The sequence below is a fragment of the Kitasatospora kazusensis genome, assembly GCF_039529945.1.
In the GTDB taxonomy this organism is placed as follows: Bacteria; Actinomycetota; Actinomycetes; order Streptomycetales; family Streptomycetaceae; genus Kitasatospora; species Kitasatospora kazusensis.
Map to the genome: position 1 here is coordinate 1 of NZ_BAAANT010000004.1, position 56,262 is coordinate 56,262.

Here is a 56,262-nt window from a genome sequence, read left to right on the forward strand (position 1 = left end):
CCAACGCCTCGAAGAACCTCGCCTTCAAGCCCTCAAAATCCACGATCCCCGCAACTCCCTGAATCCAGGGTGTTGCGGGGATCGCTAGAACCTGCCCTCTGCGCGAGTGGGCCGTCCTCGCCGCACACGCGCTGCGGCTGCGCACCCGGCTCAGCTCGCGTGACCCCGCGGGCCGGGTCGTCTCCGGTGCCGCGCCGTTCCTGCTGGCCGGCGGGGCCGCGCTGAGCGTGGTCCAGTTGCTGACGAGCGCCCTGCTTCCCGGCCCCGCCACGGGCTCGGCGGTGGGCGCCGCGCAGACCGCTCCCTGGGTCCTCGCCCTGCTGTGCGTCACCCTCGGCCGCTGGGCTCCGGCCCGAGCCCTCGTCCTGGTGGGTCTCGTGGCCCGGACCGGCGTCGCCGTGGCGGCGCAGTTCCACCCGACTGCGGCGTTCACCCAGCACATGGACCTGCTCGGGCTCTGGGCCGTCCTGGGTGTGCTGGTGCTGGTCGCACCGCCCGACGCCGTCGACGTCTCGACGCGGGGCCGGTCCTGGGCGATGGCCTGCGCCCTCGCGATCGCGCTGCCGATGAGCGGCATCGCCGTCCTCTGGCTCGGCACCTGGCCCGCCGACTACGGCAACATCGTCTTCACGCCCTACCAGCAGGCCCTGCTCGACGCCTCCACCGCCTGGCCGGTCTTCGTGCTGAGCTTCGCCTTCCTCCAGCACCTCGGGCGTCCGGACACCGACGGCCTGCGGGCCGGCGGCATCGCGCTGGCCGTCCTGCCCTGGACGGTCATGGTCGCCCCGCCCCTCTACCGGAGCGCCCCGGCCGACGCCCACGACCTGCTCCGCAACGGCGGTGTCGTCCTTGCCTTCCTGGCCCTGGCCACCGCCGTCGGCGTCCTGCTCCGCAACAGCCGGCGCATCCGTCTCGCCGCACCGGCCGGGCCGGGAGCGTCCGGTCCGACGGCGTAACCCGGGGTGACGAGGTACTGCGAGCGGAACGACGTCAACCGCTGGGCCCAGGAGGCTTCCCGGGCCCAGCGGTTGACGTCTGCTCAGACCACGGCGGCTGCCGGCGGAGTGGTTACGCCGGGTCGCTGATGCTGTCCGCGCCGTTCTCCAGGTGGCCGGCCAGGCGGCGGAGGAAGCCGTCCGAGGTGTTCGCGGTGACCGTGAGGTCGTACCAGCCCTGCGCGGTCGCGAAGGCGGCGCTCACGTTGCCACCGGCCGGTACGGCGTACGTCCAGGGGCCGCCGGTACCGTACGCGCCGTCGGTGACGGTGACGGTGGCCGCCGCGCCGCCGCTGTTGGTGAAGGTCAGGTTCAGCCGGTTGCCGGCGGTGTCGTAGCTCGACGCCACCTCCAGCTGGGCCACGCCGCTGCCGCAGGAGACCGAGCGGTTGCCCTTGAAGCGGCGCTGGAAGCCGTTCGGGCCGTACAGCGAGAGGTCGTACGCGCCGGTGGGCGAACCGGCGGACCAGTAGTCGGAGACCTTCGCACCGGCGCCGACCGTGTAGATCCACGGGCCGTCGGTGCGGTAGGCGTTCGGGTAGACGTAGTAGACGACGCCCGCCGTACCGGTGTTGGTCATGTCGATCCAGAACTTGCCGCCCGAGCAGTCCGTCCGGCCGACGGCGTTCGGCTGCCAGGGCAGCGCCCTGGCCGGCCGGGTGCCGGCCTCCCGGGCGGGGAGGGACTGCACGGCCGGGACGGTCGGCGCGGGCAGCGTCGAGCACTCGGTGTCCGCCGAGCCGACGTACGCGCTGGTGTCCGGCAGCGCGGGGAAGGAGGTGTCCTGGGAGGCGAAGCCGAAGGCCGAGGTCAGGTCGCCGCTGACCGCCCGCCGCCAGGCGCTGATGTTGGGCTCGTGCACGCCGAACCGCTGCTCCAGGAAGCGGATCACCGAAGTGTGGTCGAACACCTGCGAGTTGACGTAGCCGCCACGGCTCCACGGCGAGACCACGATCAGCGGCACCCGGGGGCCCATCCCGATCGGCTGGCCCGCCGTGACCTCGCTGGTGGTGCTCACCGAGCTGATCCCCTGCGAGGAGGAGGCCGGCGGGACGGGCGGCGGCACGTGGTCGAAGAAGCCGCCGTTCTCGTCGTAGTTGAGGATGAACGCGGTCTGCGACCAGGTCGCCTGATCGGCAGCCAGCACGCCGAGCAGCCGGGCCGTCAGATCCTCGCCGTACGCGGGCTTGTAGTTGGCGTGCTCGGAGAGGTTCGCCGGGGCGACGATCCAGGAGACCTGCGGCAGCGTGCCGTTCGCGATGTCGTCGCCGAAGGCCTGCACCAGGTCGGGGACGGTCGCCATGCCCTTGTCGTACAGCGCCGAACCGGGCTTCGCCTTCTTGAAGTTGGCGAACCAGGCCAGGGCGTTGTCGTCGAAGTTGTCGCTCTGCTGGTAGACCTTCCAGCTGATCCCGGCGGCTTCGAGGCGCTCCGCGTAGGTGGTCCAGCTGAAACCGGCGGCGGGCTCGGTGTTGTCGAGCGTCGCCGACTGGCCGACCGACAGGCCGTTCGAACCGGTGAACAGGTGCAGCCGGTTGGGGTTGGTCTGGGTCAGCGTCGAGCAGAAGTAGTGGTCGCAGATGGTGAAGTTGTCGGCCAGCGCGTAGTAGAACGGCAGGTCGGTACGGTTGAAGTAGCCCATCCCCAGGCCCGGGGTGCGGGCGGTGTTCCAGGAGTCGTACTTGCCCTTGTTGAAGATCCCGGTGTCCACTGGGTAGCTCATCGCGGGGGCGTTCGCGCAGATCGCGCTGGTCGTCGCGGTGTTCATCCGGAACGGCAGGATGTAGCCGTCGGAGTTCGAATACGGCTGGTAGAACACCGACTTGCCGCCGGGCAGCTTGATCGCGTTGCGGTCGCCGAAGCCCCGGACGCCGTTCATCGTGCCGTAGTAGTGGTCGAAGGCGCGGTTCTCCTGCATGAAGATCACCACGTGCTGGACGTCGTCGATCGTGCCGGAGACGGCGGGGGCGGCGAGCGCCTGCTGGAGCGACTGGGGCAGCGCGGCCATCGTGGCGCCCGCCCCGGCCGTGGCGGCCGCCATGCTGATGAACTTGCGTCGCGAAAGGGGTTCCACCTGAGCTCCTTGGGGACGACAGAGCAAGCCTCAGTTGTCTGTACAACCTGGCTCGACTTGGCTGGACAAGTCTCCCCAGCGAGCCCAGGCCGGACCACCCTCGCGCAGTGAACTGATCGGGTCGTGGCGGTAACGCGGACACAGCCCCCAGGAGCCGCCGCCGACCGTCGGCCGGTGCCGACCGGGCGGCTGCCGCCGGGTCAGATCCGGGCGTAGACCGCCGCCGCGTCGTCGTGCGCCTTGCCCCGGGGCCAGCGCACGCAGTGCGGGTCGGTCCGCTCCGCCGCCCGGACCTCGCCGATCAGGGTCACCGGTCCCGACTCGCCGAGCAGCCGCAGGGCGTCCGACCAGCTGCCCAGGCCGAAGCGCTCCGTCCAACGCGCCGCGCCGTCGGTCAGCGCCGCCACCGCGCGCAGGTCGTCGAGCCGGACGAATCCGGTCTCCGCGTGCGGCGCCGCCTTCGGGACGGCCGCCGCGATCCACGGGCCGTGCCCGGTGTTGCGGACGGCCCGGACCGCCAACACGTACCGCAGGTGCAGCGCGGCACGCTCCGCAGAACCGGGCACCGTCGCCCAGACCTGGCGACGCAGCTCGTCCCCGCCGGGGAAACGCTGGTTGTCACCGATCGGACGGACGGAGCCGTCCTTGAACTGGAGCACCAGCATCGAGTCGCCGAGCACCAGGTACTCCAGCGAGCCGCCGTGCAACCGGGCGGCGACCACCATCGCCGCCGGGGTGCCCGGGTGCGCCAGATCGCAGCGCCCACCGTGCAGCGCCGCCGTCTCGACGATCGCGTCACCCAGGCACTCGGCGATCGAACGGTCGGAACGGTCGGTCAGCCGGGCCAGCAGGTGCACGCCCAGCCTGCGTACGTACCAGGCGGTGCCGTGGCTGCACCCGGACTCCATCCCCTCCGGCGCACTCGACCCGTCGAGCAGCACCAACGCCTCCGGCGAGGCCGCCGCGAAGTCCTCACCCGTCCGGCCCGGATCCTGCGGCTCAGCCGCGAGCTGTACCTGCATCACGCCAGTGTGCGGGTGTTGCGCGGCCGCGCACAGCCTCCTGCAGGGATAACCGTGTGCACAGGGGCAACCAGAGCAGGGGCGCGGGGAACTGCGCGATCAACCGTGCACCACCGTCACTCCCGTTTCGCGCAGTTCCCCGCGCCCCTGGGGGTACCCAGTCCTGAACGGTGACCCCGCGCCCCTGGGGGGGTACCCCGTCCTGAACGGTGATCCCGCGGGGCCGGTCAACGTGCGCCGGGGGGTGGTGGACGTGGGAAGGTGTGTGTGGAGGCCACACGGCACCATTTCCCGCCCAGGAGGTCTGCATGAGCAGCGACGCAGTAGCACCCGACAGCCCCGAGAACGCCGAGGCTCAGGCGCCCGCCGCCGCCCAGGACGATGTCAAGGCCAAGTTCCTCGCCGCCCTGGAGCGCAAGCACGGGTCGAAGACGGACGGCTCCGGCGGCGCCAACGCGGACGGCTCGAAGATCCACGGCGCCCACGGCGCGGCCGCCGCGAAGCGCAACTTCCGCCGCAAGAGCGGTGGCTGATCCGGCCGGATCACCCGTTGCCGCAGCGCCGGGGGCCGGCCGCACCACAGGGTGTGGCCGGCCCCCGGCGTCGTACCCGGGCGGGGTTCAGGCGCCCGCCCGGGCCGCTCGGGCGTGGCGGATGGCCTCGCGGCGGGCCACGAAGGAGCTCGCCGAGCTGTCCAGCCGGGCGACGAAGACCGCGAGTTCCTCGCGGGCGGCCTCGCCCTCCGGGCCGAGGCCGCCGCGCTCGAAGACCCGGAGCTGCCGCAGGACGGGCTGCACCACGTCGTCGTGGTGCAGCCGCAGGTCGTAGATGCCGGCGATGGCGATCTGGGCCGACTTGCGCCCGAAGTCCTTGATCGTCGATCCGGGCATCTCGAACCCGGTCACCACGTCCGCGACCGCCCGCATGGTGCGGTCCGGGTCGATCTCGAACGCGGCGGCGACCAGGTTCCGGTAGAAGAGCATGTGCAGGTTCTCGTCGGCGGCGACCCGGGCGAGCAGCGCCTCGCAGATCGGGTCCTCACTGAAGTGGCCGGTGTTGCGGTGCGAGATCCGGGTGGCCAGCTCCTGGAAGGCCGCGTACGCGATGGCGTGCAGCGCGCTGAAGCCGTCCGGGCGGTCGTAGCCGAGTGACATGTGGTCCATCCGGACCCGCTCCAGGGCGCGCGGGTCGACCGCGCGGGTGGCGAGCAGGTAGTCGCGGATCGCGGTGCCGTGCCGGGCCTCCTCCGCCGTCCAGCGGTTCACCCAGCTGCCCCAGGCGCCGTCCTTGCCGAACTGGGCGATGGCGAAGTGGTAGCCGGGGAGGTTGTCCTCGGTGAGCAGGTTGACCACCAGTGAGGTCCGGGCGATCTCGGGCAGCTTGGCCTCCTCCGGCCGCCAGGGCTCGCCGCCCAGCAGGCCCTCGAAGTTCCGGCCGTCGCTCCACGGCACGTACTCGTGCGGGAACCACTCCTTGGCCACCGCCAGGTGCCGGTCGAGGTTCTCCGCCACCACCGGCTGCAACTCGTGGAGCAGTGCGGTCTCCGCGTGCTCGGCAGCCGCTTCGGTAAGCATGGTCATCGGGGTTCTCTCTCTCCGAGGATCTGCGGGGACGCCCCCGGGTACTGCACGGCGGGCGGCTTGCCCCCGGTGAAGGGCGGGCGGCCAGCCACTACGCGCCGATCGCGTGCAGCCCGCCGTCGACGTGGACGATCTCGCCGGTGGTCTTCGGGAACCAGTCGGAGAGCAGGCCGAGCACGCCGCGCGCGGTGGGCTCCGGGTCGGACGGGTCCCAGCCGATCGGGGCGCGGGCGTCCCAGAGTTCCTCGAAGCCGGAGTAGCCGGGGATCGAGCGGGCGGCCATCGTCTTGACCGGGCCGGCCGCGACCAGGTTGCAGCGGATGCCCTCGCCGCCCAGGTCGCGGGCCAGGTAGCGCGAGGTCGCCTCCAGGGCGGCCTTGGCGACGCCCATCCAGTCGTAGTTGGGCCAGGCGTAGTTCGCGTCGAAGGTCAGCCCGACGATCGAGCCGCCGTCGCCGAGCAGCGGCCGGGCGGCCATGGCCAGCGCCTTCAGCGAGAAGGCGGACACCTGGACAGCGGTGGCCACGTCCGGCCAGTCGGTCGCCAGGAAGTTGCCGCCGAGTGCGGCCGGCGGCGCGTACGCGATCGAGTGCACCACCCCGTCCAGGCCGCCCACGTGCGCGCGGACCCGCTCGGCCAGCGAGTCCAGCTGCGCCTGGTCGGTGACGTCGAGCTCGACCACCGGGGCCGGCTTCGGCAGCCGGGCGGCCACCCGCTCGACCAGGCTGAGCCGTCCGAAGCCGGTCAGCACCACCTCGGCGCCCTGTTCCTGGGCCAGCCGGGCGACCTTGAAGGCGATCGAGGACTCGGTGATCACCCCGGTCACCAGGACGCGCTTGCCCGCCAGTAGTCCGCTCATTGCCCGTTGCTCCCATGGTCTGTTTCGGCCGCCAGGAAGGCGGCCAGCCGGCGGACGCCCTCGGCGATCCGGTCGTGCGTGAGGTAACTGCAGGAGAGCCGGAGCTGGTGTGTGCCGCCGCCGGCCAGGTAGAAGTCGCCCATCGGTGTCCACAGCACCTCGAAGGACCGGGCGGAGCGCTCCAGCGCCGCCTGGTCGGCCACCACCGGGACGGTGACCACGACGAAGAAGCCGCCGGCCGGCCGGTTCCAGCTCACCCCGTGCTCGGCGTGCCGCTCGGGCGGGAAGTGCCGGGCCAGCTCGGCGAGGAGGGTCCGCAGACTCGTCCGGTAGAACTCGACGGCCTGGGCGTTGCCGCTGCGCAGGCTGAAGTCCTGCTCGACCAGCAGCCCGCCGATCACGGCCTGGCTGAGCGAGGAGGTGTTCACCGTGGTCATGCTCTTGATCTTCGACAGCTGCTCCGCCAGCAGGCCGCGCCGCCCGTCCGGGCCGGCCACCTCCTGGTCCGCGACCAGGTAGCCGAGCCGGGCGCCGGGGAAGGCGGTCTTGGCGAACGAGCCGAGGTAGACCACCCGGCGCTCACGGTCCAGCGACTTGAGGGTGGGCAGCGGCGAACCCTCCCGGACGAAGAAGCCGTACGGGTTGTCCTCCAGCAGCAGCAGGTCCTCCTCCCGCGCCAGCGCGAGCAGCCGGTGCCGCGTCTCGGTGGGGACGGTGCCGCCGGAGGGGTTCGCGAAGTCCGGCACCAGGTAGAGGGCACGCGGGCGCTTGCCCTCGGCCCGGACCCGGCGGGCCACCTCGCGGACGGCCTCGGCGCTCACCCCGTCGGCCTCCTCCGGGACGGGCGCGATCTCGATGTCCAGCAGCCGGGCGGCACCGGTGATCCCGACGTACGCCGGGGAGCTGACCAGCAGCACGTCGTCCGGCCCGGCGAACAGTGCCCGCAGCGTCAGGAGCATCGCCTCCTGGCAGCCGACGGTCACCACCACCGACTCGGGCGGCACGCTGATGCCCTCGTCGTTCAGCAGGGTGCGGGCGATCAGCTCGTGGATCTGGCCGTTGGTGCGCCCGTACTGGAACAGCCTGGTGCGGATCTCGTCGCGGCTGTGCCCGAGTTCGCCGAGGTACTTGAGGTAGCTGTCCAGGTAGCCCTGGATCTGCTCGACCTCGAAGAAGCCCTCGTACGGGCGGCCCGGGGCGAAGGAGATCGCCTCGGGGTAGCGGGTGGTGACCTCGTTGAGGAAGTTCATCGCGTCGAGCACCGGATCCGAGAGCGAGGCGTGCAGCTCGCTCTGCCGGAGCAGTACGGGCGCGGGCGCTTCGGTCACGGGCACTGCGGTCACGGTCACGGTCGCGGCGGTCGCGGCCGGCGGCACGGGATCGGCCGGCGTCAGCGTACGGCGGAGGAAGCCGGCCGCCTGGTCGAGGGCCTGCTGCCCCGCGTCCAGCACGCCGGACATCGCGAAGAAGCCGTGGATCATGCCCGGGTAGCGGGTGAGCTCCACCGGGACCCCGGCCTCGCGCAGGCGCTCGGCGTACTGCTCGCCCTGGTCGCGCAGCGGGTCGTACTCGGCGGTGATCACCAGCGCCGGCGGCAGGCCGGTGAGGTCCTCGGCCAGCAGCGGGGAGGCCAGCGGGGACGCCCCGTCGGCCGGGTCGGCCAGGTAGTGGCCCCAGTACCAGTCCACCGAGCGGGAGTTGAAGAACAGCGGGTCGTCGTTCTCGGCCAGCGAGGCCGTCCGCGAGCCGTGGTCGGTGTTCGGGTAGACCAGCAGCTGGGCGGAGATCTCGGGCCCTGACCTGGCGAGTTGGCTCACCACGGCCGCCAGGTTGCCGCCCGCGCTGTCCCCGCCGACCGCGAGCCGGGACGGGTCGCCGCCGAAGCGGTGCGCCTGTTCGGCCGTCCAGCGCACGGCGGCGTGGCAGTCGTGCACGGCGGCCGGGAACTTGTGCTCGGGGGCCAGCCGGTAGCCGACCGACACGGTCAGGCAGCCGGTGCGGTTGGTCAGGCTGCGGCAGATCGCGTCCGAGGTGTCCAGACTGCCCAGCGTCCAGCCGCCGCCGAAGAAGTAGACCAGCACCGGGAACGGCCCGACGCCCTCGGGCCGGTAGATCCTGACCGGCAACGGGCCGTCCGGGCCCGGCAGTTCCAGTTCGTGCAGCTCGGCGACCGGATCGACGTCGCCGCCTGCGGCCTGGATCTGCGCCAGGTCGTCCCGGCGCGCCTCGGCGAGTTCCATCAGGTACAGCGGGCGGCTCTCACCGGCGGCCTTGGCGGCGCGCAGAGCCTGGACCTGCGGGTCGAGTGGCATCGAACTCTCCGTTGGAATGGTGGCCGTACGGTGGGTCAGACGGCTTACGGTCGGTCAGACGGCTTGCGGCAGAAGCGACTTGTCGGTGGAGGCCGACCGCAGCCGGTTCAGGATCGCCGTGCTCGCCTTGGTGTAGGCGCTGTCGTCGTCGTGCAGCAGCGAGGTGCCGTTCGCGCTGTCCAGCAGGGCGATCAGCTCGAAGGCCAGCACCGCACCGTCGGTCTCCGGCACGAGTTCGCCGACCGCCACCGCGCGTTCGATCATCTGCTCCACATGCGTGATCCACTCGCGCTGGGTGCCGGCGATCAGGTCACGGACCTTCCCCGACCGGGCGGAGAACTCGACCGCGGTCGCGAAGAAGAAGCACCCGCCGGGGAATGCCCGGCCCTTCGAGTACTGGAGCCAACTCTCGCACAGACTCCACAGCTTGACAACGCCGTCCGGAATTCTCCTATTGGGATTGAGAAGGTCTTCCAGATAGAACTTGATGGCCACCCGGACGGTCGCCAGCTGGAGCCCTTCCTTGGAGCCGAAAAGCGAGAACACTCCGCTCTTGCTGAGCCGCAGCTCGGTCGCCAGGCGACCCAGCGAGAGATTCTCCAGCCCTTCGATCGAGGCTATTTCCGCCGCCCGCTGCAGTACCATCCGCCGGGTCTGATTACCTCGTTCGACACGCCCGTCCACCGGTCCCCGCTCCCCCGAAACGGCTCGGACCCGACCATTGCCGGCGACACGCCCGATCGGTCCTTGACCCGCCGACTGCGGAGCCTCCATGATACTAAGTGAACGACCGTGCGGTCACAAGGCATGGGTTCGACAGCCCGAGGCCGGCCGTACTGGGGGGACAGGGACACGTGGGTTCACTGGACATCGCAGGGTTCGAGGCCGCGGCACGCGCCCGGCTGGCGGACGACGTATGGGGGTACATCCAAGGGGGCAGCGGCAGCGAGTCGGCCCTGCGGGCCAACCGGGAGGCGCTGGAGCGACTGCGGGTGCGGCCGAGGTTCCTGGTGGACGTGTCCGCCTGCGACCCGTCCACCAGCGTGCTCGGGCTGCCGCTCGCGACGCCACTGGGCATAGCGCCGATGGCCTACCACCGGCTGGCCCACCCGGAGGGGGAGGTGGCCACCGCCGAGGCGGCCGGCGCGTCGGGCACGCTGCTCACCGTCAGCATGTTCGCCAGCCGCACACTGGAGGACATCGCGGCGGCGGCCGCCGGCAGCCCGCTCTGGCTCCAGCTCTACTGGCTGCGCGAGCGCGCGGCCGTCGTCGAGCTGGCCGACCGGGCGGCCGCCGCGGGCTTCAGCGCCCTGGTGCTGACGGTGGACGCGCCCAAGGTGGCCCGGCGGCCGCGCGACTCGCGCAGCGGGTTCACCGTGCCGGAGGGGATCGGGGCGGTGAACCTGCCGAGCTCGCTGACGGCCTCCGCGCACCGGCACAGCGAGGGCGCGTCCTCGATCGAACGGCACTCCCGGGAGCAGTTCGACCCGGGCATCACCTGGGCGGACCTGGCCTGGCTGCGCGAGCGGACCAGCCTGCCGCTGCTGATCAAGGGCATCCTGACCGCCGAGGACGCCGAGCTGGCGGTGGCCCACGGCGCGTCCGGGGTGGTGGTCTCCAACCACGGCGGCCGGCAGCTGGACTGCGCGGTGGCGAGCGCCGACGCGCTGCCGGAGATCGTCGACGCCGTCGGGGGGCGGTGTCCGGTGGTGGTGGACGGGGGCATCCGGCACGGCTCGGACGTCCTCAAGGTGCTGGCGCTCGGGGCGGACCTCGCGCTGATCGGCCGGCCGGTCCTGTGGGGGCTGGCCCAGGGCGGCGCGGCCGGGGTCGCGGAGCTGCTGGAGCTGCTGCGGGCGGAGCTGACCGAGGCGATGGTGCTCTCGGGGTGCCCTCTGACATCCGACATCAACCGCTCGTTCATCACCGCCGGGTAGCGTCCAGATATATTCACAGCACCGCAACACATACCGGCGCGTAACATATTTCCCGGCATTGACTTGGGATAGTTATTTGTTAGGCTGCATGAGCACGGAGATTGCAGCCGGGCCTGCGGGGGCGGGTTCCAGATTCCCGGTATTTTCTCAGCATTCTGCCAGAATTATGTGCGCTATTCATCTGCGCCTTCTTCCGCACATTGTCACGGTGCGTTGTTGCCACGATATTGCTTTGGGGAGCATGTGGTGTCCTGGGTGGACGAATTACTGCTGGCCGGCGGTGGGGACGAGCCTTGCCTGACGCTGGACGAATCACTCGACCGGGCCGGCCTGCGTGAACTGGTCGGCAAACAGCAGGGAGAACTGGCGGCCGCCGGGGTCACCGGGGGGTCGACCGTCGCGCTGCGGCTGCCGCCCTCGCTGGCCGGCATCTCCGTGCTGCTGGCGACCTGGCGGCTCGGCGCCCAGGCGCTCCTGCTGGACGTGCGGCTGGCCCCGGCGGAGGTGGCCCGGGCGCTGGACCGGCTGGCGCCGCAGTTCCTGGTGGAGGCGCTCGAACCGGTCCACGGCAGCCTCAAGGGCTTCCACCGGGTCACCCCGGTGGTCACCGCCCGCCAGGGGCGGCCGGCGGTCTCCGACCACGTGCTGCTGCAACTCAGTTCGGGCTCGACCGGGCCCTCGAAGGTGATCGGGCGGACCGCCCGGAGCCTGGCCGAGGAGATCGAGCGCTACACCCTGATCCCGGGTCTGCCCGGACCGGGCGAGCGGGTGGTGGTGCTCGCCTCCACCGTCCACGTGCTCGGCCTGGTCGGCGGGGTGCTGCACAGCCTGCACCGGCACGCCGAGATCGTCATCCCGGCCCGGACCACCGTCGACGGCATCCTGACCGCGATCGCGGCGGACCCCCGGCCCACCACCGTGATCGGCGCGCCCGTCCAGGCGCAGATCCTGGCGAGCGTCCGGCAACCGCCCGCGCTCCCGCACTTCCGGGGCATGATCACCGGCGGCGACGCGGTACCCGACCAGCTCTGGACGGACTTCACCACCGCCTACCCGGCCACCCTGGGCACCATGTACGGGATGACCGAGACCGGCGTCATCGCCACCGACATCCTCGGCGCGCACCGGCCGCACCTGGCCCCCGCACCGGGCCTCGGCGTGCGGATCCAGGACGGCCAGATCCTGGTCGCCACCGACGAGTCGCCGTACGTGGGCCTGACCGATCCGGCCCGCTGGGCCGACGGCCTGCTGCGCACCAAGGACGCCGGAGAGCTCGATCCCGGCTCCGGACTGCTCACCGTGCAGGGCCGGCTGGACTCCCAGGTCTCCGTCGGCGGGTTGAAGGTGGACCTGCTGGAGGTCGAGCGCACGATCGCCGGGCTGCCCGGCGTCCAGGACGCCGTGGTGGTCTTCGACGAGGTCATCAAGGCCTACCTGGTGCTCGACGGCCCGGACGCGGCCGCCGGACTCGACGCCGCCCTCGCGGACGCCCTGGCGCCGTACAAGCGGCCCCGGCTGCTGCGGCCCCTGACCGCACTGCCCCGCACCGCCACCGGCAAGCCGGTGCGCGACCCCCGCGCGCTGCACTCGGCAGCCGCCGCCGGCCACTGAGCCGCGACACAGACCACCACCACCGACCGTCCGGAGAGATCCTCCGGCGGCCCACGACTGCCCGGGAGAGCCCCGGACGGCCCACAGAAGAACGGAAAAGCCATGTTTGACGACGTCTACAAGTTCCTCACCGGAGTGCTGGCGGACATGAACTACGACATCAGCGAGGTCACCCCGCAGACCGACCTCGGCCCGGAGGGCCTCGACCTGGAGTCGCTCGCCATCGCCGAGATCTCGATCCAGATCGAGGACAGCTACAGCATCAAGTTCGAGGAGGACGAGGCCGAGCAGCTCGCCCTGATGACGCTCGGCGGGCTGGTCGAGGAGATCGTCAAGCGCGCGGCGGCTGTGGCGAAGTGACCACCACCGCAGCTTTCGACCGGCAGGCCGTGGTGGAGCTGCTCGCGGCCTACCACGGCCGGCCGGCGGCGGACCAGCCCGAGGAGATCGACTCGATCGAGCTGGCCTGGCTGATCCACCAGGTCGAGCAGACGCACCAGGTGGAGCTGGACCTCGACGACGACCAGCTGACCCGGATGTCCGGGGTGGCGGGCGCCGTCGAGGTGCTGGCCGAGATCCTCGCGGCGGCGCCGGCCACCGACGGGCCGCGCGATGGCTGAGCCGACCGCCCGGCCGGTGCTGGTCACCGGCATGGACGTGGTCACCGGCTCCGGCCGCGGGACCACGGCGCTCGCCGAGGCGGTGTTCACCGGGACGGCCGCGTTCGTCCCGGTGGACCGCTTCGACACCGGCGCCCGGCGGGCCAAGCTCGGCGCCCAACTCGCCGACGTTTCCGATCTGTTGACCGAACTCACCGGCGTGGTGGACGGCGCCTGCACGGCCGCCGGCCTGACCGCCGCGGACCGCGCGGCCACCCCGCTGCTGTTCGCGGGCAGTTCGGACCGGGCCGCGGCCCGGCCGGACGGCCGGGACCGGGCGGAGCTGGCGGCGGGTGCGATCGGCGCCCGGCTGGCCGCCGCGACCGGGCTGCGGCAGGCGCTGCGCTCGTACACCACCGCCTGTGTCGCGGCGAGCACCGCCGCGGCGGACGCGGCGGCGATGATCGCCGCGGGCCGGGCCGACCGGGTCGTGGTCGCGGCGGGCTACCTGCTGGAGGCCGACCGGTTCGCGCTCTTCGACAGCGCCCGGGCACTCGCCTCGGACGGCCGGATGCGGCCGTTCGGCGCGGGCCGCAAGGGCATGCTGCTCGGCGACGCGGTGGCCGCCGTGGTGCTGGAGAGCGAGGCGTCCGCCGCCGGGCGCTCCGCCGTGCCGCTGGCCCGGCTGACCGGCTGGGGCCGCGCGGGCGACGCGCACCACGTCAGCCAGCCGCACCCGCAGGGCACCGGCCTCGCCAGGGCCATCGGCCTCGCGCTGCGGCGGGCGGGCCTGGCGCCGGGCGAGGTGGACTACGTCAACGCGCACGGCACCGGCACTCCGGCCAGCGACCTGGCGGAGAGCGCCGCGCTGCACCGGGCGCTCGGCCCGGACGCGGCCCGGGTGCCGCTCAGTTCGTCCAAGTCGGTGCACGGGCACACCCTGGAGGCCGCCGGCCTGGTCGAACTCGCGGTCAGCGTCCTGACGTTGACCGAAGGACGGCTGCCGGTCAACGCCGGCCGGCCGGAGCCCGACCCGGCCTGCCCGGTGGCCCTGGTCACCGAACCGCGCACGGCGGCCACCCGGCACGTACTGAGCCTCAACTCGGCCTTCGGCGGCGCGAACACGGCCCTGCTGGTGAGCGCATGAAGACCGTGAACAGCAAGCTGCGGACCTTGAGCAGTGCGCAGTGGACGGCCGGGAGCACCCCGCCCGCGCCCGTCCCCGGATTCATCATCTCGTCGTTCAGCGCCCTGGCGGCCGATGTCGCCGACCGCTGCCTCGCCGAGCGCTACGGCACCGCGCCCGCCCCGGCGGAGCGCGGCGAACGCACCGCGGTCCTGCTGGTCAGCCCCGGCGGCGACCGGGGGACGGCCCAGGCGGTGGCCGAACTGGTCGACAACGGCGGGCGGTTGTCGCCGCTGCTGTTCTTCCAGTCGGTGCCCAACTCGATCGCCGGCCGGATCACCGCGCACTGGGGCCTGACCGGGCCGGTGGTCTGCACCAGCCCGGCCGGCGACCCGTTCGAGGACGCCGCCGAACTCGCCGAGCTGCTGGTGGCGGACGGCGACGCGGACGAGGTGCTGGTCCTGGTGGTCGAACAGACCCCGGCCGGCGAGTCCGAGCGGGCCACCGCCGTACTGCTCGGGGCCGTCTGACGGTCCGGCCGCCACCGCGGACCGCCGGACGCCCCCTGGGCCCACCGACCCACGACCTGGAGAGAGAAAGCCGATGACTGGACCATGGAACCGCGCCCGGCTGGCCGCGGATCCCGACCTCGGCACGGGCAACGTGCTCACCTCGCTGCTCAGCCGCGGCAAGGGCCTGGACGACCCCACCCTGACCTTCGACACCGAGGTGGACGGCCACCCCGCCTGGCAGCCGCTGACCCTGCGCGAGCTCGGTGAGCGGGTCGCCGCCCGGGCCGCCGCACTGCACGGGCTGGGCATCCGCCCCCGCGACCCGGTCGCGGTCTACGTCTCGACCGCCGCCGACCAGGTGCTGAGCTTCCTCGCGCTGGCCCGGATCGGCGCCATCCCGGCCCTGGTCAACGGGAACATGGCCGCCGAGACCGCCGCCCGCTACGTCGAGGTCCGGTTCGGCGCGGTGCCGGTGCTGGCCGACGAGCCGCACCGCCTGGCACTGCTGGCCAACGGGGTGGACCCGGCGCAGCTGCACGAGGTCTCGGTGCTCGGCGCGGGCGATCCGCAGGACGCCCCCCCGGTCTTCCGGCACCACGCCGAGGACCCGGCGGTGATCACCCACTCCTCCGGCACCACCGGGCTGGCGAAGGCCGTCACGCACTCGCACCGCAGCCTGTTCGCCTCGGTCAAGCACCGGCTCTCGCTGCCCAAGCCGCAGGGCATGAACCGCATCCTCAGTGCGTTGCCGACCGCCCACGCGGCGACGGTGATCGCGGTCAACCTGGCGCTGGCCACCCACATCGAGCTGGCGCTGGTCTCCGTCCCGGACGGCGGGACGGTCCTCGACACCATCGAGCAGTGGCAGCCCGAGAGCGTGCTCGGCTTCGCCGCCGTCTGGTCCGAGCTGGCCGGCCACGATCTGACGAAGCGTCAGCTCTCCTCGGTCCGCGCCTGGTGGAACACCGGCGACTGCGCCCACGAGGCGCACGTCCGCCGCCTGGTCGCGGTCGGCAGCCGGGACGCCATCGAGCAGGGCAAGGTGGTCCGCAAGGCCGGCTCGATCTTCCTGGACGGCCTCGGCTCGACCGAGATGGGCCACTCCCAGTTCTTCATCACCCACACCGTCGACAGCGACCGCTACGGCCGCTGCATCGGCCGCCCGCACACCTTCTCCGACGTCGCGGTGCTGGACGAGAACGCCGAGCCGCTGCCGGTCGGCGAGGTGGGCCAGCTGGGCATCAACGCGCCCACCCTGTCCCTGGGTTACTGGAACGACTCGACCACCACCTACCGCACCCGGCGCGGCGGCTACTTCCTCACCGGCGACCTGGTCTACCGGGACGAGGCGGGCTACTTCTACCACCTGGACCGGATGGTGGACTCCGTCCCGCTCGGCGACGGCAAGTGGCTCTACACCGCCGCCAGCGAGGAGCGGATCCTCGCGGACTGCCCGCAGGTGCTGGAGTGCACCGTGGTGGCCGCCACCGAGGACGGGCGGGCCAGCAGCACCGTCCTGCTGGTGCTCACCCAGGACGCCGACCGGGACGCCGACCACCGCACGCCGGTGCTCGCCGCGCTGGCCCCCGAGGTGGCCGCCACCGTCCGGGACGTGCTGGTGATCGACCCGGCGGTGCTCCCGCTCGGGCCGACCGGGAAGGTCCGCAAGGTGGCCCTGCGCGAGATGTACCTGAAGGGCGAGCTGTTCACCGCGGTGGGTGCCGCATGAGCGCCGCCGAGCAGTGCGTGGTGACGGGCATCGGCATGTTCTCCCCGGTGGGCCGGGGTGCCGAGGAGGTCTTCGAGGCGCTCTGCGCCGGCAAGTCCGGCATCCGGGCGATCCCGGCCGGCCACGACCTGGGCGACAGCCTGGCGTTCGCGGGCCTGGCGCCGGAGATCGCGGCGGCCGAGGTGCTGCCGCCCAGCGAGGGCCGCCTGGTCGACCGGTACGTGCTGATGGCGATGGCCGCCGCCGACGACGCGCTGGCCGACGCCGGTCTGGAGGTCGGCCGCGACGTGGCCCCGGAGCGGGTCGCCGTGGTGGTCAGCAGCGGCGCGGGCGGGCTCACCACGTACGAGAGCCAGAGCCTGGCCCGGGTCAGCCGGGGCCGCACGGCCGTCAGCCCGTACATGCTGCCCGGGATGCTGCCCAACATGGCGGCGGCCCGGATCGCCATCAAGCACGGGATCCGGGGCTACAGTTCGTCGATCGCGACGGCCTGCACGGCGGGCGCGCACGCGGTGGCGGAGGCGTACCGGCTGATCCGCGAGGACGAGGCCGACGTGGTCGTCTGCGGCGGCGCCGAGTCGCCGCTGAACGCGACCAGCGCGCTGGCCTTCGGGCACGCCCGGGCACTGGCGCAGGGCTGGGCCGACCCGGAGCAGGCCAGCCGGCCGTTCGACCGGCGGCGCAACGGCTTCGTACTGGCCGAGGGCAGCGGCGTGCTGGTGATCGAGCGGGCCGCGCACGCCGAGGCCCGCCGGGCGGTCGGGTACGCCGACCTGACCGGCTGGGGCGCCACCACCGACGCCTTCAAGCCGACCACGCCCCGCCCGGACGGCTCGGGCGCGGCGGGCGCGATGCAGAAGGCCGTCGCCCGGGCGGGGATCGCCCTCTCGGACGTCGGCTACGTCAACGCGCACGGCACCAGCACCAAGATCGGCGACACCGCCGAGGCCCGGGCGATCCGGGCGGTCTTCGGCTCGCACGCCCCGGCGGTCAGCTCCACCAAGGGCCTCACCGGGCACCTGCTGGGCGGCACCGGCGCGATCGAGGCGGGCATCGCGGCGATCGCGCTGGCCAAGGGCCTGCTGCCGCCGACCGCCAACCTGGACGAGGTCGACCCGGAGTGCGAGCTCGACCACGTGACCGGCGGCCCCCGGGCCGTCCGTCCGACGGCCGTGGTGTCCAACTCCTTCGCCTTCGGCGGGCACAACGTCAGCCTGGTGTTCGGCCCGCCGAGCACCAGCCGGAGGCGGTACAGCGAGCATGGCTGAGACCAGGGTCCACGACCGGACGGCGGCCGGGCCCAGGGCCGACGACGTCTTCCAGTTCTGGTGGCTGCACGACGCGCGCTGGTACCAGGGCGTCCTCAAGCGGTTCGGCCAGGACGCGGCCAACGAGATCAACGCGGAGGCGGTGAAGTTCGTCGCCCGCCGGGTGGCCGCCTGGCACGTCCGGTCGAACCCGGTGACCCGGGACGGGCTCACCCCCGACGAGCTGGCCGGCCATGTGGCCGCCGCACTGCGGCTGATGGGCACCGGGACGATGTCCGAGGTGACCCAGCAGGTCCTCGACGAGGACAGCTTCGAGACCGTGGTGAGCAAGAGCTTCGCGCTGCGGATGCTGCGCGCCGCCGGGACGCTGGACGGCTACGACTGCCCCTGCCTGGAGTTGCGGGCGGGCTGGTTCGAGGGGCTGCGGGTCGACGTCGAGGACAGCTGCGTGGAGTGCCAGCGCACCGGCGGCGAGGTCTGCCGGTTCCGCGCGGAGCTCCGCCGCGCGCCCGAATCACTGTGACAGCACAACAGTTATGACCGCTACGACGATAGGTGGCTCAGTGGAGATCCATGGTGTCGATCACGTCGAGTTCTATGTCGGGGACGCCCAGCAGGCGGCGTTCTACCTCTGCACGGCCTTCGGCTTCCGGGTCTGCGGGCAGGGCGGCCCGGAGACCGGCCTGACCGGGCAGCGCACGCTGCTGCTGCGGCAGGGCGGGGTGCAGATCCTGCTCACCACCGGTCTGGACGCGCAGCACCCGGCGGCCGAGTACGTCAGCCGGCACGGCGACGGCGTCGGGGTGATCGCGATGGGCGTCGACGACGCCGAGATCGCCTTCAAGACCCTGACCGGCCGCGGCGCCGAGGCCGTCCAGCTGCCGCAGGTGCACCGGCGCGGCGACGCCTCGGTGGTCACGGCGGCCGTCGGCGGCTTCGGCGACGTCGTCCACCGGCTGGTCGAACGGCACGACGCGGACGAGGAGTTCCTGCCCGGCCTGATCGATCTGATCGCGCCGGACATCGAGGAGGGCGAGCAGCTCTTCTCGGCCGTCGACCACGCCGCGGTGCTCGTCCCGGCCGGCCAGCTCGGCCCGACCGCCGAGTACTACCGCGAGGTCTTCGGCTTCGAGCAGATCTTCGAGGAGTTCATCGAGGTCGGCGCGCAGGCGATGGACTCCAAGGTGGTGCAGAGCCCGTCCGGCCAGGTCACCTTCACCCTGATCGAGCCGGTGACCAACCGGAAGGCGGGCCAGATCGACGGCTTCCTGCACCGCCACAGCGGCGCCGGGGTGCAGCACCTGGCGCTGCTCACCGACGACATCGTCTCCGCGGTGCGGACGCTGGAGACCCGCGGGGTCCGCTTCCTGACCACGCCGGACAGCTACTACGACGACCTGGAGAGCCGGCTCGGCAGCCCCGACCTGCTCGTCCAGGACCTGCGCGAGACCAACGTGCTGGTGGACCGCGACCACTGGGGCCAGGTCTTCCAGATCTTCACCCAGTCCATGCACGTCCGCAACACCTACTTCTTCGAGGTCATCGACCGGCACGGTGCCCGCACCTTCGGCAGCGGCAACGTCAAGGCGCTGTACGAGGCGGTCGGCCGCGAGAAGGCCGACGTCTGAAGTCCTGTTCCACGGAAGGAGACACGCATGTCCACCACCTTCACCCTCACCGAGGAAGAGCTCGACCTGCTCCCCTCGGACGACGACGTGTTCCAGTACCAGCAGCACGGCTGGTTCCTCAGCAAGAAGCTGCTGAGCGACGAGGAGACCGCGCTGCTGGAGTCCGCCAGCGAGGACTTCTACGCCGGCCGGCTGGACCGCCCGCTGCCGGCCCGCCCGCCGAAGCTCGCCTACTGGCAGCCGTCGGCCGGCTCGGTGCAGCGGCACAACGACTACATCCACTACGAGGACGACCGGATCGGCGCGATCCTGCGCAAGCCGCTGCTCGGCGCGGTCGCCGCGCGGCTCGCCGGGACGGCCGAGATCCGGATCTTCCAGTCCACGCTGATCCTCAAGCCGCCGGCGCCGGAGGAGGCCAGCAACATCGTGCCCTGGCACTTCGACCGGCACTACTGGGCCACCTCCACCTCCGAGCGGATGCTCACCGCGTTCATCCCCTTCCACGACTGCACCGAGGAACTGGGGACGATCACCATGGTGGACGGCAGCCACCTGTGGAAGGAGGTCGCGACCAACGACCAGACCTCCCTGCACTTCGCCGAGCGCGACAACAGCGAGCTCGACCAGATGCTGGACGAGAACGCCGCGTTCAACAACGCGGAGGTGACCAAGATCCCGGTGGTGATCCCGCGCGGGCACGTCAACTTCCACCACTGCCTGACCTACCACGGCAGCGGCGCCAACGTCGGCGACCGCCCGCGCCGGGCGATCTCGCTGCACCTCCAGGACGGCGAGAACCGCTACCGCGACTTCCGCCGCTCCGACGGCAGGCAGGTCGCGTACAACCACGACGTGCTGGTCCGGCGCACCCCGGCGGGCACGCCCGACTACGCCGACCCGGACTACTGCCCGACCATCTGGCGCTCCGCCGAGTCCTGAGTCACCGCCCGGTCCTGAGTCACCGCCCGCCGCCTGCCGCCCGCAGCCGGCCGCGAACAGCGAAGGGAAGCACAGCGTGTCCGAGCTGCCCGAACCCACGGGGGAGCACCCCCGCTCCCCACTGCGCTCGGTGGCGGTGGTCGGCACCGGCCTCATCGGCACCTCGGTGGCGCTGGCACTGACCGCCCAGGGCGTGACCACCTACCTGCTGGACCAGGACCCGGCCGTCGCGCGGACGGCCGAGGCGCTGGGGGCCGGCATCGCCGGCAGACCCGACCGGCCGGTGGACCTCGCGGTGCTCGCGGTACCGCCGTCCCGGATCGTCGAGGCGCTGGCCCAGCAGCAGGCGGCCGGTCTCGCCCACTCCTTCACCGACGTGGCCAGCGTCAAACTGCCGCCGCAGCGCGCGGCGGTGGCGGCCGGCTGCGACCTCGGCCGGTACGTCGGGGGCCACCCGATGGCCGGCCGGGAGCGTTCGGGGCCGCTGGCGGCCACCGCCGACCTGTTCCACGGCCGGACCTGGGTGCTGACGCCGTCCGTCCGGACCGGCCCCCGGACGCTGCACCTGGCGACCGAGCTGATCCGGCTCTGCGGCGCCGAACTGGTCACCATGTCGGCGGACCTGCACGACCGCACCGTCGCACTGACCTCGCACACCCCGCACGTGCTGGCCAGCCTGATGGCGGGCCGGCTGACCAGGCCGGAGGCCGGCCAGCTGCGGCTCTCCGGCCAGGGGCTGCGGGACGTCACCCGGGTCGCGCTCGGCGATCCGCAGCTCTGGACGGACATCCTGCGCTCGAACGCCGGCGCGGTGGCGTCCGAACTCCGCGAGGTGGCCGACGACCTCGCGGTCGCGGTGGCCGCACTGGAGTGGCTCGACGACCCCGATCCGGCCCAGCAGCGGCGCGGGGCGGCCGAGTTGCACACCATCCTGGCCAGCGGGGTGGCCGGGCGCAGCCGCCTCCCGGAGCTGGCGGGGGCGGCGGCCTCCGGCGGTCAGCCGCCACCGTCCGCACCGTTCCGGCCGGCCAGGGGCCCGGCCCGCGCCCGGCCGTAGCGACTGCGGGTGGGTCCTAGGCGAGGCGCTGTTCGGAGGAGGCCGCCAGGAAGCCGATCGCGTTGTCGATCACGGTCTGCTCCGCGAGGATCTTGCGGTGGCCGAGCTTGCGGGTGGTGACCAGTTCGGCCTGGTCGCCGTAGGCGGCCTTGAGCTTGCGGGCCTGGTCGACGCCGACCACGGTGTCGTCCTCGTCGTGGATCAGCAGGATCGGGACGGCGATCTGCTCGGTGTGCTGCTTGGCGTCGAAGAGGGTCCAGATGTCCTCGGTGCCGGGGAACAGCTCCTCCTCGATCCGGCGCCGCAGGTCCCGGCGCAGCCGGGAGTTGAGGTTCAGCTGGTTGCAGAACTCGTCCAGCAGGAACTGGAAGTCGCTGACCCCGGAGACCGCGACCAGCCGCTCGGCCTTGATCCCGCTGCGCAGGGCCAGGAAGGCGCAGGTCACGCCGAAGGAGTGCGCCACCACCGAGTGGAAGGGGCCGTAGCGGTCCTGGAGCTGCCCGATGACCTCGCGGTACTCCAGGATCGTGACGGCGTGGCCGCCCGAGTCGCCGTGGCCGGGCGCGTCGAAGCTGACCGGGCTGAGTCCGAGCGCCTGCAGGCGGTCGACGAAGCCCGCGTAGCGGGACGCCCGGGACTGCCAGCCGTGCACCAGCAGCACCGGCCGCTTGCCGTTGCCCCAGCGGTACGCGACCACCTTCTTGCCGTTCACCGTGAGCTCCTCGGTCACCGCGCGCCGGTGGACCTCGCGCTCGACCTCGCGGACCTTGCCGCGCTGCAGCGGGTTGCAGAAGAGGTAGAACGACGCCTTGCCCGCGAGCCGGGCCGACACCAGCGAGCCGGCGTTCAGGGTGGCACTGGTCAGTGCAACGGCCACATCCACGGTCTCTCCTTAGAAGCACGATCGTTCGGCTTTATTTCTAAGCCGATCCTGACACGCCCAGAGCCATTCAGCCATACCTGAGACGGAACTACGACATCGAATCATCCCCGCGTCGCCCTTAAATAAGAGCGAACGGTCGTGCTAACGTTTCACGGGTGACGGAGACCTCAGCAGCCGTGAAGCCGTTCCACAGCACCGCCCGGGTCCACTTCGACGAGCTCGATCCGATGGGCATCCTGCACAACGCCCGCTACCAGATCCACGTCGAACGGGCCCTCTCCGTCTTCTTCGAGAGCGCGTTCTTCGGGAGCGCCTTCCACGAAAGCACGGCGGCCGACCCCTCGGCGGTGCTCGGGGGCGACCCCGACAAGTTCCACGCGGTCCGCCGCTTCGAGATCGACTTCGCCCAGCCGTTCCGGGGCGAGGGCCGGCTGCGGACCGAGCTCTGGCTGGAACACCTCGGCCGCACCAGCACCCGGCACGGCTTCGCCTGCCTGGGACCGGACGGCGAACTGCACGCCACCGGCGCACGGACGGTCGTCAAGGTCGACCCGGGGAACTTCCGGCCGACGGCCTGGAGCGCCGCCTGGCGCGAGGCCCACCTGACCGGGCTGCGGCTGGAACGGTCGCTGTCCCAGCCCCCGCTCTAGCCCCCGGTACGGCCCAGCCGTACCCACCACCGCCGCACGTCGGCCAGGAAGGCCCAGGAGAGGCAATGCCGGGTAGCAGGCAAGAAATCTGCATCGTCGGAGCAGGCCCACGGGGGCTCGCGGTGCTGGAGCGGATCTGCAGCAACGCCGGTGCCGGACTCGGCACCGGGCCGGGCGGGGACGCCGGGGACGCCCCGTACCGGTCGCTGACGGTCCACCTGGTGGACCCGGCGGAGCCCGGCGGCGCGGTCTGGCGACCCGACCAGTCCACCGACCTGCTGATGAACACCGTCGCCTCGCAGGTGACCATCTTCACCGACGCCAGCGTCACCTGCGAAGGTCCCGTGGTCCCCGGACCCAGCCTGTACGAGTGGGCCAAGACCTCCGTCCTGGCGGACCCGTTCGACGACTACCCGCGCTGGGCGAAGACCGAGGCGGAGCTGCTCTCGGCGGAGTCGTACCCCACCCGGGCGTTCTACGGGCACTACCTGGGCTGGGTGTTCCAACGGCTGATCCGCACCGCCCCGGACCACCTCGACATCACCCACCACCGGACCACGGCGGTCGCACTGACCGACGAGGTGGACGGCACCCAGCGCGTCGTGCTGGCCGACGGCGGCGTCCTCGACGGGCTGACGGCGGTGGTGCTCACCCAGGGGCACCTGCCGATGCCGCTCGGCCGGGCCGAACTCGCCCTGCGCGACCACGCGGTGACCCACGGGCTGCACTACTACCCGCCGGCCAACCCGGCCGAGGTGGACCTCTCCGGCATCCGGCCGGGGCAGCGGGTCGGGCTGCGCGGTCTGGGCCTCAACTTCTTCGACTACATGGGCCTGCTGACCACCAGCCGGGGCGGCGCGTTCGAACGCTCGCGCGGCCGGCTGGTCTACCGGCCGTCCGGCGCGGAGCCCGTGATGTACGCGGGTTCGCGGCGCGGGGTGCCGTTCCACGCCCGGGGCGACAACCAGAAGGGCGTGAGCGGGCGGCACACCCCGCTGTTCCTCACCGAAGAGGTGATCGGGAGCCTGCTCGACCGCGGCCGGCGCGACGGCGGGCTGGAGTTCCGCCGGGACCTGTGGCCGTTGATCGACCTGGAGGTGCGCGCGGTCTACTACCGCACGCTGGTCACCTCGCGCTCCGGCCAGGCCGCCGGGCAGGCCTTCCTGCGGGAGTTCGTCCCCCTGGCCGGCGAGGAACCGGCCGTCGAGCGGCTGCTGACCCGGCACGGGATCACCCGGGAGCAGCGCTGGGACTGGGCGCTCATCGAACGCCCTTGGGGCGACCTGAAGTTCACCAGACTGGCGGAGTTCCGCAGCTGGCTGCTCGGCCACCTGCACCAGGACATCCGGGAGGCCGCCCGGGGCAACGAACTGGGCCCGCTGAAGTCGGCCCTCGACGCCCTGCGCGACCTGCGCAACGAACTGCGCCTGCTGGTCGACCACAGCGGGCTCACCGGCAGCTCCTACCGGGACGAACTCCAGGGCTGGTACACCCCGTTGAACGGGTTCCTGTCGATCGGCCCGCCACGCAGCCGGATCGAGGAGCTGACCGCGCTGATCGAGGCGGGCGTCCTGCACCCGACCGGGCCCGGCCTCACCGTCGGCCCCGCGCCGGACGGCAGCGGGTTCCTGCTCTCCTCGACCCTGGTGCCGCGCACCGAGGTGCTGGTCGACGCGCTGATCGAGGCCCGGCTGCCCGAGGTGGACATCCGGCGCAGCACCGACCCGCTGATCGGCCAGCTGCGCCGGACCGGCCAGTGCAGTGCGTACCTGATACCGGGCCCGCCCGGTGCGGACTACCAGACCGGCGGGCTGGCGGTCACCCGTTCGCCCTACCGGCTGATCGACGCCGAGGGCCGGCCGCACCCGCGGAGGTTCGCCTTCGGCGTCCCGACCGAGGCGGTGCACTGGGTCACCGCCGCCGGGGTCCGGCCCGGCGTGAACTCCGTCATCCTGGCGGACGCCGACGCCGTGGCGCAGGCCGTACTGACCGCCTGCGCAGCCGAGTTGGTCGGCGCCGACCCGGCGGGCGTGGCATGACGCCCACCGGCGCCGACTCCGGTCTGCTCGCACCCGTCTGGGCCGGGACCCCGGTGCAGACGGCGACCGCCGACGAGGCCTGGCTGCAGGCCATGCTCGACACCGAGGTCGCGCTCGTCCGGGCCCAGGCCCGGCTCGGCGTGGTGCCCGCCGCCGCCGTCGCGCCGATCGCGGCGGCGGCCCGGGCCGACCGGCTCGACCTGGCCGGCCTGGCCCGGCGCTCCCGGGAGGCCGCCAACCCGGTGGTCGCCTTCGTCCAGGACTTCACCGCCCTGGTCGCCGCCGCCGACCCCGAGGCCGCCCGGTACGTGCACTACGGCTCGACCAGCCAGGACATCCTGGACTCCGCCGCGATGCTGGTCGCCCGGCGCGCCCTCGCGCTGACCGCCGCCGACCTGGAGCGCACCGCCGACGCGCTCGCCCGGCTGGCCGAGACGCACCGCGCCACCCCGATGGCGGGCCGCACCCTCGCCCAGCACGCCGTGCCCGTCACCTTCGGGCTGCGCGCGGCCGGCTGGCTGGAGCTGGTGCTGACCGCACTGACCCGGATACGGGAACTGGCCGACCGGCTGCCGGCCGAACTCGGGGGCGCGGCAGGCACCCTGGCCGGGTACCACGAGTACGCCCGGGCGGCCGGGGCGGGCTCGGGCCTGGACCTGCTCGCCCCGTTCGCCGAGGAGCTCGGGCTCGCCGAACCGGTGCTGCCCTGGCACGTCATCCGGGTGCCGATCGCCGATCTCGGCGCCGCACTCGCGGTGGTCACCGGAGCGCTCGGCAAGATCGCCGCCGACGTCCAGCTGCTCTCCCGCACCGAGATCGCCGAGGCCGCCGAACCGGCCGCCGACGGACGGGGCGCCTCGTCCGCGATGCCGCAGAAACGCAACCCGGTGCTCAGCACGCTGATCCTCAGCGCCGCCCGGCAGGTCCCGGCCTACGCCCTGATACTGAACCAGAGCATGCTGGCCGAGGAGGAACGTCCGGGCGGCGCCTGGCACGCCGAATGGCAGCCCCTGCGGGAGTGCCTGCGGCTGGCGGGCGGCGCGGCACACACCGCCGCCGAGCTGCTCGAAGGGCTGGAGGTGGACGCCGGGCGGATGCGGGCCAACCTCGGGCTGACCGGCGGAGCCGTGGTCGCGGAGCGGGTCGCCGCCGTACTGGGCGAGGCACTCGGCCGCCCGGAGGCCAAGCGGCTGCTGACAGCCGCCACCGCGGAGGCTGCGGCGAAGGGACGGCCGCTGGGGGACGTACTCGGCGAGCTGCTGCCCGACCTGCGGCTCCCTGCGGGGCTGACGCTGGACCAACTACTGGACCCGGTCGGGTATCTCGGCGAATCGGAGGCGCTGGTGGGGCGGGCGCTGATGCGGTACCGCGGGCTGCGGGAGCTCCGGGGGGCGCGGGAGCGCGGGGGCGCGGGGCGGTAGCCGTGAGCGTTTGTGGGGTGGTGCCGGGTGGGGTCTGGGGGTTGGTGCGGCGGGGGTTTCTTCCGGTTTCGCGCAGTTCCCCGCGCCCCTGAAGTCGCGCCCCTGAACGGGTGGGGCTCAGGGGCTGGGGAGGAGGGTGGGGTCGGTGGCCACGGTGCGGAGGCGGTGGAGGATGGCGCGGGAGGCACGGCGGTAGGGGGCGACCGGCTCGTCGTGCAGCAGGGAGCCCGCGTTGGCCGCCTCCATGAAGCTGATCAGCTCGAATGCGACCTGGGCGACATCGGTGTCGGAATTGATTTCCCCCACCGCACGGGCGATTTCCAGCATGCCCTCGACAGTCCGCTCCCAGGCCAGACTGGATTTGGCGAGCTCGTCGCGGATCCGTCCCGGTTGGGCGTCGAATTCGGAATTTGCGGCGAAGAAGAAACAACCGCCCGGGAATACCCTGGTCCGGGAGTATTCGAGCCAGCATTCGCAGAGCCGGTACACCCGTGCGATACCCGACGGCGTCTCCAGTGCGGGCTCGATGACCTTCTGGATATAGATCGCCTGGGCCGCCCGGACGGTGGCGAGCTGAAGCTCCTCCTTGGATCCGAAAAGCGCGAAGACCCCGCTCTTGCTGACCCCGAGATCCGTGGCGAGCCTGCCCAGCGACAGGCCGCTCAAACCCTCGATGGAAGCGATCTGGACCGTACGGGCGACAATCATGCGACGAGTTTCATTGCCCTTCTGCACGCGCCCGTCGGTGGCTGAATCGGTCACTGACAACCATCTTTTCTTGCGGGCGCGCGGCGGGCGCGACAGTACGGGAACAATACTCCACCGTATCCTAGCTCCGCATTGACAGTTCCTTCCAGCAGCATGCGTACGACACTCAGTGACTTCGGTGCGTGTTCTCGGGAGTCCACAGAGCGACCGGCGTGCCCATTACGTCGCTTTCGCCCCCCGGCAGCGCCAGCGCCAGCACGACGTTTTCGGGCTGCCAGGGGGAACTCGGCATCGCGAAGCAGTGCCGGTCCGCGCCGGGCTCGGGGAGCAGCCGCTCCTCGCCGGCCGTCCGCCAGACGGCGGGCAGCCCCACCGGCCGTTTGGTGCCGCCCTCGCGGAGGCCGATGCCGAGGGCCTTGCCGAGCGCCTCCTTCCTGGTCCAGAGCCAGAAGAAGGCCGCCGCCCGGCGCTCCAGCGGCTGGGCCTCGATCCATTCGCCCTCCGCGCCGGTGAACCACTTCCGGGCCAGCGGCAGGGTCGGCACCGCCCGCACCACCTCCAGGTCGAGTCCGACCGGCGCCAGCCGGGTCAGCGCCACCGCGGCCAGCCCGCGCCCGTGGGTGATGCTGACGTGCAGCCCCAGCCCCGCGCCGACCAGGTAGGGGCGGCCGCCCGGTTCGTGCTGGATCCCGACCTCCCGCTCGTCGGCGCCGAGCACCGCCGCCGCCGACCGCAGCGCGAGCCGACGGGCCTGGGCCCGCGCCTCGGCTCCGATCGCGTCGGTCTCCGAGACGAAGACCGCCACCCCGTCGAGTGCCTGACGTTCCATCAACCCCATCTGCGACCCACCCCCTGCACCATGCGCCCCGCCGGGCGCCTCACTCCGGTCCGCGCCAAAGTACGCCCTCGACCTTGCGCGCGACCTGAAGCAGCCGCTCGTCGCCGCCCTCCGGTCCGACGAGCTGCACCCCGACGGGCAGGCCGCCCAGCGTCCCGGCCGGTACGGCGACGGCCGGCAGCCCGGCGAAGCTCCACGGGAGCGACATCACCGCGTCTCCCGTGCTGTCCAGCCCGGCCGGTGCCGGGCCGGGGGCGGCGGGCGTGATCCAGAGGTCGAGGCCCGCGTCGCCCACGGCGGCCGCCAGCTCGGCCCGGAACCGCTCCCGGGCCTTCAGCGCCGCGCGGTAGTCGTCCGGGTCGACCTCGCGCCCCTGCCGGATCGCCGCCGCCGTCTCCGGGCGGTAGAGCCGGCCGAACCGGGCGAACCAGTCGGCGTGCACCTGGGCCAGTTCGTAGCGGATCACCGTCCACACCTGCCGTACGAGATCGTCGAACCCCGGCATCGCCGGCACCCGCCGGACGGTCAGCCCGCCGGACGCGAGCCGGGCCAACTGCCGTTCGAAGGCGGCCCGCGCGGCCGGCTCCACCCGGTCGAGGTACGGCCCGTCGGGCACCCCGAGCACCATCGGGCCGTCGGCGTCCGGCAGGCGCGCCCAGTCGTCGCAGACCACCGAGGCGGCCAGCTCGACGCCCGCCACCTCGGCGGTGTACAGCCCGACCGCGTCGAGGCTCGGCGCGTGCGGGATCACGCCGTCCAGCGGGATCCGCCCGTACGTCGGCCGGAAGCCCACCACCCCGCAGTACGCCGCCGGGCGGATCACCGACCCGACCGTCTGGGTGCCGAGGGCCAGCGGCACGAGCCCGGCGGCGACGGCCGCCGCCGAGCCGCTGCTCGAACCGCCCGGCGTGTGGGCCGGGTTGTGCGGGTTCCGGGTGGGGCCCGGTGCCACCACCGCGAACTCCGCGGTCACCGTCTTGCCCGCGACGAGCGCCCCCGCCGCCCGCAGCCGGCCGACGGCGGTGGCCTCCGGCCCGGCCAGCACGCCGGGCGGCAGTGCGGAGCCGCCGTGGGTCGGCAGACCGTCGACCTGGATCACGTCCTTGACCCCGACCGGGACGCCGTACAGCACCGGCCGGTCCGCCGGCGCGCCGGCGGCGAGCACCGCCGCCCGGACGGCGAGCCGCTCGTACCGGCCCGGCTCCGGGACGAAGGCGTGCAGGACTGGGTCGACCCGGTCGATCCGGGTGCACAGGCGCTCGACGTACTCGGAGAGCTCCGGACGGCCGGCGCGCAGCGCGGCGGCCTCGGGGAGCAGCGGGACCGATTGGATCAAGGGTTCCATGGGTCCACGCTACGGCCGCCGACCGCTCGCCGCCCCCGACTTGATCACAGACCAGCACCAGGGGCGGCGGGCCCGGCCGGTGCGGCGGGTCGGTGCGCCCGGTCGGCCTCGGAGCGACCGGCACCAGGGGGCGGCGGGCACGCCGACAGCCTCCGGTCCGGTGGGGTTCCACCGGACCGGAGGCTGTGAGCGGACGCCCGCCCGTGGTGGGCACCACTGCTCGTCGGCCCACCTGTGCCGGTCGCTCCGAGGCCGACCGGTCCTACTCCTGCTGTTCCTGGTAGCGGTGCTCGTCCGGGAGGTAGGGGGCCTCGCGCAGGAAGAGCGCCCCGCAGGTGTGGCAGGAGAGCTCGGGCTGCTCACCCCATCGGCCGGGTTCCCGGGTCTCGGCCCCGGGGTCCAGCTCCCGACCGCACATCGCCCGTCCGGTGTCACCGGACACGATGTGCCAGGTCTTCGCCCCGGCCTCAGGCCCGCCGGGGCCGTACTCGGCCCGCATCAGATGCTTCATGATCACAAGCGTGCCGGGGCCCCGCGGTCCGGGCGCGTTCTGCTACGCCTTCGGGGACCCGGCCGGCCGGGGATCACTGTCGGCCGGCCGTGGTCAGGTCAGCCGGCCGGGGATCAGGTCAGCCAGCCGGTGCTGGTGCCCAGGAGCTTGCCCTGTGCGTTGTAGACCTCGAACTTCTCGGCCTTGGTGTGCGGCTTCTGCGCCACCGCGATCCAGCGGACGGGCGAGTCGCCCACCGTGGTGAGGACCGGCTCCGAGGTGCTGCCGTCCTGCCAGGTCACCACGACCTTCGCCACGTCCGGTCCGGCCATCAGCATCGCCACCGGGACGGCCCCGAGCGCGGCGTCCTTGTTGCCGAGCAGGGCTCCGGCCGGCAGCCCGTCCGGACCGGTGGGGTCCACCGCCGGGCCGGAGGGCGTGGGGGGGGTCTCCACGAAGTCCCTGGCCAGCCGCTTGCCGTCGACGGTGAGGTAGAGGTCCACCACGTCCGAGTGCTCCTGCCAGTACTGCAGGACGAAGGCGTCGGTCGGCTCGGGCAGGTCGGAGCCGGCCGCGTGCTGCTCCTGCCAGACCATCCGGGCCTGCTTCACCGCCTGCGACTTCTGCGCGGCCGGCCAGAGCGCGGCCCAGGCCTTCCACTCCTTGCCCTCCGAGGTGCCCTGCGCCACCACGACCCGGACGGGCTCGAAGGCGTTCCGGGCGGCCGAGGAGGAGGCCACCGAGGACATCAGGGACGTCCCGCTGCCACCACCGGCGGCCGCGACCACGGCCGTCTGCGGGCCACTGCCCGGCAGGTGGCCCGCACCCGCCAGCGCCCCGCCGCCGAGCACCACGGCCGTCACCAGCGCCGCGGCGCCGGTCAGGGCCGTACGCCGACGGCGCAGCCGCCGCCCGCCCGCCACCACCCGCTCCATCGGCACGGGCACCAGGTCGACCCCGGCCGCCAGATCGGCCAGTATCCGCCCGGCCCGCACCTCCTCCGACCCGTCGCTACCCACGGTCCACTCGCTGTCGTCCCTGTTCATGCCCTGCCTCCGATACGTACCGTGTTGGTGAGTGAAGAGGCCGCCCGTAGTTTGGCGAGGCCCTTGGACGCCTGGCTCTTCACCGTCCCCACCGAGCACCCCATGGCGAGTGCGGCCTGGCTCTCGCTCAGGTCCTCCCAGTACCGCAGTACGACGGCCTGCCGCTGCCCCGAGGGGAGCGTGCCGAGCGCGGCCAGCAGCGCGCCGCGCTCGTCGGACTGCGCGAAGCTGTCCCGGCCCGCGTGGTCGGGGACGGCGGTGACCAACTGCTCGGGCAGCCGGCGGCGGAACCGCCGGGCGTGCTGGTTGAACAGGATCCGCCGCACGTAGGCGTACGGATCGTCGGCCCGCTTCACCTTCCCCCAGGCCACGTAGGCCCGTTCCAGCGTCGACTGCACCAGGTCCTCGGCCGTGTACTGGTCTCCGGCCAGCAGGAAGGCCGTTCGGAGCAGTCGCGGCCAGGCGGTGGCCGCGAAGGCCTGGAACTCGCCGTCCCGCTCGGTCTTGGGCTCTCTCATGAGCACCTCCTCACCCCCACAGAGCCCACCGGGGCACCGAACCGTTGCCGCGCCCGTCCGACGGAAAATCCCGCCCCCACCGACGAGGTCGTGGAAGCGGGACTCCGGGCCGGTGCGGCCGGGCGGGTGTCAGACCAGGACGCCGCCGCCGACCGGCACCCGCAGCCGGGGCGCCCGGGCGGGGGTGGCGGCCCGGGCGGGGGTGGCGGCGACCCGCCCGGTCACGGCCAGCACGCCGTCCCGGATCCGGGCGAGGTCGCCGGTGCGGAACCAGCCGTCCGGGGTGAAGGCCGCCCGGGTCAGCTCCGGGTCGCGGTGGTAGCCGGCGCTCACGGCGGGCCCGGACACCTGGAGCCGGCCGACCCGGCCGGGGGCGACCGGCCGGTCGTTCTCGTCGACGCACCGGAGCAGGGTACCCGGCTGCGGGCGGCCCACCGGGACGAAGCGGTGCTCGCCGGGGCCCAGGTCGGTGAACCGGCCGCCGGCCACCACGGCCGAGGTCTCCGGCCTGCCCCAGCCGACCTGCACGGCGTCCGCCGCGAGGCCGAACGGCGCGAGCACGTCCAGGAACCGTCGCAGCACCGAACTGCGCACCGCCGTACCGGCGTTCATGACGTTCCGCAGGCTGCTGAGATCCCAGCTCCGGCCACCGGGCCGCTCGGCCAGGGCGTTGACGAAGTGGAAGGCGCAGTCGGGGGCCCAGGTGGTGTCGGCGCGGTACCGGTCGACCGCGTCGAGCCAGCGCAGCGGGTCCGCCCGGACCCACTCGGGGGAGGCGTGCACCTGGTGGCAGCCGAGGAAGACGTCCCGGGTGTGGCACATCAGCAGGCCGCCGGGCTCGTCCAGCGGCAGCCAGTTGAGCGTCCGGCTCGCCCGGCCCAGGCCGTCGGCGGCCGCGCCGGCGGCGCTGCGGCTGAGCACGTTCCGGTGGCTGAGCCGCACGCAGCCGGGCGCCCCCGGGTGGCCCGGCGGGACGGGCAGCAGCACCGCCAGGTCGTCCGGGGCGGCCTGGTGCCAGTCGTGGTCCGCCGGGTTGGCGAGCAGCTCCCGGGTGTCGCCCACCCGGGCGGCCGGCCAGCGCGGATCGCCGACGAGCCCCGGCGCGAGCGGCTGTCCGGGCCCGGTGACCACCCGGGGCGCGTCGTACCGGAGCCAGAGCCGGTACAGCAGCTGCGGCGCCGCCTGCCGCTCGGCGGCCGTACCGCCGGCGGCGACCGGCAGGGCGACGAAGCCGCCCAGCTGGCAGGCCCAGTACGCGGCCAGCTGGTCGGGCGGGTACGCGGCCTGGAGGACGACCGGCTCACCGGGACGCAGTCCGGCCGCGCGCAGGCCGGTGAGCATCCGGGAGGCCTGCATCAGCAGGTGCAGATAGGTCTGCCGCAGCTCACTGCCGTCCGGCAGCACGAAGCAGAGCCCCTCCGGGCTCCCCAGCCCGGCCGCCCGGAGCAGGGCGTCCCCCAGCGTGGCGATCCGCGAGGGCGGGACGGGTCCGCCGTCGAGCAGGGAGATCTCCGGGTCGGTCATGGGAACACTCGCCTCCGGTCTGTTCTGGATGGATGCCCGCTGCGGGCGGTACGGCTGTCGGGCCGGTGGGACTGTCGGGCCGGTACGGCTTGTCAGGCCGGTACCGCGACGGGGATCCGGACGGCCGGCGGGCCGGCGGGGACGGCCATGGTCTTGCGGTAGTCGCGCGGGGTGGTGCCGTAGCGGTCCCGGAAGAGCCGGCTGAAGTGCGAGGCGCCGTACAGCCCGGAGCGCTCGCCGATGACGGCGACCGGCAGGTGGTCCAGGCCCGGGTCGCCGAGTTCGGCCCGGCAGCGGGCCAGCCGTTCGTCCCTGATCCAGCGGGCGGGGCTGGTGCCGTGCTCGGCGAAGATCTTCTGGAGGTAGCGCAGCGAGACGTTGTAGCGCTGGGCGACGGCGGCCGGGCAGAGCTCGGGGTCGGCCAGCCGCTCCCGGATGTACGCCTGGACGTGCAGCATCAGGGCCTGCCGGGCCACCTCGGAGTCGGCGGCCAGCCCGCGCATCCGCTCGGCGATGAGCGCGGCGGCCAGGCTGGCGACGCTGCCCCCGAGCAGGTCGATCGCGGTCTCCACCTCGCCGGCGTGCTGCTCCAGCCCGGCGAGCAGCTCGGACATCAGGGCGGCCAGCCCCAGCGCCCCGCACCAGGGGCGGGCGGTGAGCAGCTCGGCGTCCTTGGGGGTGATCCCCATCAGGCGGTGCGAGACGAGGACGTCGACCATCCGGAACCGCTCCGGCATGACGATCTTGTAGCTGCGGGTGCTGTCGAAGCAGATCAGCTGCGGCCCCCGGGCGACCCCGCAGCGGCCGTCCTGGAAGACCCTGAGCTGACCGGTCAGCAGCCGGCAGACCCGAAGGTAGCCCTCGGACTCCGGCCCGATCAGCCGCGCGGGCCGGATCAGCTCGAACGGGCCGCCCTCCACCAGCGAGACCCGCACATCCCCGAACTGACGCTGCACGGTGGTGCCCTGGAACTTCTCGTCGTGGCCCCGGACGATCTGCACTCTGCCATCGGCCGCCCGGGCCGGCTCCGCTCCGGGGAGCGGGGCCAGATGGACCCTCGGTGAATCGACGCGCAGCATCCTCGAAGCCCTCCCACGTCAGAAGCCTGCTCGGGTCTGGAATCCTGTACAGTAGATGAAAACATACGGACTGGACGGTATTCTATTCGGATCGAAAGCTTCGATGGCTCCAGGTCGGAGGGGCCCGCCGACGCCGTACCGACGGCGCGCGGGCGGCCGAGCACTGCCCAGGACACGCCGAAGCACCCCGAAGGCCGGGTGCCTTCGGGGTGCTTCGGGTTCGGGTCCGGGACCGGGACCGGGGTGCTCGGGCCCGGGACGGTACGGGTCAGGGGCGGGCTGCGGCGGCCTCCGGGCGGGCCTCGGCGGCGCTCTGGTCGAAGGAGCGGCCCTGGCCGTAGGGGTTGCCCACGCCGGGGATGCGCTGGACGGTCCAGCCGCGCTCCTGGAGCCACTGGACGGTGGGCACCGCCGCCGACGGCGCCACCATCAGCTCGACCAGTCCGCTGACGTTCCCGGGCGAGTGGTCGATGTTCATGTCCTCGACGTTGACGCCCAGTTCGGCCGCCCCCGCGAGCAGTCGGGCCAACTCGCCCGGCTGGTCGCCGATCAGCACCCGGACCGGGACGCAGACCGGCTTGGCGGCGCCGTGCTTGCCCGGGATGCGGTCCCGGCCCTTGAGGCCCCGGTCGAGCAGGTCGGCGACCAGCACCATGCCCTGGGCGCGCTCGTCCGCGTTGTCCGTGGCCAGGCCGCGCAGCGCCGCCACCATCACCGTCAGGTCCTCGGACAGCTCGCCCAGGACGTCGGCGACCGCATCGGCGTTCGCCTCCAGGATGTCGCCCCACAGGCGCGGGTCGCCGCCGGCGATCCGGGTCACGTCGCGCAGACCGGGACCGGCCAGCCGGGACGCCTCGTCGGGGGCGTGCTGGAGCCGGGCCGCCATCAGCGCGGAGACCACGTGCGGGGCGTGCGAGACCAGGGCCACCGCGCGGTCGTGCGCACGGCTCTCCATCAGCACCGGCACCGCGCCGCAGAGCGCGACCAGCTCCAGGGCCCGGTTGAGGGTCTCCCGCGAGGTGTCCGGGGACGGGGTCAGCACCCAGGAGCGGTCCTCGAACAGCGTCGCGCAGGCCGCCAGCGGGCCCGAGCGCTCCCGCCCGGCCATCGGGTGGCCGCCGATGTAGCTGGACGGGTCGACGGCCCGGTGCAGCACGTCCCACTCCGGCTCGGCCTTGACGCTGGCCACGTCGGTGTAGCTGCGGGCCAGCCCCTTGGCCTGCTCCGCCGCCAGCACCGCGCCGATCCGGGCCGGCGGCACGGCGAGGACCGCCATGTCGACCGGTTCCTTGCAGCGGCCGACCACACCCGCGCCCATCGCCGAGGCGGTCCGGACGGCCGACTCGTCGGTGTCCAGCAGGTGCACGACGATCCCGCGCCGGGCGAGCGCGAGCGCCACCGACGTGCCGATCAGGCCGGTACCCACCACGGCGGCGGTACGGATCACGGTGTGCCGCCGGAGACCGGGGCCAGGTCGGTGCGCAGGGCGGCGGCACCACCGTGGTAGACGTGCCGGATCTCGCACTTGGTCCGGGCGGACTCGGCGTGCACCAGGATCCGCACCACGCGCGGCAGCGAGCCGGCGATCTCCAGCTCCTGGGCACACATCAGCGGGACGTCGGAGAGGCCCAACTCCCTTGCCGCGACGGCCGGGAACTCGCAGCGCAGGTCGGTGGTGGCCGTGAAGAAGATGCTGATCAGATCCTCCTCGACGATCCCGTTGGCGTCGAGCATCTCCTTGAACAGCCGCTTGACGCTTTCCAGCATCGGCCCGCGTTCGTCGTGTTCCAGCTGGGTCGCGCCGCGGACGGCTCGCACTGTCATGTCTTTCCTCCGGAGAGCATCTGTTCAGGTGGGTACGACGGCCGCGCGGCCGGAGCTGCTCAGGCAACCCCCGCGGCTCGGGCAGCCCGGCGGCTCACGCGGCTCAGGCAGCTCAGGCAGCCCGGGCGGCTCAGGCCGCGACCGGCTGGCGGGCGAAGCCGCCCACCAACGGGCGGTCGCGGACCAGCTCGGCGACCTGGAAGGCCAGGTCGAGCGACTGGAACCGGTTCAACCGGGGGTCGCAGGCCGTCTCGTAGCGCCGGTGCAGGTCGTCCACCAGCACCTCGTCACCACCGCCGACGCACTCGGTGACGTTGTCGCCGGTCAGCTCGATGTGGATGCCGCCCGGGTGCGTCCCGAGGGCGTGGTGCACGTCGAAGAAGCCCCGGACCTCGGCCAGCACGTCGTCGAAGTGCCGGGTCTTGTGGCCGCTGGGCGCGGTGAAGGTGTTGCCGTGCATCGGGTCGCTGATCCAGGCCACCTGCGCGCCCGAGGCGGTGACCTTCTCCACCAGGTCCGGCAGCACGTCGAGGATCCGGTCCTTGCCCATCCGGGCGATGAAGGAGAGCCGGCCAGGCTCGCGGTCCGGGTCCAGCCGGTCGATCAGGGCCAGCGCGTCGTCCGGCGTGGTGGTCGGGCCGAGCTTGACGGCGATCGGGTTGCGCACCTTCGAGGCGTACTCGACGTGGGCACCGTCCAGTTGGCGGGTCCGCTCGCCGATCCAGAGCAGGTGGCCGGAGACCGCGTACGCGCTGCCGGTACGCAGGTCCGTCCGGGTCAGCGCGGCCTCGTAGTCGAGCAGCAGCGCCTCGTGACTGGCGTAGATCCCGGCGGAGTGGAACTGGCTCGGGTCCGCGCCGCACGCCTCCAGGAAGGAGAGCGCGTCGTCGATGCCCCGGGCCAGCCGCTCGTACCGCTCGCCGATCGGCGAGCCGGCCACGAAGTCCCGGTTCCACTCGTGCACCTGGCGCAGGTCGGCGTAGCCGCCGGTGGCGAAGGCGCGGATCAGGTTCAACGTGGCGGAGGAGGAGTGGTACATCCGCTTGAGCCGCTCCGGGTCCGGTGTCCGGGCCTCCGCGGTGAAGGCCAGGCCGTTGACCGAGTCCCCCCGGTAGGTGGGGAGTTCGACGCCGCCCCGGGTCTCGGTCGGCTGCGAACGCGGCTTGGAGTACTGGCCGGCGATCCGGCCGATCTTCACCACCGGAACCGCGGTGGCGTAGGTCAGCACGGCCGACATCTGGAGCAGGGTCTTCAGCTTGTCCCGGACCTGGTCGGCCGAGACGCCGTCGAAGGTCTCGGCGCAGTCGCCGCCCTGGAGGACGAACGCCTCGCCTCGGGCCACCGCCGCGAGCTGGTCGCGGAGTTCGTCGCACTCGCCGGCGAACACCAGCGGCGGGTAGGTTTCGAGCTCGGCGGTCACGGCCCGGAGTGCGTCCGGGTCGGGCCAGGAGGGCTGCTGCGCGGCAGGCAGACGTCGCCAGGAGTCCGCCGCCGCAAGAGTGTGATCAACATTCATGATGGGCTGTGCCTCGATCCGTTCGGCTGTTGAAGCGCTCTGTGTACGACGGCGGGCTCGGTGGTGCGACGGGTTTCGCTGCCGTCGGCCCGACGGGTTCCGCCTCTGCGACGGCTTGCTCGTTGCCTGGTGCTGACTGCCTGCTGCTGACTGCGCGTTGCTCGTTGCCGGTTGCTCGTCGGCCCGGTCGGCCGGGTGCCCGGGTTACTCGTCCAGGAAGTCGGGCTGCTCGGCGACGATCTCGTCCCAGAGCAGCTGGAAGCTGAACCAGCCCAGCTGCTCGTCGCCGAATCCGGCGCCGGCCGCGACGGCCTGCTCGTGGGTGAAGGTCTTCGGGGTGCCCGCCGCGTACGCGAGCAACTGGACTTGGGCGCAGCTGTCGTAGGTGAAGAACCAGTGCACCGCCTCGTCCAGCGAGCCGCCGACGGTGATCAGGCCGTGGTGCTGGAGCAGGATCGCCCGGTTGTCGCCGAGCTTGCGGGCGATGTCCTTGCCCAGGTCCACCGACACCGAGGGGCCCTCGTACTCGCCGTAGAGCACCTGGCGCCCGTAGAACGCGGCGGACTCCTGGTCGATCGGCTCCAGCAGCCGGCCGAGGGAGCCGAGCGCCCGGGAGTGCGCGGTGTGGCCGTGGGCCGCCGCGGTGGCACCGGGGTTGAGGTCGTGGATCGCGGAGTGGATGACGAAGGCGCTGGGGTTGATCCGGTGCTTGCCCTCCACCACCCGGCCGGTGCCGTCCACGCAGATCAGGTCGGAGACCTTGACGTGCTTGAACGAGACCCCGAACGGGTTGACCCAGAAGCGGTCCGGGAACTCCGGGTCGCGCACCGAGATGTGGCCGGAGATGCCCTCCCCGAAGCCGTACTTGCCGAACAGCCGGAGCGCGGCGGCCAGACGCTGCTTGCGGTGCCGACGGGTCTCGGCCGCCGTGGCGAACACCGGCTCGCCCGGGATCGGCAGACCGGTGGCGGTGTCCGCCAGGAACGCGGCCTCGGCGGACTCGGCTTCGGCGGTGGTCATGTGGGTTCCCTCCCAGGACGTGTGACAGGTGACGGTTGGCGGGGGTGACGGGTGGCTGGTGACCGGCGCGGGTGCCCACGTGCGCCGGTCACGTACGCCGGTGGCTCGCACCGGCGGCCGAGACGCTGACGGCTCGGAGGCTGACCCAGCTCAGACGCTGACCGGCTCAGACGCTGACCGGCTCAGACGCTGACCGGTACGGCTTCGGCGCGGGCCGAGGTGACGGTCTCGGCGTGCTCCAGGATCGATCCGACGATGTCCATGCTGCGGTCGACCAGCGACGGCACCCCGAAGGTGAAGAAGAGCGACCCGGCCGCGATGTTGCCCAGCCCGTACAGGCGCGGGTCCGGTCGGCCGTTGACGGTCAGCCGGCTGGTCGCGCGGGCGAGGTGGAGACCGCCGTGCGGGTGCCGGCTGGCGGCGCCGCTGCGCATCAGCGTCGTCACCAGCGGCAGTGCGCTGGTGGGGATCTTCCCCTCCGAGGCGTTCACCGCGCTGATCACCTTGTCGGCGACGAAGGTCTCCCCCATCGCGGTGAGGACCTCGAAGCCGCCGTCCTCGCCGGCCGAGATGTCCTGGAGACCGGGGTGGATCGCCAGCTGGCTCTCCTCGACCAGCTCCAGCAGGACACCCGCGCTGCCCGGTGGCATCGGGCAGCAGAGGCTCATGATGGTCCGGTAGTGGGTCCGCAGGACCTGGACCTTCTCCTCCTCGCGGAGCACCGGCCAGACGTCCGGACCGGTCTCCGGGACGGCGCGCTGGAGGATGCGCAGACCCATGTGCGGCGAGTCGACCTCGTCGATCTGCCGGCGCAGCCGGTCCAGCGGGTCCTCCAGGTCGACCCGGATGATCTCCTCGACCACCCCGTCGAGGTCGGCGCCCGAGTCCCGGAACTCCGCCCGCAGCACCGCGCTGATGTCGTCGATGGTGAGCTCGCGGCGCTGCTCGGCGATCGACTTGATCCGCTCCGACGTGAAGTGGCGCAGCTCGAACGGCACCGGCTTCTGCCGGACCCCGGGCAGCACGCCGCGCCGCGAGAGCAGGCTGATCTTCCCCTGGTGCCCCTGCGCCGCCAGCGAGAGGATGATGTCGACGGCGGTCAGGCCGCTGCCGATGATGGCGACGTGGTCCCGGCTCTCGATCGTGCGGAGCTTGTCGGCGATCGGGTAGGGGTCGCCGACGAAGCCCGGCGCGCCGGTGAGCCCGTACACGTCCTTGGGGCTGTCACCGCCCACGCAGAGCACCACGTAGTCGAAGGCACGGGCCCGGCCGGCCCCCGTCCGCAGCACCACCCGGTCGGTCAGCCGGGTGGCGGAGGTGACCGCCTCGCCGACCAGGTGGACCTGCCAGCCCTGTCGGCGCAGGTCGCCGAGGGCCGCGTACGCGCTCTGCTCCAGGTACTCGCCGTACACCGTGCGCGGCGCGAACCTGGCGCCGGACCAGCGGTCGACCCCGTCCCGGACGCCGACGATACGGTCTCTGGTTTCGAGCCAGCGCTCGAAGTGGGCATGGTCGCCCGCGCGCACCGACATGTCGTCGGGCGTCGCGTTGACCTTCAGGGTTTCGGTGTCCGTCTGGTACGCACGGCCGCGCCAGAGATTGGCGGACGGCTCGAATACGGTGATGCTGCCGGGTTCGCCCTGCGCGCGGGCCAAGGCGTCGATCAGGCAGACTGCAGACGCACCGCCTCCGACGACTCCGATCGAGAATCCACGGGACATGAATCAGTCACCTGTCAATGTATGGAAGGCAGTGTGCGGAATACGGTGCCAGGAATGCCAGGAACATCCGGAACGGCGCCTCGACGGCTCGGTCCGGCATGTCACACCTGCGCGTCTTCGAATCGGTGGAATTCGCCCTGAAGGAAGATCAGTGGAGAACGTCCCTCGCGAACGCCGAGCCCGACGACCTCGCCGATGACCATGATGTGGTCGCCGGCCACCACGTAGTCGCGGAACCGGCACTCCATCCAGGAGGGGGCGTCGAGCAGCAGCACCCCGGTCTCCGCGCCCACCTCGACGGGCAGCTCGCGCAGCGCCGCCTCCCGGTCCTCACGGGGCCGGGCGAAGCTGTGGGCGACCTGCTCGGACTCCGAGTCCAGGATGGAGATGCCCCAGACCTCGGACTCCATCAGATCGGCCAGAAAACCCGAGTCGCTGCGCAGACTGATCGAGACGAGCGGCGGCTCCAGGGAGACCGACGTGAGCGAGTTGGCAGTGATGGCGTCGTGGCGGCGGAGAGTGCTCTGGTCCGAGTAGGTGCTGATGACACAGACACCGGTGGCGAAATTGCGCATGACATCACGCAGATCGTTCTTCATGCCCAGCCTCTCTGGCAAGCGGTCGGGTATTCGACAGTCGCTAGGGACGTCAGTTCGATACAAGTGAGGTTACGGACCGGTCCCTTCTGCGATTTGCGGGGCCGCGCACGGAGAATTGCCGATACACGACCCGGACCGCCGAGGGGGGACATGACAGCGGGATCCCGGCCTTATCATTCCTGACATTCTCGGAGCCGGTTCGACGAAATGCCCGGATACGGCCGACACGACCTGACGGAGAACGGATCGGCGGGAACGGAAACACGAGTGCGGGAAAGCGCACCGGCCGCCGGCGCACCTACGCGGGCGCGGGCGCACGAAGCACGAAGCACGAAGCACGAAGCCGCCGAGGGTGGGGCGCCCGATCCGGTCGATCGGGCGCCGCACCCTCGGCGGCGGGGCGGGGCGGGGCGGTCGTGGCGCGGTGGCCGGCCTCAGGCGGCGGTGCGCCGCACCGGCCGGTGGGGTGCCGTGGCCGCCACCTCGGCGTAGGCCGCATCCGCGACCCGGAGCATCTGCCGGGCGTACGGCAGCAGGGACAGTCCGGCCTTCGTGAGGACGATCTGGCGGCCGCCCCGGTCGAACAACGGCGCGCCCAGGTCGTCTTCCAGGCTCCTGATCTGGGCGGTGACACTGGACTGGGCGTAGTGCAGGTTCCGCGCGGCCCTGGTGAAGCTCATCTCCGCCACTACCTCGCAGAACGCACGCAGTTCTCGCAGCTGCACGGCATGGCTCCTTCCTTCGGCCGCAATGGCCGATCCCATCAAAAGTACCGCATGGTTGGTTTTTTCCATAGCCATATGACACCCACGGGGAGGAGCGCGCAGCGGAAACCGAAGGCGGCCTGCGGTCGCGCCCGGTGGGGCGAACGCGACCGCAGGCCAAGGGAGTTGCAACTTCGGGAGTGGGGGTTGGGTGGGGGTTTCCGGGACGGTTGGGGCAGCTGGTGCGGGGCGACGGCCGTTCGGCCGTCGACCGTAGGGGCGGTCGGCCGGACGAACGGTGGTCCGGACGAGCGCTCGGCCGGACCGGCGGGTCAACCGGCGGGTCAACCGGTCGGCCGGACCGGCAGGTCAGTCCGACATCTCCACCGGGGAGGTGAGGTCCCGGGCGATCTGCGGCAGCAGCCGGTCGACCAGGACCGAGGCGCGGACGGAGCCGTCGGCGGAGCGCGGGATGTCGCCGGTGGCGACGGCGTGCGCGAAGACGCCGGGCAGCCGGCGGGCACAGGCGGCGTTGGCGGCCCGTCGGCCGGACGCCTCCCGCTCCGGCGAGAGCGGCACGAACGCGACCAGCAGCGTCTCGCCGAGATCCGGCAGTTCGGTGTGGACGAGGGCCACCTCGCGGATGCAGGGCAGCTCCAGGAGCTCCAGCTCCAGCGCGAAGAACCCCTCGTCGAACGCGACGTCCGGGACGTCGAGGTCGCCGAACTCGGCGAACTGGACCGGCGAGTACTCGATCATGCGGACATCTCCTGTTGCATCGTGTGCTCCAGTTGAAGGTTCAGCTTGATGATGGGCAGGACGGAGTCGAGCAGCTCATCGGTGTTGATCGTGCCGGTCGGGCTGTACGGGATGTGGTCGACGGCGATCACGTGGGCCGGCAGCGAGGGGATCCGCCGGTTGCAGGCCGCCGTCAGCGTCTTGTAGCCCGTCAGCTCACGGCCCACCGCCACCGCGATGAACGGGACGACCAGCGAGTCGCCGAGCCCCGGAACGTCCACCCGCATCACTGCCGTGTCGCGCAGGCACGGCAGGTTCAGCAGATCGGCCTCCAGGCGGAAGATCTCGGTGTCCACCGCGCCGTTCCGCGAGACGGTCGGCACCTCGGTGCCCCGGCTGGTGACCACCAGCCGTCCCTGCTCGTCGAGTTGGCCACGCTCACCGGTGACGAAGAACCGCTGCGGCCCCTGGCCGAGGTCGAGCGTGGTGAACTCGGCCTCGCCCTCCAGGTAGCCGTCCATCACCTGGTAGCCGGAGATGGCGACCCGGCCGGTGGCGCCGGCCGGCAGCGGCGCGCCGTCCTGGTCGAGGATCGCGAGGCTGCTGCCGAGCATCATCCGGCCCGAGCGGATCGGCGCGACGTGCAGTTCGTCGGGGCCCATGATGGCGTTGAGGCCGGTCTCCGGCGTGGCGTACGCGAGGTGGAGCACCGGGCCGAGCTGCTCCCAGGCGGTGTTGACGACCCACCTGTTGAGGTGCCGCCCGAGCGCGATCACGCAGCGCAGCTGCGCGCTCCCGGCCAGCGCCTCGGAGCCGGGGTGGGAGAGCAGCCGGACGAGCGCCACCGGGTCGATTACCGCCGTGGTGACCCGCTCCTCGACGATCAGGGCGGCCAGCGCGGCGGGGTCGCGGTGCGGGCCCAGCACGAGGGTGCCGCCGAGGCTGAGGAAGGTGCGGGCCAGCCCCCGGGCGGTCGGCTGGGCGAGCGGGGCGGCCGTCAGGTGGACGTCCGACCCGTCGAAGCCGAACTCGTCCACCAGGTCGACCAGGTGGCGCCCCTCGACGGCGCTGCGGCGGACCGCGACGCGCGGGCTGCCGCCCTCGCCGGGGACGACCGTGAGGGATTCGTAGGGCAGCGGGATCGGCAGGTTCGGGAGCGGCTCGGTGGCCAGCAGCGCCCCGAACGAGACCGAGCGGGAGCCGACTCCGGCCGGGCGGGCGGTCGCCCCGGCCTCGGCGCCGTCGAGCAGCACGTGCAGCGCCTCCGGCCCGGTCGGCCAGACGCAGCCGTCGAGGACCTGGCGGTGCTCGGTGGAGACGAAGACCACCGTGGGCTGGATCCGGGCGAGCAGGCCGGTCAGTTCCTCGGCGCCGGCCTCGACGTCGAGTCCCGTGCAGGACACGCCGAGCGTGGCGCAGGCGGCCATCGCTACCGCAAGCTCCCACCGGTTGTCCGCGAGATGGACCGCGCGGGCCGGGCGGGTGGGCGGCAGCTGGGCCGAGAGCCCGGCGGCCATCCGGTCTACATGATCCGCGAACTGGCCCCAGGTCAACCGGGAGGCGCCGTCCACCACGGCGATCTGCTCCGGTCGGTTGGCCGCGTGGCGGCGGATGTCATCGAGCTTGATCATGTGGCTTCTCCGTGGTCCCCCAGGATGCGGAAGCTGCAGTGACCCCTCCTGGGAGGAGTCGGTACGATAAAAACATACCAACTAGACGGTATGCAATAGTCATCGGAAAGATCGATCGCATGTTCCCATGACCTCACCCTCCAGCTGCGGTTTTCTCAACTCGCTTACCTAGCAAGGCAGTTGGCATGTCATTGCCAGGCCCTGCGACCTGGCCGCGGCGCGGTGGGCCCGTGCGGGGAGCAGTTCCCCGCACGGGCCCACCGCCGGCCACGGTTACCATCCGGCCTCGCGCCACCGGCACCACCGGCCTCCCGGCGCGGGTGCCGCCCGGCCTCCCGGCGCGGGTGCTACCGGGCCGCCGCCGACTCGAAGCCCTGCCGCAGCTGCGCACGCCGGAGCTTGCCGATGCCGGTCTTCGGCACGTCCTCCTTGGCCAGCGTGACCACCTGGCCGATCTCCAGCCCGAACCGCGCCGAGACCAGCTCACGGATCTGCCGCTCGATCTCGGCCGGTGCGAGGTCGCCGCGCGGGTGGAAGAAGACCGCGAGCTCCTCGACGGGCTCCCCCGCGCCGTCCTGACGAACCGTCACCGGTGAGACCACCGTGTACGAGGGCTCGACGAAGCCGAGCTCCTCGACCAGGGCCTCGATCTCGTGGCCGTGGTACTCGGCACCGTTGATCACGATCAGGTCGTCCACCCGGCCGGTGACGGTCAACGCGCCGTCCTCGATCACCGCGAGGTCGCCCGAGCGGAACCAGCCGTCCGTGGTGAAGCACTCCGCGTTGACCTTGGCATTGGCGTAGTAGCCGGAGGTCACCGGAGCCCCGCCCACCTGGAGCCGGCCGACGGTGCCGACGGGCAGCAGCTGGTCGTGCTCGTCGACCACCCGGACGGCGACACCCGGGTGCGGGCGGCCGACCTGGACGAAGCGCTCGTCGCCGGTGGCGTCCGGGTCGAAGACCGAGTCCACCACTCCCGCCGAGGTCTCGGACATCCCCCAGCCGGGGTGCATGCAGTCGCGCGGCAGCCCGAACGGGGCCAGCAGCTCCAGGAACTGGCGGATCACCGAGGCCTTGACGGACTCGCCGCCGTTCATGATGTAGCGCAGCCGGCTGAGGTCCCAGTCGCGCCCCTCGATCTCCGCGGCCCGGTCGTTGACCAGCCGGAAGGCGAAGTTCGGCGCCCAGGTGGTGTCCGCGCGGTGCCGGGAGATCTGGTCGAACCACCGGGTCGGGTCGGCCAGGATCCACGGGAGGCGGGCGTGCACCTGGGTGCAGCCGAGCAGCACGTCCCGGGCGTGGAACATCACCAGTCCGCCGATGTGGTCCAGCGGCATCCAGTTGAAGGTACGGCTGTCGCGCCCCAGCCCGCGCACCGCGGCGGTGGCGGTGGACCGGGCGATGATGTTGCGGTGGGTCAGCGCCACGGCCTTGGGGACACCGGTGCTGCCGGAGGTCAGCAGCAGGACGGCGAGGTCCTCCGGCCGGGCCCGGTGCAGCTCCTCGGCGGGCGCGTTGTCCCGCAGCCCGCCGATCCGGCCCAGCCAGCGGCCGGAGGCGGCCAGCTGCTCGTGCGGCTCGGGGCCGTCGTCACCGACGAGCACCCACGGGTTGTCGTAGCCGCCCCAGACCCGCTCGATCAGATCGGCGGCGGCCGCCTGGTCGTCCGCCGGCCCGGGCGCCAGCGTGATCGGGATCAGCCCGCCCAGTACGGCGGCCCAGAAGGCCCCGAGCAGGTCGGGCTCCGAACGGATCTGCAGCATCAGCTTGTCGCCCGCCCGGGCGCCCCCGGCCCGCAGGCCGGTCAGGATGCGCAGGGCGTCCGCCAGCAGCTCCGGGTAGGAGGAGTCGACGGCACTGCCGTCCGCCTGGACGTAGTGGATCAGCCCGGCGTCCGGCAGCCCGGCCGCCCGGACCAGGGCCTCGCCCAGGGTGTCCACCGGCAGTGCGGGGAGCGGGCCGCCGTCGAGGAAGGAGAGCAGCGCGGTGTCGGCCGTGATGACGCTCATGCCGCCACCGCCTCGGTGCCGTTGCTGCCGTTGACGTTGGCGGCGGCGGCGTTCGCGGTGCCGGTGCCGCCGTCCGCGACGCGGGCGACGAACAGCAGCGGGCCGCGCCCGATCCGCGGGCCCGGCTCCTTGCGGAAGCCGCCGTACTCGGCGACCACCTCGAACCCGGCGGCCGCCAGCAGGTCGCGCACCTCGGGCGCGGTCAGCACGGCCTGGTCGAAGAAGTTGGCGTACATCGAGACCTGGCCGTCGGCACCCCGGACGATCACGGTCTCCTCGTTCCGCCAGATCGCCGCGTGCGGGTTGACGGACTGCCGGGCGAGCCGGGTCACCAGCAGGCCGTCGCCCTGGTGGTGGGCGATGATGTTCGGCTGGTAGCCGTCCACGAAATTGAGCAGGTGGCCGATGTCGATCACCAGGTGACCGCCGGGCGTCAGCCAGCCGCGCACGTCGGCGAACAGCTGCTTCAGCTCGTCCCGGGTCAGCTGGTTGAGCGTGCTGAACAGGCTGTAGGCCAGGTCGAAGCGCTGCTCGGTGGTGTACTCGGCGGTGCGGGCGTGGACGTAGTCGACCTCGGCGGTCTCTCCGGCCGGCGCGGCGGCCGCCGCCTCCGCCGCCGCCTTGCGGGCGAACTCGGTGAAGCCGGCACTCTGGTCGACGCCCACCCCGGGGTGGCCGAGGGCGGCCAGCGCGCGCAGGTTCGTGCCGGTGCCGCTCCCGATGTCGAGGACCCGGCCGCCGGACGGCAGGTAGGAGGCCAGGAAGTCGGTCTCTGCGGTGACGTCGCGGAGATCCTTTCGGATCACCTCGTAGTACTCGCCGGGGAACTCGAAGCTGGACAAGGCGGAACCCTTCGGTGGTTGAGACACGGGTTGGGTCATGGGCTGGTGCGGGCGCCGGGCCGCCGGCGGCGGGGTCGGCCGGGACGGCGTCGGCCGGGTCGGGGTCGGCGGGGCCGGAGACTGCGGGGTCGGGGCCGGCCGGGACGAGGGCTGCGGAGGTCCGGTGGGTCTCACGCGGCGATCCGGATGCCGGGCCGGTGGCGGCGGTACTCCCCCGGGGCGACGCCGTAGTACTTCCGGAAGAGGCGGCTGAAGTGGGAGGCCCCGTACAGACCGGAGCGATCCCCGATCACGGCGACGGAGAGGTGGTCGAGCCGTGGGTCGCGGAGCTCCGCCCGGCTGCGCCTGAGCCGCTCGTCGCGGATCCAGCCCGCCGGGCTCTGGCCGTGGTCCCGGAAGAGCTTCTGCAGGTGGCGCAGTGAGATGTGGTGATGGCGGGCCAGCATCCCGGGCTTGAGATCCGGGTCGGCGAGGCGGCTGCGGGCGAAGCCCTTGATCCGCAGCAGCAGGTCCGGCCCGGCGAGTGGCGAGCGTGCGAGCTCGGCGGGCGCGGTGCGGTCGTAGGGCCCGTCGTACTCGTCGTACTCGGCGGGCGCGTCGTACTCGGCGTACTCGGTGCGCTCGGTGCGCAGAAGCTCCATGTCTCCCTCGCAGAGGCGTCATGGCCGCCCGAGAGCACCGGTCGGCCTATGTCTGGCAGCTCCCGACCATCAAAACATACCATCTTGGCGGTTTGCTATAGCCGGACGCCGGGACCTGGGGCAGAATGCCCGTCCGGCCCGCCCGAGCGGGTACGGACGGACCTTCCCGCTCCCGGTCGATCGGTCAGAACCCGTGCGCAGAATGACAATTGGGATCCGGCGGGGCCGGTTACCGTCGGCGGCGTAACGAGCCGTGCCGGACGCGCGGACCAAGGCCGCTGCGCGTGCTCCGGCGCTACCACCCAGAAGGGCCAGTCGTGACAATCAAGGTAGGCATCAACGGGTTCGGCCGGATCGGCCGCAGCTTCTTCCGAGCCGCACTTGAGCAGAACGCAGACCTCGAAGTAGTGGGCATCAACGACCTGACCGACCCGGCCACCCTCGCCCACCTGCTGAAGTACGACAGCACGCTGGGCAAGATCGGCGTGTCCGTGAGCGCGGGCGAGAACGCGATCGTGGTGGACGGCCGCACCATCCGCGTCACCGCCGAGCGGGACCCGGCCAACCTGCCCTGGGGCGAGCTGGGCGTGGACGTGGTGATCGAGTCCACCGGCGTGTTCACCGACGCGGAGAAGGCCAAGGCCCACCTGGTGGCCGGCGCCCGCAAGGTGATCATCTCGGCCCCGGCCACCAACCAGGACCTGACCATCGCCTACGGCGTGAACCACGAGGCGTACGACGGCGCGCTGCACAGCATCGTCTCCAACGCCTCCTGCACCACCAACTGCCTTGCCCCGCTGGCGAAGGTACTGGACGACGCACTCGGCATCGAGGGCGGTCTGATGACCACGGTGCACGCCTACACCCAGGACCAGAACCTCCAGGACGGCCCGCACAAGGACCTGCGCCGGGCCCGCGCCGCCGCCGACAACATCGTGCCGACCAGCACCGGCGCCGCCAAGGCCATCGGCCAGGTGCTGCCCTCGCTCAACGGCAAGCTGGACGGCTACGCGCTCCGCGTGCCCGTCACCGTCGGCTCGGCCACCGACCTGACGGTCGTGGTCGGCCGGGACACCACGGTCGAGGAGGTCAACGCGCTGTTCGCGGCGGCCGCCGAGGGCCCGCTGTCCGGCATCCTGCGCTACACCGACGAGCCGATCGTCTCCAGCGACATCGTCACCGACCCCGCCTCCTGCATCTTCGACTCCGGCCTGACCAAGGTCGTCGGCGGCCGCCAGGTGAAGATCGTCGGCTGGTACGACAACGAGTGGGGCTTCTCCAACCGCGTCGTCGACACCGTGCTGCTGATCGGCGCGAGCGCCTGACCATCCCACCGCACCGCCCGTGGGCCGGGCTCGGGGCATCCCGGGTCCGGCCCGTTTTCGATACTTCAGACACTCCCGATGCTTCAGATACTCCCGGTGCTTCCGACACTCCGACGCATCCGGCAGAGACCACCGCACTGCGGGCCAGTTCACCGCAGACCGCTTCGCAGGAGAGGGGCCGGCCCATGGCCAGGACAGCGAACCACCCGGGCGAGCAGGCCGTCCAGCAGCGCGCCCGCGAGGGCCGCGCGGGCTGGGGATCCCCGATGTTCGGCCCCGAAATCCCGCCCGGCTTCGACCAGTTCATGCAGCGGCAGCGGATGCTGGTGATCGGCGCGGTGGACGACGACGGGGCCGCCTGGTCGACGGTGCTCACCGGCGCACAGGGCTTCGTGCACGCCGTGGACCGGACCACGATGGCCGTGAACGCCGTTCCCGTGACGGGCGACCCGCTCGACGGCGTCTTCGCACGCGCCCGGGACATCGGGATCCTGGTCATCGAGCCGCAGAGCAGCCGGCGCGTCCGGATCAACGGCGTGGCCAAGCAGGACGGCGACCGCCTGGTGGTCATCACCGAGCAGGTACTCGGCAACTGCCCCAAGTACCTCCAGCAGCGGGCCCTGCGCCCGGACGCGACCGACCTCCCCGCGCCCACCACCCGCCACAGCACCGCTCTGGACGAGGCCCAGCAGCGCTGGATCACCGAGGCCGACACCTTCTTCATCGCCAGCCGGTCCCCCGACCACGGCGCGGACGCCTCGCACCGGGGCGGCGCCCCCGGCTTCGTCGAGATCGTCTCCCCGAACAGGCTCGCCTGGCCGGACTACTTCGGCAACTCCTTCTACATGACCCTCGGCAACCTCCAGCTCGACCCCGCCTGCGGCCTCACCTTCCTCGACTGGGAGCGGGGCCACGCCCTGCACGTCACCGGCAAGGCCCGGATCGACTGGGACGAGGACCGCGCGAAGGCCGTCCAGGGCGCCCTGCGGATGGTCGAGTTCGACATCGAGCGGGTCCTCCAGGTGGACGACTTCTCCCCGCTGCGCTGGCGCTTCCACGCCCCCTCGCCCTTCAACCCGACCACCTGACCACCTGACCACCCGACCACCTGACCCACCGAGCACGTGACTCCCGGCCAGCCGACCGCCCTATGACGCGACCGCCTTATGATCCGACTCACACTCACCGGGAACAGCAACGCCCCAATCAGGGCGTCGCTACGGTCGGGTCATGTCTGACAAGATCACCGGAGTCGGTCCGGAAGCGCAGCGGGAACGCCGGGAGCAGCTGCGGCAGCTCTTCACCACCCCGAACGAGTTCACCTCCTCCCCGCTCTACCGTGCGCTGAGCCGGACGGTGGCGGCCGAGGACGGGCTGCTCGACCTGGCCGGCCGGGGCCGTCACGGCCAGTACCCGACGTTCCTGTTCTTCGGCGCGGTGCACCAGCTGCTGCTGTCCGGCGTCGACCACCCGCTCGCCGGGTACTTCCCCTCCGTCGTCGGTCCGGGCCGGGACGCCGCACCGGCCGAGGAGGCGGGCCCGGCACTGGTCGCCTTCTGCGAGCAGTACGAGCGGGAACTGACCGAGGTGATCAGCACCCGGCTCGTACAGACCAACCAGGTGCAACGCGCGCTGGGCCTGCGCTTCGGGCTGAACACGATCGCGGCCCAGGCCGCCGGCCCCGTGCACCTGATCGAGGTGGGCACCAGCGCCGGGCTGAACCTGCGCTTCGACCGCTACGGCTACACCGTGGGCGGGCGGAGCTTCGGCGACCCGGCCTCGGCGGTCCAGCTCGTCGCCGAGCACTACGGCCCCGGCCCGCTGCCCGACCTCGACGTGCTGCCGGACGTCGCGAGCGTCCTGGGGGTGGACCTCAACCCGATCGACGTACGCGACCCCGACGCGCGCCGCTGGCTGGAGGCCCTGGTCTGGCCCGAGAACCACGACCAGCGGGCGCTCCTGGCCGCCGCGATCGACCTGACGGTGGCCGACCCGCCGCGGATCCTGGCCGGGGACGCGATCGACGTCCTCCCCGGACTCGCCCGGACCCTCCCGGCCGGCGAACCCCGCGTGGTGTTCCACTCGGCCACCCGGATGCACGTCCCCGACCACCGCCTGGCCGCCTTCGACGCGGCCATCGCCTCCCTCGGCGAGACCGGTCCGCTCTGGTGGCTCTCCGTCGAGGAGGCCCCCGACCCCGACCCCCGCCCGTCACCCACCCGCCACGGCGCCGCCCTGAACCTGCGCACCCCGGACGGCGAACGCCACATCCTCGCCGTGGTCGAGGGCCACCTCCGCTGGGTCGAGACCTTCCCGGCCGCCTGAGCCCGACCCGTGGCCGCGCCGGCCACGGCAGAAGCCCCGCCGCTCCGGCCACGGAGCGGCGGGGCTCCAGGCGCTCCCGACCGTGTGAAGGCTGATCAGCGCGATCGCGGACGCCTCGTCAGTAGGCCACCGAGATCCTGGTCCGCAGCGCATCGCCGCGTTCGATCCGGTCGGCGAAGGCGATCGCGTAGTCCGCGATGCTGATCCGGCTCCGGCCGTCGGGGTCGGTCAGGAGGTGGTCGCCGCCGGTGCGGTAGCGGCCGGTGCGTTCGCCGGGTTCGATCAGCTGGGCCGGGGAGATGTACGTCCAGTCCAGGTCGTCGACCTCGCGGTAGCGGGCGAGGGCCTCGATCTGGGCGAGGGCGTTGGCCTTCCACAGCTCGGGGAAGTGCGGGCTGTCGACCACCCGGACACCGGGCGCGGTGAGCAGGCCGCCGGCGCCGCCGAGCACCACCAGGCGCTTGACCCCGGACCGGCGCAGGCCCTCGATCAGGCCCTCGGTGGCACCGATCAGCACCTCCCGGTCGTCCTCCTGCCCGACCCGGGGGCCGACGGCCGAGGCCACCAGATCCTTCCCGGCGGCGAGTTCGGCCACCTGGCCGGGGTCGGTGACATCACCGGCGACCAGCCTGAGGCCCGCCTCGCCGCCGGTCGGGCCGGACCGCGTCACGCCGGTGACCTCGTGACCGCGCGCGACCAGTTCGGCCGCGACGACACTGCCGATGCTGCCGGTGGCCCCGAACAGCAGGATCTTCATCTGTCTCTCCAAGTCAGGAACTCGCTTTGCTACTAAGGGAGTTGTGCGGTCTCCAGCTCCAGCGTGTGGAACCCGCCCTGGAGGAAGATCAGCGGGCCACGGGCGTCGCGCGAACCCAGCTCGACCACCTCGCCGATGACCATCACGTGGTCGCCGATGACGAGTTCGTCGCGGAAGGTGCACTCCATCCAGCCGGCCGCCTCCAGCAGGACGACGCCGGTCCGCTCGCCCAGGTGGTGCGGCGTCTCGCTCAGCGAGGCCCGCCGGGACTCCGCGTTCCGGGCGAACGCCCGGGCCTCCGCCTCGGACTCGCCGCACAGGATCGACACGCCCCAGACCCCGGACTCCCGCAGGTCCTTGAGGAAACGCGAATCGAGCCGGAAGCAGAGCGATATGAGCGCCGGATCGAGCGAGACCGAGGTGAGCGAATTGACCGTGACGACGTCGTGCTCGCGCGTCCCGGAGCTGTCCGAGAAGGTGCTCACCACGCAGACCCCGGTGGCGAAGTGCCGCATGACTGTGCGCAGATCCTGGTTCATGTACGGCCTCCTGTGGTCGCGGGCAGGCGTACTCCGGTGGCAGCCCTGTTTCGCCTGTTCCCACGCTAGGCAAAGCCCTTCGCACACAGTTGCGCCGCCGCGCACGACCACTGGTTGGTCCGCGCACCGATGTGCCCGCACCCATCGCCCCTCCTGCGCACCTCCTACGCGCATCGGGACGAGCCCACCGGGTCTGCGGTCCTCCGGCGGCGCGGGTCCACGGGCCAAGGCCCCGCGAGCCTCAGGACGCCAGCCGCAGCGGCGCCTTCTCCTGCCACTTGAGGACCTTGTCGAAGCTCACGATGGCGCCGCGCAGCGGGTGGTTGCGGAGTTGGACGTGGTCGGTGAGGGCGTGGATCAGGAAGAGGCCGCGTCCGCTCTCGGCCGCCAGGTCGGGGAGGGTGTCGAGGTCCGGGGTGCGGGTCGCGGCGAAGGCGGGGCGGACGGCCGAGAGGACGTGGGTGTCGTACGGGGCGGGGCGGTCGCTGCGGGTGCGGGGCGCCGTCAGGGCGGGGGCGGGCAGGGTGGCGCGGCCCCGGCGGGTGCGGTTGCGGGCGCCCGGGCGGGGCGGGGGCGGGGCGGGCCGGCGGCGCAGCCGGGGCAGTGGGGGCGCGGCGGACGGCGGGGTGAGCGGCGGGAGCCCGGGACCCGAGTCGATCACCTCGATCCGCAGCCGGTCGCCGGAGATCGACGCGGTGACCTGGAAGCCCTCCTCGGGCCGGCCGCCGACGGCGTGCTCGACCGCGTTGGCACACGCCTCGGTGAGGGCGATGCCGAGGTCGAAGGAGACCTGCGGATCGACGCCGGCGCTGTCCATCGCGCCGAGCAGGATGCGCCGGGCCAACGGGACGCTGGCCGGGTCGCGCTTGAGGTGCAGAGTCCACCAGATGTCCACGGGAGGTCCCTCCTGGCTGCGGCTCCACATACAACTAGGTATCTCCGGCCGAGCGCGCGGTGAATCGTGTCACGGGGCCGGTACCGCCCGTTCGGCGGATGGACTGGGGCTGAAGGGTGTGCCGAGCGGCGCACGGGCGGGCGTGCACGCCGGGGCCGAACGGAGCAATGAGATGAATTTCCCCGACCCTCCCCGAGGCCCTCTTGTAGGCGGTGAGATGATGACCCGGCCATGAACGACGACCTCGCCGCCCCGCGCACAGGCGCCGCCCGACCCGGTTCGCCGGCTCCGGCCGCTGCCTGGGATCTGCGGATCGCGCGCGCGGTGCCGTTCGCCCTGGTGTGCACGCTGGTCGCCGCCGCCGGGCACGCCCTGGCCGGTGGCGGGGATGTCGCCCTCCCCCCGCTCGCGGCCGGGTTCGCCCTGGTCTGCCTGCTCGCCGCGCTGCTGGGCGGGCGGGAACGCTCGCTGCTCGCGATCGCCGGCGCGCTCGGCGCGGGCCAGTTCGGGTTGCACCTGCTCTTCCACAACCTCGGTTCGCCCGCCATGCCCGGCATGGGCACGGGCTCCGGCAACGGCCCGCTGACGCTCCACCAGGTCGCCGGGCGGCTGCTCTGCAACGACTCCCCGCAGGCCGGAGCGCACGGCGGACTCACCGTCGTACCGCTGGACACCACCCCCGAGCAGGTGGTCAGCGCGGCCGGGCTCGACCCGCACGCGTACGCGGCGACGGCCGCCGCAGCCCCGCACGCGGGCCTGCTCGGGCTGTCCCCCGCGATGCTGCTCGGCCACCTCGCCGCCGCCGCACTGGCCGGCTGGTGGCTGCGCCGGGGCGAGGCCGTGCTCTGGCGCCTGCTGCGGCTGACCGCGACCGTGGCGCAGGAGTACGCCGCGCCGCTGCGGACGGCGTTCGCGCTGCTCGCGGCCCTGCTGCTGGGCACCGCCGCCGGCCTGCGCCCGACCGGGCCGGGGCCGGAGCGCGCCGAGGACTGGCGGCTGCCGGCCGCCGCCGCACTGCGGCACAGCCTGATCCGGCGGGGCCCGCCGGTGGCCGCGTTCGCGCGCTGACCACTGCTCCCCCGGGAGCCGGGGTGGCGCGCACCGCGCAGCCGTACCGCCGACGTCCCGTACCGGACGTCCGGTCGCGGCCCCACCCACAGCCCCTGCGCACGCGCGCCGCTCCGCCGGCCCTGCCGCGTGCCCGTCTCCGCCGGAGAACCCCATGCGAACCACCCCTGCCCGCCGTCTCGCCGCCGTCACCGCCGTCGCCGGATCGGCCCTGCTCGCGCTGACCGTGCCCGCCTTCGCGCACGTGACCGTGCAGCCCGGCACCGCCACCCAGGGCGGCTACACCGCCGTCGCGTTCCGGGTGCCGGACGAGAGCGACACCGCGAGCACCACCAAGATCGAGGTCTCGCTGCCGGCCGACCACCCGCTCACCTCGGTGCGCACCATGCCGCTGCCGGGCTGGACGGCCGTGCTGGAGAAGACCAAGCTCGACAAGCCGGTCAAGACCGAGTCCGGTGAGATCACCGAGGCCGTCTCCAAGATCACCTGGACCGCCGACGCCACCGGCAAGGTCGGCCCCGGCCAGTTCCAGGAGTTCAAGGTCTCGCTCGGCCCGCTGCCCGCCGACGCCGACTCGCTCACCTTCAAGGCCCTGCAGACGTACGACAACGGCCAGGTCGTCCGCTGGATCGACGAGGCCAAGGACGGCCAGCCCGAGCCGGCCCACCCCGCGCCGGTGCTGACCCTCACCAAGGTGGCCGCGGCAGGTGGCGGCCACCAGATGGGCGGCGCCGTCACCGCCTCGCAGGACACCAAGGCCACCGACACCGCGGCGGCCAAGTCCTCCGACTCGACCGCCCGTACCCTCGGCGTGGTCGGCATCGTCGTCGGCGTGCTCGGCGCCGCGGCGGGCGTGGCCGGTCTGCGCCGCAAGAACAGCGGAACCGCCTCCTGACACCCGGTCGGCCGGGGCCGCGACCCGCGCACCGCACGCGCCGGGCACGCGGCCCCGGCCGACCGCAGCACCCACGATCGGATTCATCGCCATGGCACGCAGCACCACCCCCCGCCTGCTCGGCGCGGCCGCCCTCGGACTGGCCGCCGCACTCTCGCTGACCGCCTGCGGGTCCGGCGGCAGCGGCTCGGACGGCACCCTCACCGTCACCCGGGAGACCAGCAACTCGCCCTACCAGGGCACCACGCTCACCAAGCACTTCGACAAGCCCGACCTGGTGCTGCCGGACACCTCCGGGCAGCCCTTCGACCTGCGCAAGCAGACCGACGGCCACCCCACGCTGCTCTTCTTCGGCTACACCAGCTGCCCGGACGTCTGCCCCACCACCATGGGCGACATCGGCGTGGCGATGTCCAAGCTGCCGCCCGAGGACCAGAAGAAGATCGACGTGGTCTTCGTGTCCACCGACCCCGTCCGGGACACCCCGAAGGTGCTGCGCACCTGGCTGGACTCGTTCGGCAAGAGCTTCACCGGCCTGACCGGCGACCTGGAGAAGGTGAAGGCCGCCGCCAAGACGCTCGGCGTCATGGTCGAGGACCCGGTGGTGAACAAGGACGGCACCGTCACCTCCACCCACGGCGCCCAGGTGCTCGCCTACCTCCCCGGCGACGACAAGGCGCACCTGCTCTACCTGAGCAACAGCTCGGTGGACACCTACGCGCACGACCTGGCCCTGCTGGCGAAGGGGGTCCCGGCATGAGCCGGGGCTTCCGCCGCAGCGCGCTGATCGGCTCGGGACTGGCCACCGTGCTGGTCGCGGGGACCGTCCTGGTCAGCTGCGCCCGGAACGGTACGAGCATCGACGTCGTGGGGACCAGCCGGATCACGGTCACCGGCGCCTACGTCCCGCTGCCCGCCACCCCCGACGGGATGGGCGCCGGGTACCTGACCGTCCACAACGACGGATCGGGCGACGACCAGCTGGTCAAGGTGACTTCCCCGGCCGCCAAGTCGATCACCATCCACCGCTCGACCGACACCACCATGCAGGAGGTCGATGCCCTCCCGCTGCCGGCGCACAGCACGACCCCGCTGGAACGCGGCGGCAACCACCTCATGATCATGGGTTGGACCAAGGCACCCGCCGTCGGCGACGTGCTCGAACTCGACCTGACCTTCGCCAGGGGCACCAGCATCACCGTCCAGGCGCCGGTCGAACCCCTCACCTACCGACCCGGGAGCTAGCCCAAGATGCTGAAGAGACTCGGTGCGCTGCTGGCAGTGCTCGGTGCGGCGGTGGTGCTGCTGATCGGCGGGGCCGGGGCGGCCTCCGCCCATGCCGCACTGGTCTCCACCGACCCGGGTGAGAGCTCGGTGGTCCCCACCGCGCCGTCCGCGGTGACGCTGACCTTCAGCGAGGGCGT

55 protein-coding genes (1 of these 55 only partly in view) are annotated in these 56,262 nt (G+C 72.6%); 25 read left to right on the forward strand and 30 right to left on the reverse strand.

The window, feature by feature from the left end; genetic code table 11:
• Positions 1-236 precede the first annotated feature (236 nt).
• Complete coding sequence (locus ABD330_RS04980) at positions 237-956, forward strand: hypothetical protein (RefSeq protein WP_344461127.1); 720 nt, start codon at positions 237-239, stop codon at positions 954-956.
• A gap of 112 nt (positions 957-1,068) precedes the next feature.
• On the opposite strand, the gene ABD330_RS04985 is transcribed toward ABD330_RS04980, so the two are convergent.
• Positions 1,069-3,069 carry a phosphocholine-specific phospholipase C gene (locus ABD330_RS04985; RefSeq protein ID WP_344461129.1) on the reverse strand — a complete coding sequence of 667 codons (2,001 nt, stop codon included), beginning with the start codon at positions 3,067-3,069 and terminating at the stop codon, positions 1,069-1,071.
• Positions 3,070-3,269: 200 nt separating this feature from the next.
• Positions 3,270-4,091, reverse strand: a complete 822-nt coding sequence (locus ABD330_RS04990) for an integrase (RefSeq protein ID WP_344461131.1) — start codon at positions 4,089-4,091, stop codon at positions 3,270-3,272.
• Between the two features lie 308 nt (positions 4,092-4,399).
• Here ABD330_RS04990 and ABD330_RS04995 point away from each other — a divergent pair, with 308 nt between their 5' ends.
• Positions 4,400-4,624, forward strand: a complete 225-nt coding sequence (locus ABD330_RS04995; protein WP_344461133.1) for a DUF5302 domain-containing protein — start codon at positions 4,400-4,402, stop codon at positions 4,622-4,624.
• Between the two features lie 87 nt (positions 4,625-4,711).
• Here ABD330_RS04995 and ABD330_RS05000 read toward each other — a convergent pair whose 3' ends face one another.
• The 4 genes from ABD330_RS05000 to ABD330_RS05015 all read right to left on the reverse strand — a co-directional run bounded on the left by ABD330_RS05000 (position 4,712) and on the right by ABD330_RS05015 (position 9,487).
• Positions 4,712-5,671, reverse strand: a complete 960-nt coding sequence (locus ABD330_RS05000) for an acyl-ACP desaturase (protein ID WP_344461135.1) — start codon at positions 5,669-5,671, stop codon at positions 4,712-4,714.
• Positions 5,672-5,762: 91 nt separating this feature from the next.
• The gene (gene fabI / locus ABD330_RS05005; RefSeq protein ID WP_344461136.1) at positions 5,763-6,530 is read right to left on the reverse strand and encodes an enoyl-ACP reductase FabI; all 768 of its coding nucleotides are present in this window, start codon (positions 6,528-6,530) and stop codon (positions 5,763-5,765) included.
• Complete coding sequence (locus ABD330_RS05010) at positions 6,527-8,842, reverse strand: aminotransferase class I/II-fold pyridoxal phosphate-dependent enzyme (protein ID WP_344461138.1); 2,316 nt, start codon at positions 8,840-8,842, stop codon at positions 6,527-6,529. Before ABD330_RS05010 ends, fabI begins: the two co-directional genes overlap by 4 nt.
• A 54-nt stretch (positions 8,843-8,896) precedes the next feature.
• Positions 8,897-9,487, reverse strand: a complete 591-nt coding sequence (locus ABD330_RS05015; protein ID WP_344461140.1) for a TetR/AcrR family transcriptional regulator — start codon at positions 9,485-9,487, stop codon at positions 8,897-8,899.
• A gap of 209 nt (positions 9,488-9,696) precedes the next feature.
• Here ABD330_RS05015 and ABD330_RS05020 point away from each other — a divergent pair, with 209 nt between their 5' ends.
• From ABD330_RS05020 to ABD330_RS05075, 12 genes are all read left to right on the forward strand, one after another.
• Positions 9,697-10,779, forward strand: coding sequence for an alpha-hydroxy acid oxidase (locus ABD330_RS05020; RefSeq protein WP_344461142.1), 1,083 nt, complete (start codon positions 9,697-9,699; stop codon positions 10,777-10,779).
• 255 nt (positions 10,780-11,034) lie between these two features.
• A complete protein-coding gene (locus ABD330_RS05025; protein ID WP_344461144.1) occupies positions 11,035-12,390 on the forward strand; it encodes a class I adenylate-forming enzyme family protein in 1,356 nt (451 codons plus the stop codon).
• Between the two features lie 102 nt (positions 12,391-12,492).
• Entirely contained in the window at positions 12,493-12,750 is a 258-nt protein-coding gene (locus ABD330_RS05030; RefSeq protein ID WP_344461146.1) for an acyl carrier protein, read from the forward strand.
• Positions 12,747-13,010, forward strand: coding sequence for an acyl carrier protein (locus tag ABD330_RS05035; protein ID WP_344461148.1), 264 nt, complete (start codon positions 12,747-12,749; stop codon positions 13,008-13,010). The genes ABD330_RS05030 and ABD330_RS05035 overlap by 4 nt, the downstream gene beginning before the upstream one ends.
• Positions 13,003-14,136, forward strand: a complete 1,134-nt coding sequence (locus tag ABD330_RS05040) for a beta-ketoacyl synthase N-terminal-like domain-containing protein (protein WP_344461150.1) — start codon at positions 13,003-13,005, stop codon at positions 14,134-14,136. Before ABD330_RS05035 ends, ABD330_RS05040 begins: the two co-directional genes overlap by 8 nt.
• Positions 14,133-14,645 carry a beta-ketoacyl synthase chain length factor gene (locus ABD330_RS05045; RefSeq protein WP_344461152.1) on the forward strand — a complete coding sequence of 171 codons (513 nt, stop codon included), beginning with the start codon at positions 14,133-14,135 and terminating at the stop codon, positions 14,643-14,645. Before ABD330_RS05040 ends, ABD330_RS05045 begins: the two co-directional genes overlap by 4 nt.
• 73 nt (positions 14,646-14,718) lie before the next feature.
• Complete coding sequence (locus ABD330_RS05050) at positions 14,719-16,356, forward strand: class I adenylate-forming enzyme family protein (protein ID WP_344461154.1); 1,638 nt, start codon at positions 14,719-14,721, stop codon at positions 16,354-16,356.
• The gene (locus tag ABD330_RS05055; RefSeq protein WP_344461156.1) at positions 16,353-17,624 is read left to right on the forward strand and encodes a beta-ketoacyl-[acyl-carrier-protein] synthase family protein; all 1,272 of its coding nucleotides are present in this window, start codon (positions 16,353-16,355) and stop codon (positions 17,622-17,624) included. Before ABD330_RS05050 ends, ABD330_RS05055 begins: the two co-directional genes overlap by 4 nt.
• Entirely contained in the window at positions 17,617-18,147 is a 531-nt protein-coding gene (locus ABD330_RS05060) for a hypothetical protein (protein WP_344461158.1), read from the forward strand. Before ABD330_RS05055 ends, ABD330_RS05060 begins: the two co-directional genes overlap by 8 nt.
• Before the next feature lie 40 nt (positions 18,148-18,187).
• A complete protein-coding gene (gene hppD, locus ABD330_RS05065) occupies positions 18,188-19,252 on the forward strand; it encodes a 4-hydroxyphenylpyruvate dioxygenase (protein ID WP_344461160.1) in 1,065 nt (354 codons plus the stop codon).
• 27 nt (positions 19,253-19,279) lie between these two features.
• Positions 19,280-20,191, forward strand: a complete 912-nt coding sequence (locus ABD330_RS05070; protein ID WP_344461162.1) for a phytanoyl-CoA dioxygenase family protein — start codon at positions 19,280-19,282, stop codon at positions 20,189-20,191.
• Between the two features lie 76 nt (positions 20,192-20,267).
• Positions 20,268-21,248 carry a prephenate dehydrogenase gene (locus ABD330_RS05075; protein ID WP_344461164.1) on the forward strand — a complete coding sequence of 327 codons (981 nt, stop codon included), beginning with the start codon at positions 20,268-20,270 and terminating at the stop codon, positions 21,246-21,248.
• Between the two features lie 16 nt (positions 21,249-21,264).
• Here ABD330_RS05075 and ABD330_RS05080 read toward each other — a convergent pair whose 3' ends face one another.
• Positions 21,265-22,131: an alpha/beta hydrolase gene (locus ABD330_RS05080; protein ID WP_344461166.1), complete on the reverse strand. Its 867-nt coding sequence runs from the start codon at positions 22,129-22,131 to the stop codon at positions 21,265-21,267.
• 155 nt (positions 22,132-22,286) lie between these two features.
• Here ABD330_RS05080 and ABD330_RS05085 point away from each other — a divergent pair, with 155 nt between their 5' ends.
• From ABD330_RS05085 to ABD330_RS05095, 3 genes are all read left to right on the forward strand, one after another.
• Positions 22,287-22,781, forward strand: a complete 495-nt coding sequence (locus tag ABD330_RS05085; protein WP_344461168.1) for an acyl-CoA thioesterase — start codon at positions 22,287-22,289, stop codon at positions 22,779-22,781.
• 65 nt (positions 22,782-22,846) lie between these two features.
• Complete coding sequence (locus ABD330_RS05090) at positions 22,847-24,820, forward strand: FAD/NAD(P)-binding protein (RefSeq protein WP_344461170.1); 1,974 nt, start codon at positions 22,847-22,849, stop codon at positions 24,818-24,820.
• Positions 24,817-26,241 carry a nitrosuccinate lyase gene (locus tag ABD330_RS05095; protein WP_344461172.1) on the forward strand — a complete coding sequence of 475 codons (1,425 nt, stop codon included), beginning with the start codon at positions 24,817-24,819 and terminating at the stop codon, positions 26,239-26,241. Before ABD330_RS05090 ends, ABD330_RS05095 begins: the two co-directional genes overlap by 4 nt.
• Positions 26,242-26,358: 117 nt before the next feature.
• Here ABD330_RS05095 and ABD330_RS05100 read toward each other — a convergent pair whose 3' ends face one another.
• The 20 genes from ABD330_RS05100 to ABD330_RS05195 form a co-directional block, all read right to left on the reverse strand.
• Positions 26,359-27,003 carry a TetR/AcrR family transcriptional regulator gene (locus ABD330_RS05100; RefSeq protein WP_425555450.1) on the reverse strand — a complete coding sequence of 215 codons (645 nt, stop codon included), beginning with the start codon at positions 27,001-27,003 and terminating at the stop codon, positions 26,359-26,361.
• 112 nt (positions 27,004-27,115) lie between these two features.
• Complete coding sequence (locus ABD330_RS05105; RefSeq protein WP_344461174.1) at positions 27,116-27,778, reverse strand: 4'-phosphopantetheinyl transferase family protein; 663 nt, start codon at positions 27,776-27,778, stop codon at positions 27,116-27,118.
• A 49-nt stretch (positions 27,779-27,827) separates the two neighbouring features.
• Positions 27,828-29,132, reverse strand: a complete 1,305-nt coding sequence (locus ABD330_RS05110; protein ID WP_344461176.1) for an amidase — start codon at positions 29,130-29,132, stop codon at positions 27,828-27,830.
• 262 nt (positions 29,133-29,394) lie between these two features.
• Positions 29,395-29,643 carry a hypothetical protein gene (locus ABD330_RS05115; RefSeq protein ID WP_344461178.1) on the reverse strand — a complete coding sequence of 83 codons (249 nt, stop codon included), beginning with the start codon at positions 29,641-29,643 and terminating at the stop codon, positions 29,395-29,397.
• 113 nt (positions 29,644-29,756) lie between these two features.
• Positions 29,757-30,668, reverse strand: coding sequence for a hypothetical protein (locus tag ABD330_RS05120; RefSeq protein WP_344461180.1), 912 nt, complete (start codon positions 30,666-30,668; stop codon positions 29,757-29,759).
• Positions 30,665-31,186 (reverse strand): SigE family RNA polymerase sigma factor, encoded by a 522-nt coding sequence (locus ABD330_RS05125; RefSeq protein WP_344461182.1) that lies wholly within the window; start codon positions 31,184-31,186, stop codon positions 30,665-30,667. The genes ABD330_RS05120 and ABD330_RS05125 overlap by 4 nt, the downstream gene beginning before the upstream one ends.
• A 129-nt stretch (positions 31,187-31,315) precedes the next feature.
• On the reverse strand, positions 31,316-32,710 hold the full coding sequence (locus ABD330_RS05130) for an AMP-binding protein (protein WP_344461184.1): 1,395 nt from the start codon (positions 32,708-32,710) through the stop codon (positions 31,316-31,318).
• Positions 32,711-32,802: 92 nt separating this feature from the next.
• Positions 32,803-33,711: a helix-turn-helix domain-containing protein gene (locus ABD330_RS05135; protein WP_344461186.1), complete on the reverse strand. Its 909-nt coding sequence runs from the start codon at positions 33,709-33,711 to the stop codon at positions 32,803-32,805.
• Between the two features lie 346 nt (positions 33,712-34,057).
• Positions 34,058-35,233: a prephenate dehydrogenase gene (locus tag ABD330_RS05140; RefSeq protein WP_344461513.1), complete on the reverse strand. Its 1,176-nt coding sequence runs from the start codon at positions 35,231-35,233 to the stop codon at positions 34,058-34,060.
• Positions 35,233-35,613, reverse strand: a complete 381-nt coding sequence (aroH, locus tag ABD330_RS05145; protein WP_344461189.1) for a chorismate mutase — start codon at positions 35,611-35,613, stop codon at positions 35,233-35,235. The genes ABD330_RS05140 and aroH overlap by 1 nt, the downstream gene beginning before the upstream one ends.
• A gap of 130 nt (positions 35,614-35,743) precedes the next feature.
• A complete protein-coding gene (locus ABD330_RS05150; protein WP_344461191.1) occupies positions 35,744-37,129 on the reverse strand; it encodes a class II 3-deoxy-7-phosphoheptulonate synthase in 1,386 nt (461 codons plus the stop codon).
• Between the two features lie 204 nt (positions 37,130-37,333).
• Positions 37,334-38,149: a class II aldolase/adducin family protein gene (locus tag ABD330_RS05155; protein WP_344461193.1), complete on the reverse strand. Its 816-nt coding sequence runs from the start codon at positions 38,147-38,149 to the stop codon at positions 37,334-37,336.
• 182 nt (positions 38,150-38,331) lie between these two features.
• Positions 38,332-39,870: an FAD/NAD(P)-binding protein gene (locus ABD330_RS05160; protein WP_344461195.1), complete on the reverse strand. Its 1,539-nt coding sequence runs from the start codon at positions 39,868-39,870 to the stop codon at positions 38,332-38,334.
• A gap of 101 nt (positions 39,871-39,971) precedes the next feature.
• Positions 39,972-40,469: a flavin reductase family protein gene (locus tag ABD330_RS05165; protein ID WP_344461197.1), complete on the reverse strand. Its 498-nt coding sequence runs from the start codon at positions 40,467-40,469 to the stop codon at positions 39,972-39,974.
• Between the two features lie 434 nt (positions 40,470-40,903).
• Entirely contained in the window at positions 40,904-41,194 is a 291-nt protein-coding gene (locus ABD330_RS05170) for a LysR family transcriptional regulator (RefSeq protein ID WP_344461199.1), read from the reverse strand.
• Between the two features lie 348 nt (positions 41,195-41,542).
• Complete coding sequence (locus ABD330_RS05175) at positions 41,543-41,932, reverse strand: hypothetical protein (RefSeq protein WP_344461201.1); 390 nt, start codon at positions 41,930-41,932, stop codon at positions 41,543-41,545.
• Positions 41,929-43,542 carry a class I adenylate-forming enzyme family protein gene (locus ABD330_RS05180; protein WP_344461203.1) on the reverse strand — a complete coding sequence of 538 codons (1,614 nt, stop codon included), beginning with the start codon at positions 43,540-43,542 and terminating at the stop codon, positions 41,929-41,931. Before ABD330_RS05180 ends, ABD330_RS05175 begins: the two co-directional genes overlap by 4 nt.
• A 347-nt stretch (positions 43,543-43,889) precedes the next feature.
• A complete protein-coding gene (locus ABD330_RS05185; protein WP_344461205.1) occupies positions 43,890-45,551 on the reverse strand; it encodes an AMP-binding protein in 1,662 nt (553 codons plus the stop codon).
• Complete coding sequence (locus tag ABD330_RS05190) at positions 45,548-46,393, reverse strand: class I SAM-dependent methyltransferase (RefSeq protein ID WP_344461207.1); 846 nt, start codon at positions 46,391-46,393, stop codon at positions 45,548-45,550. The genes ABD330_RS05185 and ABD330_RS05190 overlap by 4 nt, the downstream gene beginning before the upstream one ends.
• A gap of 170 nt (positions 46,394-46,563) precedes the next feature.
• Positions 46,564-47,034 (reverse strand): helix-turn-helix transcriptional regulator, encoded by a 471-nt coding sequence (locus ABD330_RS05195; RefSeq protein WP_344461209.1) that lies wholly within the window; start codon positions 47,032-47,034, stop codon positions 46,564-46,566.
• Between the two features lie 317 nt (positions 47,035-47,351).
• Here ABD330_RS05195 and gap point away from each other — a divergent pair, with 317 nt between their 5' ends.
• From gap to ABD330_RS05210, 3 genes are all read left to right on the forward strand, one after another.
• The gene (gap, locus tag ABD330_RS05200) at positions 47,352-48,359 is read left to right on the forward strand and encodes a type I glyceraldehyde-3-phosphate dehydrogenase (protein WP_344461211.1); all 1,008 of its coding nucleotides are present in this window, start codon (positions 47,352-47,354) and stop codon (positions 48,357-48,359) included.
• A 185-nt stretch (positions 48,360-48,544) separates the two neighbouring features.
• Positions 48,545-49,447: a pyridoxamine 5'-phosphate oxidase family protein gene (locus ABD330_RS05205; protein WP_344461213.1), complete on the forward strand. Its 903-nt coding sequence runs from the start codon at positions 48,545-48,547 to the stop codon at positions 49,445-49,447.
• Between the two features lie 142 nt (positions 49,448-49,589).
• Positions 49,590-50,684: a DUF2332 domain-containing protein gene (locus ABD330_RS05210; protein WP_344461215.1), complete on the forward strand. Its 1,095-nt coding sequence runs from the start codon at positions 49,590-49,592 to the stop codon at positions 50,682-50,684.
• Between the two features lie 118 nt (positions 50,685-50,802).
• Here ABD330_RS05210 and ABD330_RS05215 read toward each other — a convergent pair whose 3' ends face one another.
• The 3 genes from ABD330_RS05215 to ABD330_RS05225 all read right to left on the reverse strand — a co-directional run bounded on the left by ABD330_RS05215 (position 50,803) and on the right by ABD330_RS05225 (position 52,875).
• Positions 50,803-51,441, reverse strand: coding sequence for an NAD(P)-dependent oxidoreductase (locus ABD330_RS05215; protein ID WP_344461217.1), 639 nt, complete (start codon positions 51,439-51,441; stop codon positions 50,803-50,805).
• A gap of 32 nt (positions 51,442-51,473) precedes the next feature.
• Positions 51,474-51,980: a flavin reductase family protein gene (locus tag ABD330_RS05220; RefSeq protein ID WP_344461219.1), complete on the reverse strand. Its 507-nt coding sequence runs from the start codon at positions 51,978-51,980 to the stop codon at positions 51,474-51,476.
• Positions 51,981-52,221: 241 nt separating this feature from the next.
• Positions 52,222-52,875, reverse strand: coding sequence for an ATP-binding protein (locus ABD330_RS05225; protein WP_344461221.1), 654 nt, complete (start codon positions 52,873-52,875; stop codon positions 52,222-52,224).
• Positions 52,876-53,106: 231 nt separating this feature from the next.
• On the opposite strand from ABD330_RS05225, the gene ABD330_RS05230 reads away from it, so the two are divergent.
• The 5 genes from ABD330_RS05230 to ABD330_RS05250 all read left to right on the forward strand — a co-directional run.
• Positions 53,107-53,943, forward strand: coding sequence for a hypothetical protein (locus ABD330_RS05230; protein ID WP_344461223.1), 837 nt, complete (start codon positions 53,107-53,109; stop codon positions 53,941-53,943).
• 154 nt (positions 53,944-54,097) lie between these two features.
• Entirely contained in the window at positions 54,098-54,838 is a 741-nt protein-coding gene (locus ABD330_RS05235; RefSeq protein ID WP_344461225.1) for a YcnI family copper-binding membrane protein, read from the forward strand.
• 91 nt (positions 54,839-54,929) lie between these two features.
• Positions 54,930-55,598 (forward strand): SCO family protein, encoded by a 669-nt coding sequence (locus tag ABD330_RS05240; RefSeq protein WP_344461227.1) that lies wholly within the window; start codon positions 54,930-54,932, stop codon positions 55,596-55,598.
• Complete coding sequence (locus ABD330_RS05245) at positions 55,595-56,083, forward strand: copper chaperone PCu(A)C (protein WP_344461229.1); 489 nt, start codon at positions 55,595-55,597, stop codon at positions 56,081-56,083. The genes ABD330_RS05240 and ABD330_RS05245 overlap by 4 nt, the downstream gene beginning before the upstream one ends.
• Before the next feature lie 6 nt (positions 56,084-56,089).
• Positions 56,090-56,262 carry the 5' portion of a copper resistance CopC/CopD family protein gene (locus ABD330_RS05250; RefSeq protein WP_344461232.1) on the forward strand. The gene runs 1,861 nt beyond the window's last position, so the window shows 173 of its 2,034 coding nt (coding positions 1-173); its start codon is at positions 56,090-56,092; its stop codon lies off the right edge, out of view.

Coding starts and splice junctions, on each gene's coding strand:
- ABD330_RS05155 (WP_344461193.1), bottom strand. CDS start 38,149: ATGACCACCGCCGAAGCCGAGTCCGCCGAGGCCGCGTTCCTGGCGGAC.
- ABD330_RS04990 (WP_344461131.1), bottom strand. CDS start 4,091: ATGCAGGTACAGCTCGCGGCTGAGCCGCAGGATCCGGGCCGGACGGGT.
- ABD330_RS05120 (WP_344461180.1), bottom strand. CDS start 30,668: ATGAACAGGGACGACAGCGAGTGGACCGTGGGTAGCGACGGGTCGGAG.
- ABD330_RS05220 (WP_344461219.1), bottom strand. CDS start 51,980: ATGAACCAGGATCTGCGCACAGTCATGCGGCACTTCGCCACCGGGGTC.
- ABD330_RS05175 (WP_344461201.1), bottom strand. CDS start 41,932: ATGATCGAGTACTCGCCGGTCCAGTTCGCCGAGTTCGGCGACCTCGAC.
- ABD330_RS05110 (WP_344461176.1), bottom strand. CDS start 29,132: ATGGAACCCTTGATCCAATCGGTCCCGCTGCTCCCCGAGGCCGCCGCG.
- ABD330_RS05125 (WP_344461182.1), bottom strand. CDS start 31,186: ATGAGAGAGCCCAAGACCGAGCGGGACGGCGAGTTCCAGGCCTTCGCG.
- ABD330_RS05165 (WP_344461197.1), bottom strand. CDS start 40,469: ATGAAGAACGATCTGCGTGATGTCATGCGCAATTTCGCCACCGGTGTC.
- ABD330_RS05160 (WP_344461195.1), bottom strand. CDS start 39,870: ATGTCCCGTGGATTCTCGATCGGAGTCGTCGGAGGCGGTGCGTCTGCA.
- ABD330_RS05205 (WP_344461213.1), top strand. CDS start 48,545: ATGGCCAGGACAGCGAACCACCCGGGCGAGCAGGCCGTCCAGCAGCGC.
- ABD330_RS05055 (WP_344461156.1), top strand. CDS start 16,353: ATGAGCGCCGCCGAGCAGTGCGTGGTGACGGGCATCGGCATGTTCTCC.
- ABD330_RS05235 (WP_344461225.1), top strand. CDS start 54,098: ATGCGAACCACCCCTGCCCGCCGTCTCGCCGCCGTCACCGCCGTCGCC.
- ABD330_RS05000 (WP_344461135.1), bottom strand. CDS start 5,671: ATGACCATGCTTACCGAAGCGGCTGCCGAGCACGCGGAGACCGCACTG.
- ABD330_RS05195 (WP_344461209.1), bottom strand. CDS start 47,034: ATGGAGCTTCTGCGCACCGAGCGCACCGAGTACGCCGAGTACGACGCG.
- ABD330_RS05215 (WP_344461217.1), bottom strand. CDS start 51,441: ATGAAGATCCTGCTGTTCGGGGCCACCGGCAGCATCGGCAGTGTCGTC.
- aroH (WP_344461189.1), bottom strand. CDS start 35,613: ATGACAGTGCGAGCCGTCCGCGGCGCGACCCAGCTGGAACACGACGAA.
- fabI (WP_344461136.1), bottom strand. CDS start 6,530: ATGAGCGGACTACTGGCGGGCAAGCGCGTCCTGGTGACCGGGGTGATC.
- ABD330_RS05230 (WP_344461223.1), top strand. CDS start 53,107: ATGAACGACGACCTCGCCGCCCCGCGCACAGGCGCCGCCCGACCCGGT.
- ABD330_RS04995 (WP_344461133.1), top strand. CDS start 4,400: ATGAGCAGCGACGCAGTAGCACCCGACAGCCCCGAGAACGCCGAGGCT.
- ABD330_RS05130 (WP_344461184.1), bottom strand. CDS start 32,710: ATGACCGACCCGGAGATCTCCCTGCTCGACGGCGGACCCGTCCCGCCC.
- ABD330_RS05185 (WP_344461205.1), bottom strand. CDS start 45,551: ATGAGCGTCATCACGGCCGACACCGCGCTGCTCTCCTTCCTCGACGGC.
- ABD330_RS05115 (WP_344461178.1), bottom strand. CDS start 29,643: ATGAAGCATCTGATGCGGGCCGAGTACGGCCCCGGCGGGCCTGAGGCC.
- ABD330_RS05105 (WP_344461174.1), bottom strand. CDS start 27,778: ATGGAACGTCAGGCACTCGACGGGGTGGCGGTCTTCGTCTCGGAGACC.
- ABD330_RS05245 (WP_344461229.1), top strand. CDS start 55,595: ATGAGCCGGGGCTTCCGCCGCAGCGCGCTGATCGGCTCGGGACTGGCC.
- ABD330_RS05045 (WP_344461152.1), top strand. CDS start 14,133: ATGAAGACCGTGAACAGCAAGCTGCGGACCTTGAGCAGTGCGCAGTGG.
- ABD330_RS05180 (WP_344461203.1), bottom strand. CDS start 43,542: ATGATCAAGCTCGATGACATCCGCCGCCACGCGGCCAACCGACCGGAG.
- ABD330_RS05090 (WP_344461170.1), top strand. CDS start 22,847: ATGCCGGGTAGCAGGCAAGAAATCTGCATCGTCGGAGCAGGCCCACGG.
- ABD330_RS05030 (WP_344461146.1), top strand. CDS start 12,493: ATGTTTGACGACGTCTACAAGTTCCTCACCGGAGTGCTGGCGGACATG.
- ABD330_RS05150 (WP_344461191.1), bottom strand. CDS start 37,129: ATGAATGTTGATCACACTCTTGCGGCGGCGGACTCCTGGCGACGTCTG.
- ABD330_RS05240 (WP_344461227.1), top strand. CDS start 54,930: ATGGCACGCAGCACCACCCCCCGCCTGCTCGGCGCGGCCGCCCTCGGA.
- ABD330_RS05095 (WP_344461172.1), top strand. CDS start 24,817: ATGACGCCCACCGGCGCCGACTCCGGTCTGCTCGCACCCGTCTGGGCC.
- ABD330_RS05040 (WP_344461150.1), top strand. CDS start 13,003: ATGGCTGAGCCGACCGCCCGGCCGGTGCTGGTCACCGGCATGGACGTG.
- ABD330_RS05050 (WP_344461154.1), top strand. CDS start 14,719: ATGACTGGACCATGGAACCGCGCCCGGCTGGCCGCGGATCCCGACCTC.
- ABD330_RS05210 (WP_344461215.1), top strand. CDS start 49,590: ATGTCTGACAAGATCACCGGAGTCGGTCCGGAAGCGCAGCGGGAACGC.
- ABD330_RS05010 (WP_344461138.1), bottom strand. CDS start 8,842: ATGCCACTCGACCCGCAGGTCCAGGCTCTGCGCGCCGCCAAGGCCGCC.
- ABD330_RS05070 (WP_344461162.1), top strand. CDS start 19,280: ATGTCCACCACCTTCACCCTCACCGAGGAAGAGCTCGACCTGCTCCCC.
- ABD330_RS05015 (WP_344461140.1), bottom strand. CDS start 9,487: ATGGTACTGCAGCGGGCGGCGGAAATAGCCTCGATCGAAGGGCTGGAG.
- ABD330_RS05060 (WP_344461158.1), top strand. CDS start 17,617: ATGGCTGAGACCAGGGTCCACGACCGGACGGCGGCCGGGCCCAGGGCC.